Annotated in this window: 53 protein-coding genes; 32 read left to right on the forward strand and 21 right to left on the reverse strand. The window is 71.4% G+C overall.

The annotated features are described in order from the left end of the window. Window positions 1-120: 120 nt before the first annotated feature. From FE256_RS04390 to allB, 3 genes are all read right to left on the reverse strand, one after another. On the reverse strand, window positions 121-1737 hold the full coding sequence (locus FE256_RS04390; RefSeq protein WP_138173160.1) for an AtzH-like domain-containing protein: 1617 nt from the start codon (window positions 1735-1737) through the stop codon (window positions 121-123). Window positions 1738-1882: 145 nt separating this feature from the next. Further along, complete coding sequence (locus FE256_RS04395; protein WP_138173162.1) at window positions 1883-3067, reverse strand: acetamidase/formamidase family protein; 1185 nt, start codon at window positions 3065-3067, stop codon at window positions 1883-1885. Then, a complete protein-coding gene (gene allB, locus FE256_RS04400; protein ID WP_171024197.1) occupies window positions 3064-4392 on the reverse strand; it encodes an allantoinase AllB in 1329 nt (442 codons plus the stop codon). Before allB ends, FE256_RS04395 begins: the two co-directional genes overlap by 4 nt. Before the next feature lie 283 nt (window positions 4393-4675). Between allB and uraD the strand changes: the two genes are divergently transcribed. The 3 genes from uraD to hpxO are packed head-to-tail and all read left to right on the forward strand — an operon-like array spanning window position 4676 to window position 6711. Next, on the forward strand, window positions 4676-5203 hold the full coding sequence (uraD, locus tag FE256_RS04405; RefSeq protein WP_138173164.1) for a 2-oxo-4-hydroxy-4-carboxy-5-ureidoimidazoline decarboxylase: 528 nt from the start codon (window positions 4676-4678) through the stop codon (window positions 5201-5203). Next, entirely contained in the window at window positions 5200-5520 is a 321-nt protein-coding gene (uraH, locus tag FE256_RS04410; RefSeq protein WP_138173166.1) for a hydroxyisourate hydrolase, read from the forward strand. The genes uraD and uraH overlap by 4 nt, the downstream gene beginning before the upstream one ends. 6 nt (window positions 5521-5526) lie before the next feature. Then, window positions 5527-6711 (forward strand): FAD-dependent urate hydroxylase HpxO, encoded by a 1185-nt coding sequence (hpxO, locus tag FE256_RS04415; protein WP_138173168.1) that lies wholly within the window; start codon window positions 5527-5529, stop codon window positions 6709-6711. A 59-nt stretch (window positions 6712-6770) separates the two neighbouring features. On the opposite strand, the gene FE256_RS04420 is transcribed toward hpxO, so the two are convergent. After that, window positions 6771-7874 carry a sensor histidine kinase gene (locus FE256_RS04420; protein WP_138173170.1) on the reverse strand — a complete coding sequence of 368 codons (1104 nt, stop codon included), beginning with the start codon at window positions 7872-7874 and terminating at the stop codon, window positions 6771-6773. Beyond that, the gene (locus FE256_RS04425) at window positions 7871-8548 is read right to left on the reverse strand and encodes a response regulator (RefSeq protein WP_138173172.1); all 678 of its coding nucleotides are present in this window, start codon (window positions 8546-8548) and stop codon (window positions 7871-7873) included. The genes FE256_RS04420 and FE256_RS04425 overlap by 4 nt, the downstream gene beginning before the upstream one ends. A 149-nt stretch (window positions 8549-8697) precedes the next feature. Here FE256_RS04425 and FE256_RS04430 point away from each other — a divergent pair, with 149 nt between their 5' ends. The 4 genes from FE256_RS04430 (at window position 8698) to FE256_RS04445 (ending at window position 14405) form a co-directional block, all read left to right on the forward strand. Further along, a complete protein-coding gene (locus FE256_RS04430) occupies window positions 8698-9207 on the forward strand; it encodes a hypothetical protein (RefSeq protein WP_138173174.1) in 510 nt (169 codons plus the stop codon). A 43-nt stretch (window positions 9208-9250) separates the two neighbouring features. Next, window positions 9251-10459: a cation:proton antiporter domain-containing protein gene (locus FE256_RS04435; RefSeq protein WP_138173176.1), complete on the forward strand. Its 1209-nt coding sequence runs from the start codon at window positions 9251-9253 to the stop codon at window positions 10457-10459. Window positions 10460-10590: 131 nt separating this feature from the next. Then, window positions 10591-13122, forward strand: coding sequence for a bifunctional lysylphosphatidylglycerol flippase/synthetase MprF (locus FE256_RS04440; RefSeq protein ID WP_138173177.1), 2532 nt, complete (start codon window positions 10591-10593; stop codon window positions 13120-13122). A gap of 62 nt (window positions 13123-13184) precedes the next feature. Next, window positions 13185-14405, forward strand: a complete 1221-nt coding sequence (locus FE256_RS04445) for a DUF418 domain-containing protein (protein ID WP_138173179.1) — start codon at window positions 13185-13187, stop codon at window positions 14403-14405. A 78-nt stretch (window positions 14406-14483) separates the two neighbouring features. Here FE256_RS04445 and FE256_RS04450 read toward each other — a convergent pair whose 3' ends face one another. Continuing rightward, entirely contained in the window at window positions 14484-15008 is a 525-nt protein-coding gene (locus tag FE256_RS04450; protein ID WP_138173181.1) for an adenine phosphoribosyltransferase, read from the reverse strand. Between the two features lie 165 nt (window positions 15009-15173). Between FE256_RS04450 and FE256_RS04455 the strand changes: the two genes are divergently transcribed. Both FE256_RS04455 and FE256_RS04460 read left to right on the forward strand, forming a co-directional pair. Then, a complete protein-coding gene (locus tag FE256_RS04455; protein WP_138173183.1) occupies window positions 15174-16853 on the forward strand; it encodes a glycoside hydrolase family 13 protein in 1680 nt (559 codons plus the stop codon). A 27-nt stretch (window positions 16854-16880) separates the two neighbouring features. Next, the gene (locus tag FE256_RS04460) at window positions 16881-17879 is read left to right on the forward strand and encodes a LacI family DNA-binding transcriptional regulator (protein WP_138173251.1); all 999 of its coding nucleotides are present in this window, start codon (window positions 16881-16883) and stop codon (window positions 17877-17879) included. A 118-nt stretch (window positions 17880-17997) separates the two neighbouring features. On the opposite strand, the gene FE256_RS04465 is transcribed toward FE256_RS04460, so the two are convergent. Beyond that, window positions 17998-19191: an NAD(P)/FAD-dependent oxidoreductase gene (locus tag FE256_RS04465; RefSeq protein WP_138173185.1), complete on the reverse strand. Its 1194-nt coding sequence runs from the start codon at window positions 19189-19191 to the stop codon at window positions 17998-18000. A 214-nt stretch (window positions 19192-19405) separates the two neighbouring features. On the opposite strand from FE256_RS04465, the gene FE256_RS04470 reads away from it, so the two are divergent. The 3 genes from FE256_RS04470 to ypfJ are packed head-to-tail and all read left to right on the forward strand — an operon-like array spanning window position 19406 to window position 22104. After that, window positions 19406-20620 carry an amidohydrolase gene (locus FE256_RS04470; protein ID WP_138173187.1) on the forward strand — a complete coding sequence of 405 codons (1215 nt, stop codon included), beginning with the start codon at window positions 19406-19408 and terminating at the stop codon, window positions 20618-20620. A 46-nt stretch (window positions 20621-20666) separates the two neighbouring features. Next, a complete protein-coding gene (locus FE256_RS04475; RefSeq protein ID WP_138173189.1) occupies window positions 20667-21170 on the forward strand; it encodes a hypothetical protein in 504 nt (167 codons plus the stop codon). A gap of 55 nt (window positions 21171-21225) precedes the next feature. Continuing rightward, window positions 21226-22104, forward strand: coding sequence for a KPN_02809 family neutral zinc metallopeptidase (gene ypfJ, locus FE256_RS04480; RefSeq protein WP_138173191.1), 879 nt, complete (start codon window positions 21226-21228; stop codon window positions 22102-22104). A gap of 145 nt (window positions 22105-22249) precedes the next feature. On the opposite strand, the gene FE256_RS04485 is transcribed toward ypfJ, so the two are convergent. Next, on the reverse strand, window positions 22250-23503 hold the full coding sequence (locus tag FE256_RS04485; protein ID WP_212743475.1) for a wax ester/triacylglycerol synthase domain-containing protein: 1254 nt from the start codon (window positions 23501-23503) through the stop codon (window positions 22250-22252). A gap of 5 nt (window positions 23504-23508) precedes the next feature. Beyond that, complete coding sequence (locus FE256_RS04490; RefSeq protein WP_252370898.1) at window positions 23509-24597, reverse strand: VanZ family protein; 1089 nt, start codon at window positions 24595-24597, stop codon at window positions 23509-23511. A 74-nt stretch (window positions 24598-24671) separates the two neighbouring features. Here FE256_RS04490 and FE256_RS04495 point away from each other — a divergent pair, with 74 nt between their 5' ends. The 7 genes from FE256_RS04495 (at window position 24672) to FE256_RS04525 (ending at window position 30928) form a co-directional block, all read left to right on the forward strand. Then, on the forward strand, window positions 24672-25529 hold the full coding sequence (locus FE256_RS04495; RefSeq protein ID WP_138173193.1) for a serine hydrolase domain-containing protein: 858 nt from the start codon (window positions 24672-24674) through the stop codon (window positions 25527-25529). A 78-nt stretch (window positions 25530-25607) separates the two neighbouring features. Beyond that, a complete protein-coding gene (locus tag FE256_RS04500) occupies window positions 25608-27719 on the forward strand; it encodes an APC family permease (RefSeq protein ID WP_171024198.1) in 2112 nt (703 codons plus the stop codon). 103 nt (window positions 27720-27822) lie between these two features. Beyond that, window positions 27823-28644 (forward strand): MarR family winged helix-turn-helix transcriptional regulator, encoded by an 822-nt coding sequence (locus FE256_RS04505; protein WP_138173195.1) that lies wholly within the window; start codon window positions 27823-27825, stop codon window positions 28642-28644. 81 nt (window positions 28645-28725) lie between these two features. Next, window positions 28726-29208, forward strand: coding sequence for a hypothetical protein (locus FE256_RS04510; RefSeq protein ID WP_138173197.1), 483 nt, complete (start codon window positions 28726-28728; stop codon window positions 29206-29208). Then, on the forward strand, window positions 29208-29585 hold the full coding sequence (locus tag FE256_RS04515; protein ID WP_138173199.1) for a hypothetical protein: 378 nt from the start codon (window positions 29208-29210) through the stop codon (window positions 29583-29585). The genes FE256_RS04510 and FE256_RS04515 overlap by 1 nt, the downstream gene beginning before the upstream one ends. 11 nt (window positions 29586-29596) lie before the next feature. Next, entirely contained in the window at window positions 29597-30481 is an 885-nt protein-coding gene (locus FE256_RS04520; RefSeq protein ID WP_138173201.1) for a CPBP family intramembrane glutamic endopeptidase, read from the forward strand. 81 nt (window positions 30482-30562) lie between these two features. Further along, window positions 30563-30928, forward strand: coding sequence for a PLD nuclease N-terminal domain-containing protein (locus FE256_RS04525; protein ID WP_138173203.1), 366 nt, complete (start codon window positions 30563-30565; stop codon window positions 30926-30928). 7 nt (window positions 30929-30935) lie between these two features. On the opposite strand, the gene FE256_RS04530 is transcribed toward FE256_RS04525, so the two are convergent. From FE256_RS04530 to FE256_RS04550, 5 genes are all read right to left on the reverse strand, one after another. Beyond that, window positions 30936-31697 carry an ABC transporter permease gene (locus FE256_RS04530; RefSeq protein ID WP_138173205.1) on the reverse strand — a complete coding sequence of 254 codons (762 nt, stop codon included), beginning with the start codon at window positions 31695-31697 and terminating at the stop codon, window positions 30936-30938. Next, window positions 31694-32482: an ABC transporter ATP-binding protein gene (locus FE256_RS04535; RefSeq protein ID WP_138173207.1), complete on the reverse strand. Its 789-nt coding sequence runs from the start codon at window positions 32480-32482 to the stop codon at window positions 31694-31696. Before FE256_RS04535 ends, FE256_RS04530 begins: the two co-directional genes overlap by 4 nt. Before the next feature lie 90 nt (window positions 32483-32572). Continuing rightward, window positions 32573-32932, reverse strand: coding sequence for a DUF1048 domain-containing protein (locus tag FE256_RS04540; protein WP_138173209.1), 360 nt, complete (start codon window positions 32930-32932; stop codon window positions 32573-32575). A gap of 1 nt (window position 32933) precedes the next feature. Continuing rightward, complete coding sequence (locus FE256_RS04545) at window positions 32934-33263, reverse strand: PadR family transcriptional regulator (RefSeq protein WP_138173211.1); 330 nt, start codon at window positions 33261-33263, stop codon at window positions 32934-32936. 3 nt (window positions 33264-33266) lie between these two features. Beyond that, a complete protein-coding gene (locus FE256_RS04550; protein WP_171024199.1) occupies window positions 33267-33524 on the reverse strand; it encodes a GntR family transcriptional regulator in 258 nt (85 codons plus the stop codon). Window positions 33525-33763: 239 nt separating this feature from the next. On the opposite strand from FE256_RS04550, the gene FE256_RS04555 reads away from it, so the two are divergent. From FE256_RS04555 to araA, 8 genes are all read left to right on the forward strand, one after another. Beyond that, on the forward strand, window positions 33764-34840 hold the full coding sequence (locus FE256_RS04555) for a sugar ABC transporter substrate-binding protein (RefSeq protein WP_138173215.1): 1077 nt from the start codon (window positions 33764-33766) through the stop codon (window positions 34838-34840). Between the two features lie 37 nt (window positions 34841-34877). After that, on the forward strand, window positions 34878-36383 hold the full coding sequence (locus tag FE256_RS04560) for a sugar ABC transporter ATP-binding protein (RefSeq protein WP_138173217.1): 1506 nt from the start codon (window positions 34878-34880) through the stop codon (window positions 36381-36383). A gap of 5 nt (window positions 36384-36388) precedes the next feature. Then, window positions 36389-37402, forward strand: coding sequence for an ABC transporter permease (locus tag FE256_RS04565; protein WP_212743476.1), 1014 nt, complete (start codon window positions 36389-36391; stop codon window positions 37400-37402). A 26-nt stretch (window positions 37403-37428) separates the two neighbouring features. Further along, on the forward strand, window positions 37429-37995 hold the full coding sequence (locus FE256_RS04570; RefSeq protein ID WP_138173219.1) for an SIS domain-containing protein: 567 nt from the start codon (window positions 37429-37431) through the stop codon (window positions 37993-37995). Between the two features lie 158 nt (window positions 37996-38153). Then, on the forward strand, window positions 38154-39128 hold the full coding sequence (locus FE256_RS04575) for a LacI family DNA-binding transcriptional regulator (RefSeq protein WP_138173221.1): 975 nt from the start codon (window positions 38154-38156) through the stop codon (window positions 39126-39128). A 372-nt stretch (window positions 39129-39500) separates the two neighbouring features. Then, the gene (locus FE256_RS04580; protein ID WP_138173223.1) at window positions 39501-40220 is read left to right on the forward strand and encodes an L-ribulose-5-phosphate 4-epimerase; all 720 of its coding nucleotides are present in this window, start codon (window positions 39501-39503) and stop codon (window positions 40218-40220) included. Then, on the forward strand, window positions 40217-41788 hold the full coding sequence (locus FE256_RS04585) for a xylulokinase (RefSeq protein WP_138173225.1): 1572 nt from the start codon (window positions 40217-40219) through the stop codon (window positions 41786-41788). The genes FE256_RS04580 and FE256_RS04585 overlap by 4 nt, the downstream gene beginning before the upstream one ends. Window positions 41789-41808: 20 nt before the next feature. After that, a complete protein-coding gene (gene araA, locus FE256_RS04590) occupies window positions 41809-43320 on the forward strand; it encodes an L-arabinose isomerase (protein WP_138173227.1) in 1512 nt (503 codons plus the stop codon). Window positions 43321-43754: 434 nt separating this feature from the next. On the opposite strand, the gene FE256_RS04595 is transcribed toward araA, so the two are convergent. The 5 genes from FE256_RS04595 to FE256_RS04615 all read right to left on the reverse strand — a co-directional run bounded on the left by FE256_RS04595 (window position 43755) and on the right by FE256_RS04615 (window position 50863). Then, window positions 43755-45239, reverse strand: a complete 1485-nt coding sequence (locus FE256_RS04595) for a deoxyguanosinetriphosphate triphosphohydrolase family protein (RefSeq protein WP_138173229.1) — start codon at window positions 45237-45239, stop codon at window positions 43755-43757. 118 nt (window positions 45240-45357) lie between these two features. Further along, window positions 45358-47655, reverse strand: a complete 2298-nt coding sequence (locus FE256_RS04600; RefSeq protein ID WP_138173231.1) for a beta-xylosidase/alpha-l-arabinosidase — start codon at window positions 47653-47655, stop codon at window positions 45358-45360. A 6-nt stretch (window positions 47656-47661) separates the two neighbouring features. Beyond that, the gene (locus tag FE256_RS04605; protein ID WP_138173233.1) at window positions 47662-48546 is read right to left on the reverse strand and encodes a carbohydrate ABC transporter permease; all 885 of its coding nucleotides are present in this window, start codon (window positions 48544-48546) and stop codon (window positions 47662-47664) included. Next, window positions 48543-49565, reverse strand: coding sequence for a carbohydrate ABC transporter permease (locus FE256_RS04610; protein WP_138173235.1), 1023 nt, complete (start codon window positions 49563-49565; stop codon window positions 48543-48545). The genes FE256_RS04605 and FE256_RS04610 overlap by 4 nt, the downstream gene beginning before the upstream one ends. Before the next feature lie 11 nt (window positions 49566-49576). Next, a complete protein-coding gene (locus tag FE256_RS04615; protein WP_138173237.1) occupies window positions 49577-50863 on the reverse strand; it encodes an extracellular solute-binding protein in 1287 nt (428 codons plus the stop codon). 172 nt (window positions 50864-51035) lie between these two features. Between FE256_RS04615 and FE256_RS04620 the strand changes: the two genes are divergently transcribed. The 4 genes from FE256_RS04620 to FE256_RS18560 all read left to right on the forward strand — a co-directional run bounded on the left by FE256_RS04620 (window position 51036) and on the right by FE256_RS18560 (window position 54093). Continuing rightward, complete coding sequence (locus FE256_RS04620; protein WP_138173239.1) at window positions 51036-52037, forward strand: LacI family DNA-binding transcriptional regulator; 1002 nt, start codon at window positions 51036-51038, stop codon at window positions 52035-52037. A 206-nt stretch (window positions 52038-52243) separates the two neighbouring features. Beyond that, a complete protein-coding gene (locus FE256_RS04625; RefSeq protein WP_138173241.1) occupies window positions 52244-53383 on the forward strand; it encodes a glycerate kinase in 1140 nt (379 codons plus the stop codon). 79 nt (window positions 53384-53462) lie between these two features. Next, window positions 53463-53972, forward strand: a complete 510-nt coding sequence (locus FE256_RS04630) for a MarR family winged helix-turn-helix transcriptional regulator (protein ID WP_252370899.1) — start codon at window positions 53463-53465, stop codon at window positions 53970-53972. Beyond that, window positions 53911-54093, forward strand: coding sequence for a homocysteine S-methyltransferase family protein (locus FE256_RS18560; RefSeq protein WP_289508573.1), 183 nt, complete (start codon window positions 53911-53913; stop codon window positions 54091-54093). The genes FE256_RS04630 and FE256_RS18560 overlap by 62 nt, the downstream gene beginning before the upstream one ends. 22 nt (window positions 54094-54115) lie before the next feature. Here FE256_RS18560 and FE256_RS04640 read toward each other — a convergent pair whose 3' ends face one another. Next, window positions 54116-55039 carry a hypothetical protein gene (locus tag FE256_RS04640; RefSeq protein ID WP_138173243.1) on the reverse strand — a complete coding sequence of 308 codons (924 nt, stop codon included), beginning with the start codon at window positions 55037-55039 and terminating at the stop codon, window positions 54116-54118. 143 nt (window positions 55040-55182) lie between these two features. Further along, on the reverse strand, window positions 55183-55656 hold the full coding sequence (locus FE256_RS04645; RefSeq protein ID WP_138173245.1) for an Lrp/AsnC family transcriptional regulator: 474 nt from the start codon (window positions 55654-55656) through the stop codon (window positions 55183-55185). 152 nt (window positions 55657-55808) lie between these two features. On the opposite strand from FE256_RS04645, the gene ald reads away from it, so the two are divergent. After that, entirely contained in the window at window positions 55809-56894 is a 1086-nt protein-coding gene (gene ald / locus FE256_RS04650; RefSeq protein WP_138173247.1) for an alanine dehydrogenase, read from the forward strand. Window positions 56895-57021: the final 127 nt, after the last annotated feature.

Genomic DNA, 57021 nt, shown 5'->3' on the forward strand with positions numbered 1-57021 from the left:
GGGCGGGAGCGGGCGAAACTCCTGATAAACCGGCGGCGGATGGCACGCGGGGGCGGCCGATCGCCATCTCGGCGCAGAAAATCAGGAGTTTCGCTCGGCCGGGCGACGGGGCAACGCGGCTCATCGGCCGGCCTCCGCACCGACCAGCGCCGAAAGGCGCCGGGCCAGGCGGACCAGCGCGATGTCGGTGCCGGCGCGCGACACCAGGCACACGCCGACCGGTGCGCCGGCGACGGTCAAGAGCGGCACCGAGACCGCGGGGAGCCCCGCCACCGCCGCGGGGGCGGTCATGCGCAGGGTCGCCGCGCGGACGGCATCCACGTCGGCGGTGCGCAGGGGCGCGGGGCCGGGGACGGTCGGGAAGATCAGCACGGCACCGTCGACGAGTTCGGCCAGGGCCGCGGCGAGCGGCTCCAGCTCAGCGCGCGCCGAGGTCTCCTGCGCGGCGGTGATCTGCGACGCGATGCGGAACCGCTCCGCCACCGCCGGACCCACCGCCCCGGGGTGCGCGCGCATCCACTCGCCGTTGTTGCGCCAGGCTTCGGCGCCCTGCACGGTGCGGAACGCCGTGAAGGTGGCATCCAGGTCTCCCGTGTGCACGGCACGGAACGGGGGCGGATCCTCGGATGCCGCGAGCGCGGCGAGCATCCGCGAGAACTCGGTGCGGGTGGCGGGCTCGACGCAGTCGAGAATCTCCTCGGGCACGAGGAAGCGCCACGGCAGGTCATCGCCCGACGCGCCGTAGACGTTCTCGGTCGAGGCCGAGCCGTCGTAGCTCAGGCACCAGTCGGCGACGCGCTGGAGGGTCTCGCCGTCGCGGGTGAGCCAGCCGATCGTGTCGAACGACTGCGCGAGCGGCAGCATGCCCTGTCGCGGCACGAGGTCATACGTCGTGCGGAGGCCCCAGAGGCCCTGGTAGGACGCGGGCACGCGGATGGACCCCGCCGTGTCGGTCGCGAGACCGATGTCGGCGTGGCCCAGGGCGACGGCGGACGCCGGTCCGCTCGACGAGCCGCCGGGCAGCGCACCCACGACGGCGCCGTTCGGCGGAGTTCCGTAGTGCACGTTGTCGCCCGCGATCGAATACGCGAACTCGTCGGTGCGGGCGATCCCCCGCAGCGACGCTCCCGCGCGGAGCAGATCGGCGACGGCCGGGGCGGTGGCCTTCTCGGGGCGGGCCTCCTCGAGGAACGTGGGGTTGCCCGCGCCGATGCGGAACCCCGCGATCGCGAACAGATCCTTCACCGCGACGGTGAGCCCCTCGAGTGGCCCCTCCCACGCGCCCTGCTGGAACGGGTCGCCGACGCTGCGCCAGATCGTGCGGTCCAGCGCCGGGGTGCGCGGGGTCACGTGGGCCGCGGTGATGAGCCACTGCCCGCCGATCCGCTGCCACACCTGCGTCTGCAGCCCCCGCCCGCCGCCGCGGAACGCCGAGACCGAGACAAGGAGCGCGACGTCGTCGCCGAGCGGCCGGTAGTGCACCTCGGCGATCTCGCGCGGAGGGACGCCGCCGCGCAGCGCGCGGAACCCGCTGATCGCGTCGTGCCCGACGAGGAGCCCGCCCGTGTCGCCGCGCAGGGTCTGAGGCCCGGGCGCGAAGAACGCGTCGAGCACATCGAGGTCGTTCGCGACGATCGCGCGTTCGTACGCGTCGAAGGCCTCGCGCAGGTCGGCCGGGATCGATGCGCCGACGGCGGCATCGACCGGGACCGCGCCCGAACCCGTGGCATCCGTCATCGCTCGTCCCTCTCGGACGCGGTGTCGGTCGACGGACCGAGACGCGCGATCGTCGTGGCGACCCACCCCCGTCCGCGGGATACCGACGGGGCGGGAGCGGGCGACGGAGCCTCGGTGCGAGCCAAGGCGCGGGCGAGAGCGGGGGTCACGGGGCGTCTCCCTCGGTGTCAGGGGCGATGGATGCCAGGGGCGCGGGCTCCACGGCGGCAACCGCCGCGAAGTCCGCCTCGCGGATGCGGGCGTGCACCCCCGACACGATGTCGACCACCTGCGAGATGTCGAAGTCGGTCGCGGCGCTGAGGTACGCGTAGGCGAGGTGCTCGTCCATGCCCCAGCGGCCCCCGATCAGCGACAACGACGCGCGGACGCACGCGCGCATCGCGGCATCCAGGTCGGGGTCCATGCCGGTCGGCACGAGGTAGTCGGGGGTCCGCACGAGTGGTCCGGTGATGTCTCCGAACGCCGCGCGGGCGGCATCCGCGGGGATCACCTCGAAACGCAGCGTCGCGCGCAGCGAGGCCTCGAGCGCGGTGAGCGCGACCTCGCCGTCGCCCTGCGCGAAGTGCGGATCGCCGACGTACGCGAGCGCCCCCTCGACCTGCACCGGGAGGAACAGCGTCGTCCCCTCGACGAGCAGGTTGATGTCGATGTTGCCACCGTGGGTGCCGGGCGGAACCGAGTGCGGTCGCTCATGCCCGGCGACGGCGACGCCCATCGTGCCGAGGAACGGTGCGAGCGGGAACGCCACCACCGGCGCGGCGCCCTCCGCGAGGGGCAACGTGCCGTGCAGCACCCCGTCCCGTTCAGCGACGGCGGCGAAGACGCTGACGTTGTGCTCTCCGCGGGGCAGTTCGCCCACGAGCGCGCCCTTGCCGTGGCGGTTCGAGATCACGCCGTACGGCACGCGCGGGGCGAGCTGCTCGACCGTGATCTTCAGCAGATCGCCGGGGTGCGCGCCGCGCACGTGCACGGGGCCGACGACGACGTGCGGGCCGTCGGTCATCACGTCACGGGCGACGGATGCCGCGATCTCGATCGCGTCATCGAGCACATGCTCCGCGGGCACACCGTGCGACGCGAAGTACGCCGCCGGGTCTTTGCCCTGGTCGTCGAGGATGCCCTCATGGCTCACGGTGTCGAACGTCACGGTCTCACCCGACGCGATCTCGAGCACCGCGGCGTCGTCCGCGCACGGAAGCCGCCCCCACAGCACCGTCTCAGGCGTCGCGCGGACGTAGTGGTCGCCGGGGATCGGACCGACGCCGGGCTGCAGGATCGGAGCCTCCGCGCCCCCGGGAACCCGCGCGCCGGGCGCCACCACGGCGCTCATGCCTCGACCACCGTGTTCACGAGCTCGCGCCCCGCGCGGAGCGTCACCGGTTCACCGCGGCGGAACACCGACTCGCCGCGCAGCCACGTCTCGCGTACGACGCCGGTGAGCGTCTGCCCGTGCCACGGCGAGACCGGGTTGCGGTATTCGAGGGCCGTGGCATCCACGACGAATTCCTCGTCGGGAGCGAACGCAACGAGGTGCGCCGGGGCGCCGGGAGCGATGACGCCGAGGCCCACGAGACCCGCGAGGCGGGCGGGCCCTGTGGTCAGTAGGGGCAGCAGATCTTCGAGACGGATGCCGCGCCCCCGCCCCGCGGTATGCACCGACGACAGGCCGGTCTGGAGCCCCGCGATTCCGCCCCAGGCCAGGCCGAAGTCGGGGTTGGACTTGAGCTCCACCGTCGCGGGCGAGTGGTCGCTGACGATGGCGTCGATGGTGCCGTCGACCACCCCCGCCCACAGCAGGTCTCGGTTCGCGGCGCCGCGGATCGGTGGGCAGCACTTGAACGCCGCGGCCCCGTCGGGCACCTCGGCGGCGTCCAGGGTGAGGTAGTGCGGGCACGTCTCGACGGTCAGACGCACGCCCTCGGCCTTCGCGGCACGGACGTCGTCGAGCGCCTCACCGTCGGACACGTGCACGATGTGCGCGCGGGCGCCGGTGCGGCGGGCCGCCTCGACGACCCGGCGGATGGCCGCGCGCTCGCTCTGCGGTGGACGCGTCGCCTCGAAGTCGGCGTAGCGCGGTCCGAGCGGACCGTCGCCGTGCAGATGCGCCGGGTCTTCGGCGTGCACGATGAGCAACCCGTCGAACACGGCGAGCTCGGCGAGACACGCCTCGAGCTGGTTCGCGTCGAGGTGGCCGAACTCGTCGATGCCGCTCGGCGAGAGGAAGCACTTGACCCCGACGACCCCGGCATCCGCCAGCGCGCGGAGCGACCCGAGGTTGTCGGGGACGGCACCTCCCCAGTAGGCCACGTCGACCGCGAGCTTTCCCGCCGCGGCGGCGCGCTTGGCATCCAGGGCTTCGGGGGTCGTCGTGACCGGCGAGCTGTTGAGCGGCATGTCGACCACGGTCGTGACTCCCCCGGCCGCGGCGGCAGCGGTGCCGGTGGCGAAGCCCTCCCACTCGGTGCGGCCGGGCTCGTCGAGGTGCACGTGCGAGTCGACGAGGCCCGGCAGCAGCACAGCGTCGTCGGGCAGCACGCGGTCGGCCATCGGATCGAAGACGGTGACGGCGGTGATCTGGCCCTCGTCGATCACGACCGTGGCGGGAGTGAAACGTCCGTCGACGAACGTGCGGCGGGCCGCGATCCTCGTACTCATGCCGATCACGCTAAGTGCCCCGCGTTTCGCCGATGTAACCGTCATCAACATTCATGCGAACACCTGGGCCGTGGATAGGGTCGCGTCGGCGGGGTTTGGGGCGCGATCTTCCGTTTGGGGCGCAGAATAACGCGCCCCAAACGGAGAAACGCGCCCCAATCCCGACAGCCCGGCCCAGCCACGGCCCCGAACCCAGAGCCGGCACACCACAATGTTCCTCACAGCAACATCGCCGACACATCGCGCCACAGCCCCGTAACGCGCGCGGCATAGCGTGGCGGGCATGCACCTCACCGCCTTCAACACCGCGGATGCCGCCGAGGCCGACGCCGTCGTGCGGGTGTGGGCCGACATCCCGGGGTGGGTGGACGCCGTCGTCGCCGGCCGCCCCTACGCGGATGTCGACGCCCTCGCCGCCTACGCCGGAGACCTCGCCTCCGCCTGGTCGCCGGACGACCTCGCACAGGCCCTGCACGCCCACCCGCGCATCGGCGCCACGGTGTCGGGCGAGAACGCCGAGGCCGCGGCATCCCGACGCGAACAGGCCGCGATGACCACCGCCGCCGACGACGACGTCGCCGCGATCGCGGCCGGCAACGCCGCATACGAAGAGCGTTTCGGCCGCGTGTTCCTCATCCGCGCGGCCGGGCGCACGCCGGGCGAGATCCGCGCCGAACTCGAGCGGCGGCTCGGCAACGGCCCCGACGCCGAGACGGTCGAGGCGACGCGGCAGCTCGCCGAGATCGCGCTGCTGCGCCTGCGGACCACCCTCGCCGACGACGCCCCCGACGAACCGGAGCCCGCCGAATGACGCACCTCACCACCCACGTCCTGGATGCCGCGACCGGAACGCCCGCGGCCGGCATCACGCTGACGCTGGCTCACCTCGACGGCGCGACGATCGACTCGGCGTCCACCGACGCCGACGGGCGCCTCGCGCTCGGCCCCGATCGCCTCGACGACGGCGACTACGCGCTGACGTTCGACACCGGCGCCTACTTCCGCGCCCGCGGCGTCGCGTCGTTCCACCCCGTCGCGACGGTGGCGTTCACCGTCACGGGCGAGGGGCACCTGCACGTGCCGCTGCTGCTGAGCCCGTTCGCCTACACGACCTACCGCGGAAGCTGAGGAGCCATGAAGGTCATCGTCATCGGCGCCGGCGTCGGCGGCACCTCCGCCGCCCTCGCGCTGCAGAAGCTCGGCCACGAGGTCGTCGTCTACGACCGGATGCGCGAGAACCGCCCGGTCGGTGCCGCGCTGTCGCTGTGGTCCAACGGCGTGAAGGTCCTCAACTGGCTCGGCCTCGGCCCCCAGGTCGCCGCCCTCGGCGGTCGCATGGACGACATGGCCTACTACGACGGACACACCGGCGACGAGATGTGCCGGTTCAGCCTGGCATCCGTCACCTCCCAGACCGGGCAGCGGCCCTACCCCGTCGCGCGCGCCGACCTGCAGGCGCTCATGATGGATGCCGTGGGCGCAGGCCACATCCACCTCGGCCGACAGCTGGTCGGGGTCTCCGACGACGGCACCACCGTGACGGCGACGTTCGCCGACGGCACGACCGACACCGCCGACCTGCTCATCGGGGCCGACGGGGCGCGCTCGCTCGTACGGGACTACGTCACCGAGCCCAGCGGCATCCGCCCCGAACGGCGCTACTCGGGCTACGTGAACTACAACGGCCTGGTCGACGCCGACCCGCGCATCGGACCGCCCGAACAGTGGACGACGTATGTCGGCGACGGAAAACGCTGCGCCGTCATGCCGGTCGCGGGCGACCGCTTCTACTTCTTCGTCGACGTGCCGGGCCCATCGGGCGTGCTGGAGGACCGCATGGCCGCGCTCGAGACGGCGTTCGGTTCGTGGGGCGCCCCGGGCGTTCGGGCCCTTCTGGATGCCATCGACCCCGACGCCTCGCTCAACCGCGTCGAGATCTGGGACATCGACCCGTTCGACACGTGGGTGCGGGGGCGCGTGGCGATCCTCGGTGATGCCGCGCACAACACCGCCCCCGACATCGGGCAGGGCGCGTGCTCGGCGCTGGAGGACAGCTTCGCCCTCGGCATCGTGTTCGCCACGACCACCCTCGGCGTCGAGGACTCGCTGAAGCGGTACGAGCGGATCCGCACCGAGCGGGCCGGCGACCTGGTGCTGCGCGCCCGCAAGCGCGCGCACGAGACGCACGCGTTCGACGTCGAGGCCACGCAGGCCTGGTACGACGGCCTGCGCCGCGAGGACGGCACGGGAGTGATCCGCGGGATCGTCGGCAACATCGAGGGCAGCCCGGTCGAGCTCGGCGCCAGCGTGCTGCGCTGATCGGGGCCGCGGCGCGGGCCCGCGGGCGCAGGCGCGAGGCCGGACTCCAGAAGAACCCGTCAGTCCCGCGCGGTTCCGGCGCCCGAGAGCGGGAAGCGCAGCTCGATCTCGTACGCACCGTCGGCCGTCGGTCCCGCGCGGAAGGTGCCGCCGAGCATGTGCGCGCGCTCGGAAAGGCCCAGATGACCGAGCCGAGCGGTCTCGACCGGTGCGGCCACGGGCGCTTCCGGCATCGCATTGCGCACGCGCAGCTGCGCCGTGGTTCCGTCGACGACGCCGGCCGTCACCTCGACGCGGGCGCCGGGAGCATGTTTGCGCGCGTTCGTCAGACCCTCCTGGATCGTCCGATAGATCGCGCGCTGCGCCACCCGCGGCAGGCCCGACGGTAGGGCGATGTCCGCGGTGACGTCGAGATCGGTCGCGTCGAGCAACGCGTCGAGGTGGTCGAGGGTGGGCTGCGGGGTCAGCGGTGCCGCCTCGGGCCCGTCCGCGCGCAACACCATCAGCATCTGCCGCAGTTCCGTGAGAGTGGTCGCCGCCAGGATGCGAATGGTGTCGGCCGTCTCCACGACCTCGGGATCGGCGGCACGCACCATCAGCGCCCCGGCCTGCACAGTGATGAGACTCACCTGATGCGATACGACGTCGTGCATCTCACGGGCCAGGTGAGCGCGCTCCTCGGCGACCGCCTCGCGGGCGGCGAGCCGGTTCTCCTCTTCGCGCACGCGCCGAAGCTCGGACAGGCTCGCGGCCAGCCTGCTCTGGCTGCGGCGCAGACGGCCGATCGCCACAGCGCCGCCCGAGGTCATCGTCGCGTACACCACAGCGAGAAGTAGATCGTTCAGCGATTCGAAGAACTGCCACGATGCGACGAGGCCGAGGAACGTCGCCACCGACGCCACCACCACGACCGTCGTCGACGTCATCAGCGCAGCGACGGTGTACAGGGCGATCACCGAGGCGATCGGTCCGCCCGTCACGAAGAGGGAGGGGAGTGCCAGGGCGACGCTCACCAGCGGAAAACGTCGCCGGAAGAGGAGCCCCGCTGCGGCGACGAGCGTGAGGACGAGCTCGGGCGCGCCCGCGGTGTAGAGATTCAGGATGCCGTCCACCGCCGCCGCCGCGACCAGGGCGAGGTCGATGAGGAGGGCACGACGGTTCATCGGGCACCACCCGCGTCGCGCAGGAGGCCCGCCCGCTCGGCGACGAGGGCGGCCGAGACACGACCATCGACACCGAGCTTGCCGAGGATCGAGCTGATGTGCGCCTTCACCGTGGCGGGGCTCAGGAACATCGCGGAACCGATCTGGATGTTGGACAGCCCCCGCCCGAGGTGCACGAGGATCTCCTTCTCGCGCTCGGTGAGCTCGGCCACGAGCCGCTCATCGGCTCCGGGCTCCGGCCGCAGATACCCCGCGACCACCGCCCGACTCACCGTCGGCGAGAAGACAACGCCGCCCCCGTGCAGGGTGCGGACGAGTTGCGGGAGCTGACGGGGGTCGGTGTCCTTGACGAGGAAGCCCGCCGCTCCCGCTTCGAGGGCCGCGGCGATGTGATCGTCGGAGTCGAAGGTCGTCAGGATCGCGACCGTCATGGCCCACCCGCGCGCGCGGATCTCGCGGAGCACCTCCAGGCCGTCGCGTCCCGGCATCCGGATATCGAGCAGCACCACATCGGGACGTGCGTCCTCGAGCACGTCCATCGCCTCCACGCCGTCAGCGGTCGCGACCACCTCGATGTCGGGAGCGGCATCGAGGATGTAGGAGAAGCCCGAACGGACGAGTGCCTCGTCATCGACGACGACGACACGGATGGGGGCGGAGGCAGTGGAGGCCATGCGCCCAGGTTAGGGAGTCGGCGGCACCCGGGGAGCGTGACGCGACCTCGTCTACCCGAACGGACCGGAGCGTAGCCGGTCGGCCGGTGCCGAACTCCCGGCGACGAGCGACAGTGGAAAAGTCCCGCCCCCGGTTCAGAGGAGATCGCATGCACGTTGTCGCTCCCGAGCGCGTTCCCACGGCCCGACAGGCCCGGCGCAGACTCATCGTCGGCGGGATCGCCCTTGCGCTCGCGGTGACGCTCTCCATCGTCGCTCTGCCCCTCGGCATCCGGGGCCACGGTGTGGCGCGCCTCGACGAGGCGACGGCAGCCTCGGAGAGCTCCGCCGGGCCGACCGACGAGAGGCCCGGCGCCGTCGAACTCCGAACGGCCCCCGTCGCCTCCCTGACGCGCGATGCCTCGGCAACGGTCGAACTCGTCGACGGGGCGGCCTCGCGCGCGCGGCTGAGCCTGCTCCGTGACGGCGAGTGGGTGGACGGGGGCGACAGACTCGCGCTGAGTCGCGACGAAACCGCCGCCGGGGTCACCCTTCGCGTCCGAGCTCTGACTCCACGGGACGATCGCGAGTGGGATGGCATCGCGACCGTGCGCCTGACCGTTTCGCAGGGCTTCCTCCCCGATGTCGACGAGGTCGACATCGATCTCTTCGCGAGCTGAGCGCTCCGCCCTCGCCCGCCCACCGACACCGCAGGAGCACACGTTGTCCGTCCCCCTTCTCGTCATCGGCGCCGCCCTGCTCATCTGGGCACTGTGGAGCCGGCTGTTCCGCAAGGCCACGGTCAACGGCCCCATCGTCATGACGGCGCTCGGCCTTCTCGCCGGGGCGCTGCTACCGGGCCAGGGTGAGCTGTTCCTGGACTCGAAGGCGACCCTCTTCTTCGCGGAGATCGTGCTCGCCTACCTGCTCTTCGTGGACGCCCTCGAGGTGCGCGGGTCGCTGCGCTCCCACTTCACCGGCGTGCCCGCGCGCCTTCTCGGCATCGGCCTGCCGCTGTCGCTCATCCTGGTGCTCGCCGTCGGACTCGTGCTGCCGCTGGGGCTGTCGATCGCGGTCATCCTGGCCATCGCCTGCATCTCGGTCCCGGCCGACTTCTCACCAGAGACGTCGCTCGTACGCGATAGCCGTGTCCCGGCGCGCGTGCGCCGGTGGTTGAGCATCGAGAGCGGCTACAACGACGGTCTGGTCTCGCCCTTCCTCCTCGGCGCCGTCGCCTTCGCGGCGGCGGGGACGACCTCCGACGCCGGCCGCGCCTTCGCCGTTGCCGCACCGGCCGGTCTCATCGCCATCCTGGTGGGCGCCGTCGCCGGAGCCGTGATCGGTGGAGCGATCCGCTTCGCGGACCGTCGCGGCTGGACGGAGCCGCAGAGCATGCGCATCGCCTTCATCGCCGCGCCGCTGATCGTGTTCGGGTTGGCGCTCGCCCTCCAAGGCAACGGCTTCGTCGCCGTCTTCGTCGCGGGCGTGGCCGTGCGCCTCACCCGCGGCACGGATCCTCTCGCCGCCGCAGAGATCACCCTGCTCGAAGACCTGTCCTGGCTGCTGAACCTGCTGCTGTGGCTCGCCTTCGGCTTCGCCGCGATCGTCCTGCTGAGCGAGACGTACGAATGGTGGCCGGCCATCGTCCTCGCGCTCGTCGCCCTGACGCTCGGCCGGTTCCTCCCCGTCCTCCTCTCGCTGATCGGCAGTGACGCGACGCCGAAGGAGAGACTGTTCGTCGCCGCGATGGGGCCACGCGGCGCGGCATCCATCGTCTTCGGCCTGATCGCCGCCAATGCCCTCCCCGGCGAGGAGGGATTCCTCGTGCTCGCCGCCACGTGCATGGTCGTTCTGGGCAGCGTGGTGCTCCACGGCATCGCCGGGCCGCTGATGGTCCGGTGGCTGTGGCCGGCGCAGGTGGGCGCTCGTTGACCCGGTCGGCAGCGGCGGCACCACCCGATCGGATGCGACCCACGGCCGGATGGCCGATGGCCCCGGAAGCCGCGGCGGGAAGCATGGAGAGGGATGCCGGACCCACGGCATCCACGTCAGACGGAGGACCGATGTCTCAGGTCTCGACCCCGACGGTATCGACGCCCGCGGCGCGGCAGGACCCTCGCACGCCGCGCTCGCGCGCCGCCGTCACCCTCTTGCGCCGGCGCCTCGGCACCGTGTCGATTGCGACGGCCATGGTGGTGGCCAGCGTCGTGACGATGGCCACGGGCGGCGGCAAGCTGGATGCCGGGCCGTTCGACGTCCGCGAGATGCTCTTGGCCCTTCTGCGCGTGGATCAGCCGCTCACCCTGGCTGCGGTGCTCGCGGTCACCCTCGTCGTGTGCGGATTGGCCGAGGGCGTGCTCGGAACCCGTCGCCTTCTGGCGGCGTTCTTCGGCGGCGGCCTGGTCGTTGCCACGATCGGACAGGCGCTCGGCGTCTTCGAGGAGCACGTCATCCCGGCGATCCCCCTCAACGCTCCGCCGGTGGCGGGGGCACCGCCTCTCGCGGCGCTCGTGACGGTCGCCATGGCCGCCAGCTGCTTCGCGTCACCGCTGTGGCGCCGACGCATCCGCCTCGGCAGCATCGTCTTCGCCGTCACGCTCTTCCTCTACGCCGCATCCGCCAGCGACATGTACGCGCTCATCGCCCTCCCGGTGGGCGCGGGCGCGGGATTGCTGATGGGTGGGTCGAGCGCCCCCGGGGTGCTGCGCAGCTCGCTCCGCGAGAAGCGCATCCTCCTGGCCGCCCTGACCGTCATCATCGCCGTGGGCCCGGTGATCGCGACCCTCTGGGGGTCGGGCGCGGGCCTGTTGTCGATCTACGGCTGGCTGTCGTACGACCCCCTCGCGACGGTGAACGATGTCGTCTGCGCCATCGGCTCGAGCGCCGCGCCGTGTCCGGTCCCGCTGAGCGACTACACCGAGCTCCAGCCGTGGGCGGGGTGGATCGCGGCGCTGCCGCAGGTCGTCCTGCTGGTCGCGGCCTGGGGGATCCTGCGCGGGCGGCGCGGCGCACTGCACCTCGCCGTGGCGATCAACCTGATGACGTTCGTCGCGATGGTCGCCCTCGTCGCGCTGAGCGAGATCGACACGCTCGAGCAGCTCGCCGGCGCACGCGAAGCATTCGCCGTCACCGACGTGTGGCAGACCGTGCTCGGCATGGTCGTGGGGGCGCTTCTGCCCCTCGCCGCCGCCGTCCTCCTCCTCCGCTTCCGCTCGGCCGCCCAGATCCCCTCCGGCGCCATCGTCCGCCGCCGCTTCGCCTCGACGATCCTTCTGTCCGCGATCCTCTCCCTCACGATCGCCGTGGTCGGCACCCTCGCCTTCGCGGGCGGGTTCCGCCCGTGGCCGAGCGTGCCGGCCCTGATGGCGACGCTCCCGCTCCGGCTGCTCCCCCCGTCGCTCCTCCCCGCGGAGGCGCTGGCGTTCGTGCCGGCCAGCGGGGCGGCGCAGGTCGTGTGGTACCTGCCGCCGCTGCTCTTCTGGGTCGCGGTCGCCGTGGCATCCGTGCGGTTCATCGCGAACTCTCGGGCCGAGGCCGGGTCGCCTGATCGCGAGCGCGCGCAGACGCTGCTCGCGGCGGGATCCGGGGACACCCTCGGACACATGACGCTCTGGGAGGGCAACTCGTACTGGTTCTCCCCCGACGTCGAGGCCGCGGTCGCCTACCGCGTCCGCGGAGGGTTCGCGGTGACCCTCGGCGGCCCCTTCGGCCCCGACCGCACCTCCCCTACGGTCGGGCGCGCCTTCGCCGATTTCTGCGAGGAACACGGCTGGACGCCGGTCTTCTACAGCGTCGATGAAGCCGACCGCGCGCGTCTGGACTCGCTGGGGTGGCAGCGGCTTCAGGTCGCCGAGGAGGCGCTGATCGACCCGGTCACGTGGATGCCGACCGGAAAGAAGCGCCAGGACGTGCGGACCGCCACCCACCGCGCCGACCGCGAGGGAGTCACCTCGCAGTGGACCCGCTGGAGTGCCCTGACGTTCCTCGAGCGGGGCCAGATCCGCGACATCTCCGAGGCCTGGGTGGCCGACAAGAGCATCCCCGAGATGGGATTCACGCTCGGCTCGACCGAGCAGATCGACGACCCCGCGGTGCGGCTGCTGCTGGCCCGCGACGCGCATGAGCGCATCGTCGCCTTCACGAGTTGGATCCCCGTCCACCGTGACGGCCAGGTGGTGGGCTATGCCCTCGATGTCATGCGTCGCCGGGACGGGGCGATGAACGGCGTGATGGAGTTCCTCATCGGCCGGGCCGTCGAGCAGCTCCGCGCCGACGGCATGACGTTCCTGAGCCTGTCGGGCTCGCCGCTGGCCCGTCATACGTCGGGCGACGAGCACGACCGCAGCTCCCTGGACCGCGGGCTGGATGCCCTCGGCGCGCTGCTCGAGCCCGCGTACGGCTTTCGGTCGCTGGCGAACTTCAAGAAGAAGTTCCAGCCCGTCTTCTCTCCGCTCTGGATGGTCTACCCGGACCCCGCGCAGCTCCCCTCGATCGCGATCGCACTGGTCCGCTGCTACATCCCCGGGCTGACGCTGAGGAAGGCCGCCCAGCTGACCGGAGCGCTCCGCCGCTCCCGCGAGTCGGCGGCTCCCTGAGCCGTGACTCGTCCCGCCCACCGTCCGCTTTACCGCGCCCCACGACCGAACGGAACACGACGATGACGAGCCCCTCTCCCGCCGCGCTCACCCGGTCGACGCCCGAGGGGCCGCCGGCTCCGAAGCGGTTTCGCATCCGGGGTATCGACTTGGCCCGCGGGGTGGCGATGCTCGGCATGCTGGCCGCGCACGTGGGCCCCTCGGCCGACGACGGCACCGTCGTCGGCTCGGTCATGGCCCTGGCGCAGGGGCGGTCGTCGATCCTGTTCGCCACGCTCGCCGGGGTGTCCCTCGCCCTGATGTCCGGGGGCCGCGACATCGGCGCGAGCTCGCGCGTGGCGGCGCAGAAGATCGCCGTCCGCGCCGTCCTGATCCTCGCTCTCGGCACGGCCCTCGTGGCCCTGGGCACCCCGGTCAAGGTGATCCTGGCCTACTACGGGGTGTTCTTCCTGCTCTCTCTGCCCTTCCTCCGCCTTGCGCCTCGGACACTGTTCATCCTTGCCGGCGCCACCGCGGTGGCGGGCCCCATCGCGTCGATGCTCTTGCGGTCCTCGGCCGTCGTCACGGGGGCGCTGGCACAGATCGATCGCGTCGATCCGATCGCCCTCCTCTCGGGAGAAGGGGTGACACGACTTCTGCTGACGGGGGCGTACCCGGCCATCACCTGGATGCCGTTCCTCTTCGTCGGTCTGGGGCTCGGCCGCATCGGCGTCGAACGGCTGCGCAAGGTGCGCCTTCTCGTGTGGGGCGTCGGGCTGATGATCGTCGGGTACGGCGGCGCGTTCGCCGCGCGCCTCCTGGTTCCGGGCGCGGCCCCCACTTGGGAGGCATCGAAGAAGGACTTCGGCAGCATGCTCGACAAGGCCGAGGGCGCCGGGATGAAGCCGTTCGGCGAGGGGAAGCCGACCGGCGAGGTCGAGTGGGCGAGTCTGCTGAGCGCCGACCAGCACACGGGCGCACCGTTGGAGATCATCGGGGGCGTCGGTGCCGCGCTCGTCGTCATCGCCGCCTCGATCTGGCTGTCCTCGCGTCTGCCGCGACTGACGTGGCCCATCGCGGCGGTGGGAACCATGTCGTTGACCGTGTACACCGGGCACGTCCTCGCCATCAACGCGCTCGGGCTCAGCGCGATGCCCGGCGAACCGCTCTGGGTGCTCCTCGCCTTCGCCGCGGTCGCCGCGATCTTCGCCGTGCTGTGGCTGCGCTGGTTCCGCCGCGGTCCGATCGAGTCCGGCATGCACGCGGCCGTCGCCTGGATCAGCGAGCGACCTGGTCGCCGGTGAGCCCCCGGGTCGCCGACGACTCGACGCGGCACGGAAGCGATGCCCGCGCGGTGGGGCACCGGCGCGCAGCCGGCCGCGTCAGACGTGGAAGACCGAGTGCACGTCGCCGCCGAGCACCTCGCGGCCGCCCAGCGCGTCGATCTCGAGCAGCACCGCGGTGCCGGTGACCTCGCCGCCGAGGCGGGCGACGAGCGCGCGGCCGGCCTCGAGCGTCCCGCCGGTGGCGAGCACGTCGTCGAGCAGCAGCACGCGGGTGCCGTCGGCGATGTCGTCGTGCATCTCGATCTCGGCCGTGCCGTACTCGAGCGCGTACGAGACGGATGCCGCGGGCCGCGGGAGCTTGCCGGCCTTGCGGATGGGCACCAGGCCCACGCCCGCCGCGACGGCTGCGGCGCCGGCGAGCAGGAATCCGCGGGCCTCGATGCCGGCGACGACGTCGAAGCGGCCCGCGAAGGGCTCGAGCAGCGCGTCGATCGTGGCGCGCAGGGCCGCGGCATCCGCCAGCAGCGGCGTGATGTCGCGGAACGTCACTCCGACCTCGGGGTAGTCGGGGATGCTGCCGATCAGCGATTCGGCACGGGCGATGGCGGAGGCGTCGGGCACCGCCCCAGCCTAGACGCGGACCTTGTCCCACTTCTGGCGGAGCATGTCCCGATGGTGGCCGGATGCGGGGCGCCGAAGTGGCCATCACTGGGACATGGTTCTGTTGACCGCGGGAACGCCGCCCGGAGTTCGCCACACTGCAAGCGCTTGCACTAGCGTGGTCGCATGACTTTCACGCAGGAGGACCCGCGCCCCGAACTCGCGTCCGCCCCCGGCTCCGAGTGGTGGCGCACCGCCGTCATCTACCAGATCTACCCCCGCTCCTTCGCGGACGCCTCGGGCGACGGCCTGGGCGACCTGCCCGGCGTCACCGCGCACCTCGACGATCTGCAGCAGCTGGGGGTGGATGCCATCTGGCTCAGCCCCTTCCAGCGGTCGCCGCAGAAGGACGCGGGGTACGACGTCGCCGACTACCGCGACGTCGACCCGATCTTCGGCACCCTGGCCGACTTCGACGCGATGCTCGCGGGCGCGCACGAACGCGGCATCCGGGTCATCGTCGACCTCGTGCCGAACCACTCCAGCGATCAGCACGTCTGGTTCCAGGAGGCCCTCGCCGCGGCCCCGGGCAGCCCCGAGCGGGCGCGGTACATCTTCCGCGACGGCACGGGCGAGAAGGGCGAACTGCCCCCGAACAACTGGGAGAGCGTCTTCGGCGGCGGCATGTGGAAGCGCGTCGCCGAGGCCGACGGCGCCCCCGGCCAGTGGTACCTGCACATCTTCGACGAGTCGCAGCCCGACTTCGACTGGACCAACCCCGAGGTGCGCGCGGAGTTCCGCGACGTCCTGCGCTTCTGGCTCGACCGCGGGGTCGACGGCTTCCGCGTCGACGTCGCGCACGGCCTCATCAAGGCCGAGGGCCTCCCCGATTACACCCCGGACCCCGACGCCGGCTCCATGGGCGGCGACGCCGAAGAGGTGCCCTACTGGGGCCAACCCGGCGTGCACGAGGTGTGGCGCGAGTGGCACGACGTGCTCTCCGAGTACGACGGCGACCGCGCGCTGTGCGCCGAGGCGTGGCTCCCCACCGTCGCGCAGACGGCACTGTGGGTCCGCCCCGACGAGATGCACCAGGCGTTCAACTTCCACTACCTCGAAACCACGTGGGATGCCGAAGCCCTCCGCACCGTGATCGACGAGTCGCTCGACGAGTACGGTGCCGTCGGCGCACCGAGCACGTGGGTGCTGTCGAACCACGACGTCGTGCGTCATGCCTCGCGTCTCGCGCTGACGGCCGAGAACCCGCAGGGCGCGGGTATCGGACCGAAGTCCCCGGGCCAGCCCGACCCCGTGAAGGGTCTGCGCCGCGCCCGCGCCGCGACCTCGCTGATGCTGGCGCTCCCCGGTTCGTCGTACCTGTACCAAGGCGAGGAACTGGGCCTGCCCGAGGTCATCGACCTGCCCGACGACGCGCGTCAGGACCCGACGTGGTTCCGCACGAACGGCGAGCGCTACGGCCGCGACGGCTGCCGCGTGCCGATCCCGTGGACCGCCGACGCCCCCGCGTACGGCTTCAACGACACCGGCGCCGCCTGGCTGCCGCAGCCGGCCGAGTGGGCCGAGCTCGCCCGCGACGTGCAGGTGGACGACCCGGCCTCGACGCTGTCGCTCTACCGCTCGCTCCTGGCGGAGCGTCGCGCGCGCGGCCTCGGCGCGGGCGCGCTGGAGTGGCTCGACGGGTTCGGCAACGACGTGGTGGCGTTCCGCAACGGTCCCGTCACCGTGATCGCCAACCTCGGCGACACCGCTGTCGCGCTGCCGGAGGGCGAGATCCTGATCGCGAGCGGCCCGCTCGACGGCACGGGGCTCCCCACCGACACGACGGTCTGGATCGCCGCGGCCTGAGCCGTGGCATCCGGTTCCCGCGAGACCGTGGTCGGCATCGACGACGTCGCCCGACGGGCGGGCGTGTCGACGGCCACGGTCTCGCGGGCTCTGAGCGGGCGCGGGCAGGTGTCGTCGGGCACGCGCGCGCGGGTGCTCTCGGCCGCCGAGGAGTTGGGTTACGTCGTCTCGGCGGCCGCGTCGAGCCTCGCGAGCGGGCGGTCCCGTGCGATCGGCGTGGTCGTGCCGCTGCTGGACCGGTGGTTCTTCAGCACCGTGCTCGCCGGGATCTCCGACGGCCTCGTGCGCGAGGGCTACGACATCACGCTCTACAGCGTGAGCACCGACCCCGCCGAACGTCGCCGCGTCTTCGACGACCACCTGCGGCGCCGACGCATCGACGGCGTCATCACGATCGCCCTCGAACTGGACGCCGAGGAGTCGACGCTGCTGCGAGGACTCGGCATCCCGATCGTCGCGATCGCCGGACCGACACCGTTGCTGACGACCCTCACCGTCGACGACCTCGCCGTCGGCCGCGTCGCCACCCGGCATCTGCTCGACCTCGGGCACCGGCGCATCGCGCACATCGGGGCGGATGCCACCACCGACGCCGTCTCGTCCGTGCCGGCGCTGCGTCGTCGGGGCTTCGCCGACGAGATGGATGCCGCGGGCGCGGTGCCGCTGTTCGCCGCCGCGGATTTCACGATCGAGGGAGGATCGGGCGCGGCCCGGTGCCTGTTCGGCGGGGACGGGCGCCCGACCGCGATCTTTGCCGCCTCGGACGAGATGGCGATCGGTGCCGTGCTCGCCGCCCGCGAGGCGGGGCTGCGGGTACCGGAGGACGTCTCGATCATCGGCGTCGACGGCAACGACCTGGGCCGGTGGTTCGGCCTGACCACGATCGACCAGTTCGCCCGCGGCCAGGGCGAGCGGGCCGCCGAGGCCGTGCTCGCCGAGCTCGACGGCGCCGCGCCCGCCGCGCGCCGCGGCACCCTGCCGTTCGCACTGCTCGAGCGCGGGTCGACGGCGCCGCCCGCGGCCTGAGCGGGCGCCGCGCGCCCGGGAGCTGCAGCCTCCGGGGGTGCACAACTCCGGCGAATCAGCCCAGACACCGCGCGCAGCGCACCACACCGGCGAAACTGCCGGAGTTGTGCAGGCCCGGTCAGCGGATGCGGCCGACCAGGTCGTCGTGCATGAGAGTGTCGGCCTCGGCCAGCACGGCGCGAGCGGCGTCGCGGGCGTCCTCGACGTTCCACAGCAGCACGCCCACGACGCGATCGTCGTCGAGGTAGTAGACGACACCGCGGTCGGTGTCGATCCAGTCCTCCACCGTCTCGAGCGACGAGTCGAGCGTTCCGACCGCTTCGTACCGGATGCCGAACACCGCCGAGTAGTAGTACGGCGTGTGCGTGTACGGCTCCCCGGCGCCCGCGAGGTTGCGGCCTGCGGCCCGGCCCATCTCGTTGGCGTTGTCGACGTGCTCGACGCGGCGACGTCCGAGGATCCGATCGGGGTAGCTCGCGATGTCGCCGGTGGCCCAGACATCCTCCGCCGTGGAGCGCAGCTGCGCGTCGACCACGATGCCGTCCTCGACCGTGAGCCCGGCGGCCTCGGCGAGGTCGGTGGCGATCTCGATGCCCAGGCCGCTGACGACCGCGTCGGCGCGGATCTCGTCACCGTTCTCGAGTGCGAGACGGATGCCGGCGGCACCCGCTGCGCCGCCCGTGACCTTCGCGCCCGCGACGATCTCGACCCCGGCATCGCGGAACAGCCTTTCGAACCGCTCCGCGAGGGCGGGCGGGAACACCGCGTCGCCGAGGACGGCCCCGGTGTGGATCAGGACGGTGTTGACGTCGTTCTGCACGAGGGCCGCGGCGAGCTCGGAGCCGATGTATCCGCCACCGACCACGGCGATGCGGTCGACGTCGTGCGCGAGGGCGCGGAGGCGCCGGTAGTCGGCGGCCGTACGGAACGACAGCGCCCGCTCGCCGTTCGTGCCGTCCTCGATCGGGAGCGGCACCGGGTGCCCGCCGGTCGCGACGAGCAGCTTGCCGTACTCGAACGTCTCGCCGGCGGCATCCACCTCGTGAGCCTCGGGACGGATCGCGGTCGCCCGCGTCCGCAGCCGGAGGTCGGCGCCGGTGTCATCGACGGTGTTCAGCGGCACCTTGTCCCACGTGAACTCGTCGTCGGTCCACAGTTTCTTGCTCAGCGCGGGCCGCGTGTACGGCTCCTCGATGTCGTCGCTCAGGATGCCGATCGACCCGGCCGCATCGATCTCGCGGATGCCGCGGGCAGCCGTGTCGGCGACCATTCCGCCGCCGACGATGAGGTAGTCGAAGTGTGTCGTGGCCATGCATCCAGCCTCGCCGCCGCCGTCGTCCGCCCGGGACGGCTGGACAGGGGACGTGGCATCCGGTACCGGAGACCCGGCGCGACGGTTTCGGTGTCCCAGACATGCGGATGCCACGATCGAACGTCCGCGTGTCTTGGACACTGAACCGCGGGGGGGGTGCCGCGGCACGGAAGCGCACGGGACACCGCGACGACGCGGCGCATAGGCTCGGGGCATGAGCGTCGACCTCGAGAGCCTGTACACCGACCTGCACGCGCACCCCGAGCTGTCGTTCCAGGAGACGCGGACCGCGGGCGTCATCGCGCGGCACCTCGCCGACCTGGGACTCGAGGTCGAGGAGGGCGTCGGCACGACCGGGGTCGTCACGAAGATCGACAACGGCCCCGGTCCCGTGGTGTGGCTGCGGGCCGACATGGACGGCCTCCCCGTCGAAGAGAAGACGGGGCTGCCCTACGCCAGCACCGCGCGCGGCACCGACCCTGCCGGCACCACCGTCCCCGTCATGCACGCGTGCGGCCACGACATGCACGTCACGGCCTTGATCGGCGCGCTCGAGCGACTCGTCGCCACCACCGCGGAGTGGTCGGGCACGGTCGTCGCGGTGTTCCAGCCCGCCGAGGAGTACGGCGCAGGATCCCAGGCGATGATCGCCGACGGCGTGCTCGACCGATACCCGCGCCCCGACATCGTGCTGGGGCAGCACGTGACCCCGCTCCCGGCCGGCACGATCGGCGTGCGCCCCGGCACGCAGATGGCAGCCTCCGACGGACTCACCGTCGTGCTCCATGGCCGTGGCGGGCACGGCTCGCGCCCGCACTCCACGATCGACCCGGTCGTCATGGCCGCCGCCACCGTCATGCGCCTGCAGACCGTCGTCTCGCGCGAGGTCGACCCGCGCGACGTCGCCGTCGTGACCGTCGGCTCGATCCACGCGGGGCTGAAGAACAACATCATCCCCGCCGAGGCGAAGCTCGAGCTCAGCCTCCGCTACCCCGACGACGTCGCGCGTGAGCGCGTGATGAGCAAGGTCGAGCGGATCGTCCGCGCCGAAGCCGAGGCCTCCGGAGCCGAGCAGACGCCGACGATCACGACCGACCACTCCCTGCCGCCGACGATCAACGACCCGGATGCCACGGCCCGTCTGACCGCGACCTTCCGTCGGACGTTCGGCGAGGCGAGCGTCGTCGACCCCGGCATGTTCACCGGCAGCGAGGACGTGTCGTGGTTCGCCCGCGAGTCCGGCGCGCCGCTCGTGTTCTGGTTCTGGGGCGGAGTGGATCCGCAGGTCTTCGCCGACGCCCTGGCCGGCGGCACGATCGAGCGCGACATCCCCACCAACCACTCGCCGTTCTTCGCCCCCCTGATGCAGCCCACGATCGATCGCGGAGTCGAGAACCTCGTCGTCGCGGCGCGGGAGTTCCTGGACTGATCGGGGCCTCCGTGTGAGGGTGGAGGGGACCCCCGGGGAGGCCACCATGACCGTCACGCAGCAAGAGTCGCCGAGCGACGTGCTGCTTCCGGGCGCCGCGATCATCGTCAGCATCCGCACCCTCCTCATCTGGGCCATCGTGGCGGCGGCGATGCTCGCGACGTTCCTCCACGGCTCGATGAGCAGCTGCTCGGGTGGAGCGACCGGCAGCGGTGGGTTCCTCGACGCCGACGGGCAGCCGACCGACATCGCACCGATGTGCGGCTCGGTCACGATGAGCGCGAGCCCGCTCGTCTACGTCGCGATCGCCCTGATCGTGGTGCTGTCGTTGACGCGGATGCTGAGACGCGCCGACACGATCGACGACGCGCTGCGGGTCGTGAACAACGCCCGCATGGCGATCGTGGTGCTGACGCTCGTGACGTTCGCCGTCGGGTTCTGGGCGATCTCCACCGTCCGCGTCGACGACTGGAGCAGCTACTCGCTGCTGCACCCGTTCCCCTTCGCGACCTACGACATCTCGACGCGCCCGATGGGCGCGACCGGCTGATCCGCCCGGTTCAACCCCCCACCGGAGCCGCTCGCCGCGCGCTACCGTCTCGGACGTGACGTTCAACGACAACGCCCGCGTGGGCGGCAATTCGGCTCGACGCCGTGGCGGCACGGTGGCCGCGGTCGGCGGGGGCGCGGTGGGTCTCGGTGCGGTCGTCGTGCTGCTGATCTCGCTCTTCACCGGCACCGACCTGACCGGACTCTTGGGCGACGGCGGTGGAAACCCGGCCGCTCCCGCCGGCGGCGGCGAGCGCATCGCGAGCTGCGAGACGGGTCAGGATGCCAACCGCAACGACGATTGCCGCCTCGCGGCCGCATCGCTCAACATCGACCAGTTCTGGCAGAAGACCCTCGAGGGGTACCGCGAGCCGCAGCTCATCATCGTCGACGGGTCGACCTCGACCCGGTGCGGGACGGCGTCGAACGCGACCGGGCCGTTCTACTGCCCGCCGGAGGAGACGGTCTACGTCGACCCGACGTTCTTCGCCCTCCTGCGCGAACAGTTCGACACCACCGCGGGTCCGCTCGCGCAGCTGTACGTCCTCGCACACGAGTACGGCCATCACGTGCAGAAGCTCATCGGCGTCATGGAGCAGCACCCGAACAACGGCACGGGACCGGCGAGCAACGGTGTCCGCACCGAGCTGCAGGCCGACTGCTTCGCGGGCGCGTGGGTGGCGGACGCCGGCGACCAGGTCGACGAGAACGGCACGCCCTACCTCGAACCTCCCACGACGCAGGAGATCACGGACGCCCTGGCTGCCGCGGCATCCGTCGGCGACGACCACATCCAGGCCGAATCGGGCGGGGTCGTCAACCCCGAGAGCTGGACCCACGGCTCGAGCGAGCAGCGTCAGCGCTGGTTCGAGGCCGGGCGCGCGGGCGGCGTGAACGCGTGCGACACGTTCGCGGTGCCGGCGGGGAGCCTGTAAGGTCCGCCGGCGCTCTCGCCCCCTGAGCCTCGTCCCACTTCTGGCGGTGCATGTCCCACATAAGAAGACCGAAACGGCACTATGTGGGACGAGGTTCGCCCGTCACGGCAGCGGGCCAGCGCTGAGCAGAGGTGTGAGTGCGACGTCAGCCGGCAGCCCCGCGCAACGCCTCCCACGCGTCGTGCGCGGCATCGGCGAACGCCTCCACGTCGGGAACGGCGACAGGGTCGACGCAGAAGCCCACGCCGAGCCACCGGTCGTTCGAGATCGCCGCTACCCGCAGCGCGTGGTGAGGCGCGGGCTCCGACGACGTGTAGACGTGTGTCACGCGTCGCCCCGCGACACCGACCGCGACCCGCGGCCCCGGCACGTTCGACACCGACAGCGCGAAGGCCCGGGGGCCGTCGGCGAAGCCGCGCAGAGCGGACCCGACCGAGCCCGCGGCCGCGAGCGCGTGGAACAGGTCGTCGAGCGAGCGCGCGTCGTGGCCGTGCTTGCGCTCCCGGGTCTGGGCGCTGAGCAGATCGAGGCGGCGCACATCGTCGACCTCGTGCAGGCAGAGGTCGACGTCGATGAACGAGTCGCGGTTGCCGACGGTCGCGGCGTCCTCCCCCGCCTCGTGCAGACTCACCGGCACCTGAGCGTTGAGGTGCGGCACGTGCCCGCGCCGCTCGAGCACACGGCGCACCGCTCCGCCGACGACGGCCAGCAGCACGTCGTTCACGGTCGCGTGATCCGGCCGCGACGCCCCCACCTCGCGGGCCTCGCGCAGCGGCACGTCCGCGAATGCCAGCGCCCGCAGGGCCGTGAGCGGGCGGTCGAACGGCGACGGAGAACCCGGGTGACCCAGCTCGCGGGCGAGGGTGAGCGGCATCCGTTCCCACTCCCGCCAGCGGGTCGGACGGGCCTCGGGATCGCGGATGCCGACGTCGTGCGCCGGGGCGTCGTGCGGCTCGAACACCACCGTGTCCAGGAAGCGGACCGCCGTGATGCCGTCGGCCATCGCGTGGTGCACGCGGATCGCCAGGGCCTCGCGGCCGTCGGCCAGAGGGCCGATGAGGTCGATCGTCCACAGCGGTCGGGCGCGGTCGAGCGGTTCCGACATCAGCCGGCCGACGACGGAACGCAGTTCGACGGGATCCGCGGCCGGGAACTTCCGCACGTGGGCGCGCGGGTCGAGGTCGTCCACGTCCTGCCACGATGGCCCGTCGGGGCCGTCGACGACCCGTTGCTGCGCCCGCGGGAAAGCGGCGAGACGGGCGAGCACGCCCGCGCGCACGGCATCCAGGTCGAGCGCCGTGCCGGGCTCGAGGATCAGCAGCTTCAGCGCGTGCCCGCGGACCGCGTCGGATTCGAGCGCGAGGATGCGCGCATCGTCCGGAGAAAGAGGCTCCCCCATGCCGATCAGCGTAGGCGTCCCGACGGGGCATCCACCGTCGGGCTCACGACGCCCTCGCGGTCGTCGACCAGGCGCCGGCGGCCGATCCAGCCGGTGAGACCCCGACCGTCGCGCCACACGAAGAGCAGCACCACGGTCGCGAGCGCGAGCAGGAACGCCGACAGCGACCACGGCGCGGGAAGGCTCTGAAGCACGGTGTAAGCCGCGGCCCCGGTGAGGAATCGCAGCGGCCGCGCCAGCCAGCGCGGCAGCACGCCGTCGGTGTACCGCACGCGGGTCGCGAGGTCGCCGATCGAGCGACCCGTGCCGAGGATCACGACCAGCCACACGAGCGCGGCCACGGTGTTCCCGGCGACCGAGGCGATGTCGCCGGTACGGCCGGGGTCGCCCACGACCAGCAGCAGCACCGCCTGCACCGCCACCGCCACACCCGAGCCGACGAGCCCGACCCCGACGACATCGCACAGGATGCCGAGCAGGCGACGCCCGCGCGTGACGGGGCGGGGGATCTCGGCATCCGGGGTCTTCTGCGCGCCACGGTGCTTCTTGGGCACCGCGAAGGCGAGGAGCGATCCGAGGAGGGCGCCGAAAGTGTTGACGATGAGGTCATCGACGTCGAAGACACGGTACGCGCACGGGAAGATGCCCCATACGCCGGTGAGTTGCGTCGTCTCGATGATCCCCGAGATGCCCAGGCCCACCAGGCCCGCGATCAGGATGCCGCGGCCCCCGAGCACCCGCAGGAAGAACCCCAGGGGCACGAACAGCAGCACGTTCAGCGCGACCTGCAGCACGACAGGATCGGTGAGGTAGCGGCCCGAGACCGCGACGGCCGCGCGGATCTCGTCGACGAACTCGAACGGCCGCAAGTTCCGGCCGGCGCACCGGTAGTCGTCGGAGTCGGGCACCGGGACGAGCGTGTAGGTCCAGATGGCCCAGAAGTACACCGCCGCACCCGCCCACAGCAGGGTGCGGCCGGTGGTCAGTCCGCCGCGACGGCGGTAGCTGACCGCGACGAAGGGGATGAAAGCGAGAAACGCGACGATTCCGCCGAGGGCGACCGCGAGCATGCCCGGCCCGAGGATGTTGTTCACTCCGCGATCCTAGGCATGCGCGACAGCCGATGCCGGGCGAGCGCCCGGACGGGCGGGCTCGTTAGCCTGGGACGATGACCCGCGCCGACGACCTCCGCGATCGCCTCGTCGCTCGGATCGACGCCACCGGATTCACCGCGCACGGTCTCCACGTGCGGTCGGGCGACGAGGTCGCCGAGTACCGGTGGACTCCCGACGTGCGCGAGGAGATCCACTCGGTCAGCAAGTCCGTCTGCACGCTCGCGGCGCGGTTCGCCGTCGCCGAGGGCCTGGTCGGGCTCGACGAGCCGGCCGAGGCGATCGCCCCCGACCTGGCCGCGGGCGCGCAGACCACCCTCCGCCGCCTGCTGTCGATGACGAGCGGCATCGACTTCCCGTGGTCGGCGACGATGATGACCGACTGGCCGGATGTCGCCGGGGAGTTCCTCTCCCGCCCGTCGCGGGGCCGTGTCTTCCAATATTCCAACGCGAGCACATACACGGCGATGGCTCTTCTCGCGCATCGCGTGGGCGACGTCGCCGCCTTCCTCGAGCCGCGCCTGTTCGCCCCTCTCGGGCTCGAGGGCCTCGAGTGGCGACGCTGCACGCACGGGCGCATCCTCGCCGGCGAGGGACTGTCGCTGCGGACGGAGGAGATGTCGAGGCTCGGCGCGCTCCTGCGCGACCGCGGCGTCTGGAACGGGCGTCGCGTGATCCCCGCGGAGGGGGCGGATGCCGTGCACACGGCATGGGTCGACACGGGCGGCGACACCGACGGGTACCGCCGATACGCGCAGGGCGCGTGGGACGGACCGGGGCCGGCATGGCGCCTGCACGGGGCGTACGGACAGCTGGTGGTCGTCACCGGCGACACGGTCGTGACGATCTCGGCGGACGACCACCTCGGGGCGGACGCCGTGGCCGCCTACGCGGCCGAGATCGCGGCATCCTGACCCTGCTGTGGTCACGGTCTGGCGACGACGGAGTGAACCCCGTGCGCGTCGGATTGCGCCGGGCCTCCGCGGGGCGTAATGTCGCGCGCCGTGACTGACGAAAGTCGCGAGCCCGGCGAACAGACGCCGATGGCCAAGCGCATCCTGATCGGGGAGCCGCTCACGTCGGAGAAACTCGACGAGCAGCTCCTCCCCAAGAAGATGGCACTCCCCATCTTCGCCTCCGACGCACTCTCCTCCGTGGCCTACGCGCCACAGGAGCTGTTGATGATCCTGCTGATCGGCGGAACGGCTCTGCTGACGCTCAGCCCGTGGGTCGCGGTGGCTGTCGTGGTGCTGCTGGTCGTGGTCGTGCTGAGCTACCGGCAGCTGATCAAGGCGTACCCCTCCGGGGGCGGCGACTACGAGGTCGCCAGCAAGAACCTCGGCGAGGTGCCCGGTGTCGTGGTCGCGGCGGCCCTGCTGGTCGACTACGTCCTCACGGTCGCCGTGTCGGTGGCATCCGGTGTCGACAACATCATCTCCGCGCTGCCCGGGCTGAACCCGTTCCGCGTCGAGATCGCCGTCGGATTCGTCATCCTCATCGTGATCGTCAACCTCCGCGGTGTTCGCGAGGCGTCGTCGGTCTTCGCGATCCCCACGTACCTGTTCATCGGGTCGGTCGGCCTCATGATCGTCGTCGGCCTCGGCCGCGCGCTGCTCGGCGACGTGCCCGTCGCCTCGAGCGCCGAGTACGCCGTGCAGGCCGAATCCCTCACGCAGGCTGCGCTGATCCTGCTCGTGCTGCGGGCGTTCTCGAGCGGCTGCTCGGCCCTCACCGGCGTCGAGGCCGTCTCCAACGGCGTGCCCGCCTTCCGCAAACCGAAGATCCGCAACGCCCAGACGACCCTCACGCTCATGGGCGGCATCGCCATCGTGCTGTTCGTCGGGCTCACCGCCCTGGCGCTGCTCTCCGGCGTGCACTACGCCGAGAACCCCTGCCACCTCATCGGCTTCGACTGCACGTTGCCGCAGCCGAGCCTCATGGCACAGGTGGCCGCGGCCACCTTCGGCATGGGCAGCATCCCGTTCTTCATCATCCAGGCCGCCACCGCGTGCGTGCTGCTGCTCGCGGCCAACACCGCGTTCAACGGCTTCCCGCTGCTCGGCGCCGTGCTCGCCCGCGACGGCTACGCGCCCAAGGCCCTCAACACCCGCGGCGACCGCCTGGTGTACTCCAACGGCATGGTCATCCTCGGCATCGTCGCCATCGGCGTGCTGATCGTCTACCAGGCCAACCTCACGACGCTGATCCAGCTCTACATCATCGGCGTGTTCGTGTCGTTCTCGCTCGGACAGATCGGCATGGTCCGACACTGGCGTCGAACGCTGCGCGAACTGCGACTGCTGACACCCGAAGCGGCGAAACAGGAGTCCGCGCGCTACGAGCGTCGCTCGGCGGTGCTGGGACTGTGGATCAACTCCGTCGGCGCGACCCTCACCGTCGTGGTGCTGCTCATCGTGACCGTCACGAAGTTCACGCACGGTGCGTGGCTGGTGTTCATCGCCATCCCGATCCTCGCGGTCCTGATGCTCGGAGTGAACCGTTACTACCGCGACGTCGAGCACGAGATCCGCATGGACGACACGGTGCACTTCGGGTCGTCGGGAGACGTGGCGATCATCCTCGTCAACCGGCTGCAGAAGCCGGTCATGAAGGCGATCGACTACGCCCTGGCCGCCAAGCACGACAAAACCCTCGCGGTGCACGTCGCCATCAACGACGAGGATGCCACCCGGGTCCAGCGCGACTGGGCCGAGCACGACATGCCCATCCCGCTCGTCATCATCGAGTCGCCCTACCGCACGTACACCTCGCCCGTGATCAGCTTCATCAAGAGCTACCGCGAGAAGCACGGCTCGGCGGTGGTGACGGTGTACCTGCCGCAGTTCATCGTCGGCCACTGGTGGGAGTCGATGCTCCACAACCGTCGCTCCCGGCGCCTGGCGCAGCAACTCATGCTCGTCCACGGCGTCTCGATCACCCTCGTCCCGTGGTTGCTCGATTCGTCCGAGCTCATCTACGGCCGCCGCTCGCGGCCGCTCCCCGGCCAGCAGCGCGGCGGCCAGCCCGTCGCCCAGGTGTCGGCGCACGACTCCGCGCAGAATCCGGCCCGCCGGGGACGCAAAGTCGGCGACTCCGGCGCCTGACCGCGGGGCCCGCCCGCGGGGTCCGTCCCGTCGCGGGCGTCACGGTCGGGATGCTTCGACGAAGCCCTGGTTGGATAGGGGGCGAAAAGGAGCGACCACCCCGATGGATGCCACGGCCCGGGCCCGCGCAGTTGAGCTGCTGGGCCGATTCAACGACGACATGACGCGCGTCGTCGACGCCGTCTTCGGCACCCAGTGGGCGGAGATCGAGGAGATCCTCGCGCGGGTGGTCGTGGCATCCGAGCACGTCGTGACGACGCGCCGGATCGCCGACGTGAGCGGCCTCGGGCGGCGCGCCGTCTCACGGCTGGTCCTGCGGCTGCAGACGGAGGGTCTCGTCTCCACCAGACCCTCGGATGCCGACAAACGCGCGGTCGAGGTCGTCCTCACCGATCGCGGCGAGGAACAGACCGAGCGGCTGCGCGCCGAGGTGACGACATTCCTCCGCCGAAGCGACGGGATCGCCCGCGAGATCAGCCAGGGGCTGCAGGGCGCTTCCCCGTCGCCGACGTCGGGTCCGTCGGTCGACCCCCTCGAGCTCCTCCTCCGCATCTGCGCCTCGGGAGCCGCGCTCGTGGCCTACATGCCTCCGGCCGCGACCCGCGGCGGACTCGCGGCCCGCCAGCGTGCGGCTCTGGTGATGATCGCCGGGGCGGGTGGCATCCGGCCGAACGATCTCGCCGAGCCCCTCGAGGTCTCACCGCCCGGCGTGGTGTACATCGTCGACCAGCTGTGCGCGAAGGGGTTCGTCGAACGTCGGCGCGGGGCCGTGCCCGGCGATGGGCGCGCCGTGGTGCTCGCGGCCACCGCCGCGGGCCTGCGGGCGATCGGGGCGGTGATGGACGGCATCGAGCACGAGCGCGAGCGCCTGGTCGCCCTCTTCGCCGAGGTCGCAGAGTGGGCTCCGCCCACACTCCGACCGTGAGATGACCCCCCTTGCATTGTTCAGGCATGTCCTGGAAGGCTGTTGTTCAGTGATGTCCTAAAAGGACGGAAGGGGCCAGTCATGTCCAGAGAAGAGCACGCGCGCGAGGGCGCACAGGCCGTCATCCCCGACGACCAGATCACCGACGTCGCCGTCGTCATGCCGCGGGGGTCGACGAAGTCCGGCCTCGTGGGCTCGATCATCGGCGTCAGCGCCGGGGGCAACAACCAGATGGCGTGGGGTGTCGCGGGCGGAATGCTGGCCCAGCGCGCCCACAGCGCGTCGCACGGGAGCTACCCCTCGATCGTCCTGGCCCTGTCCGAGACGAAGCTCTACGTCCTCGGCCGGCAGTCCACCGGCGTCGTGGGCGGGTGGAAGAACCTCCGCCCCGTCGCCCATATCGACCGCGCCGACCTCGAGGTCGAGCGCCGCCACAGCGGAACCGTCCGCGTGATCGAGCTCACCGACACCACGACGGGGAACACCCTCGAGTTCGAGGCGCAGACCATCGGCGGTCTCGGCCTGAACGACCTCCTGGCAGAGCTCGGAAAGGACGCGGACTGATGGCCTACAACGACCGCCCCGGCGGCGTGACCCTCGTCGCCGTCCTCGCCTGGATCACCGCCGTCCTCCAGATCGGCCTCTCGATCCTCATCCTGACCGGGGCGATCTCCCCGGCCGGTGTGTCCATCCCCTCGACGTGGGTCGCGATCGTGGTGGGCGTGATCACCCTGCTGGTCAGCTTCGGTCTCTTCGGCGCCAACCGGATCGCCCGCGTGATCGTCACGGCATCCCTCGGACTCACCATCCTCAGCGCCATCCTGCAGGCCATCGCACACCGGGACGCCAACGTCCTGGTCGGCGCGATCATCACGATCCTGCTCGCCGTCGCCGGGATCTCGCTGCTCTACACCCAGCGCGCCAACCGGTTCTTCGCGTGAGCGGGACGTCGATGCGGGACGACTCCCGCCGTCACGACGTGACGGGCACGAACGGGTGGCAGCGGTTCTGGAACCGCGGCGGCTGGTGGCGCGCGGTCCTGATGGCCGTGATCTACATCGCGTCGTACAACCTCGCCGGACTGGCGCTGCGCCCCCTCGTGGGAGGGCTGGCGGATGCCGACGACATCTTCGCCACGCCGATCTCGGCCTTCATCGCCATCGGTCTGCAACCGCTGTTCGGGAGCGTCCTGCTCCTGATCATCGCCGCGACGCTCGGCTGGCTCCCCCGCCCCCTGTTCGGACGCCAGCCGGTGCCGCGCAAGTGGTGGTTCTGGCTCGGCCCGATCTTCGTGCTCGTGCCGATCGTGTTCCACTTCTTCGGTATCGAGTACGCCCGCTACGGGGTCGCCGTCGTCATCGCGGTGCTCGTCGCCGGACTGTTCGTGGGCTTCTCCGAGGAGTTCCTCACGCGCGGAATGGTCGTCGTGATGCTCCGTCGGCACGGGTACCGCGAGTGGGCGGTCATGGCACTGTCGTCGGCGATCTTCGCCTCGCTGCACTTCTCGAACCTGTTCACCGGGCAGGGCATCTCCACCGTCGGTCCGACCGTCGTCTACACGTTCGCGTTCGGCATCTGCATGTACGCGACGCTGCGCGTGGGCGGCTCGCTGGTGTGGCCGATCGTCCTGCACACCCTCACGGATCCGACGACGATCCTCGCGTCGGGCGGAATCGACGACGGCACCCACGCGTCGGTGAACTCGGCGAACGTCGTGGCGCTCGTCGGCACCGTCGCCTACGTCGTCTGGGCGGTCGTGCTGCTGATCGTGACGCGCGGCGACGCGCAGGGCCGCGCCGACGCCGACGAGGAGCCGCGCGTCCGCGTCGCCTCCTGAGCCCCGGGCCCCGGCATCCGCCCCTCCGCGCCGGACACGCGAGCCTTGAGATGCGTCCACGCGTGGGAGAGGGTGGATGCCATGCCGCTCCTCGCCCTGCTGACCCTCGCCGTCATGGTGGTCGCGCTCATCGACGCCATCACCCGGCGCGACGACCAGGTGAAGCACCTGCCGAAGTTCGCGTGGGTCTTCTTCATCGTGCTGCTGCCGCTGATCGGGTCGATCCTGTGGTTCACGATCGGCCGCGAGTGGGAGCGGCGGGGCGAGCCGATGAGCTTCGGCGACCCGCGGCGGTGGCAGAAGGATGCCGAGCCGGCTCCGGCCCCGCGCGCCTCCGACGCACGGACGACCGAGCAGCAGATCGCCGACCTCGAGCGCGAGATGCACCTCGCCGACCTCGAGGAGCAGGTGCGCCGCCGCCGCGCCGACGGCTACGCACCCGCGTAACCCGGCCTCAGCGTCCCGACCGCCGGAACCGGGCGACCGCGACGATCCACGCGACGGCGAGGATGCCCGCGCACCACGCCAGCGCGATCCACACGCTCGCGCCGACGGACTGCTGCGCGAGCAGCGCGCGAATGGCATCCACGAGCGAGGTCACGGGTTGGTTCTCAGCGAACCAGCGCACCGGCCCCGGCATGGTGTCGGTGGGTGCGAAGGCCGAGCTCACGAACGGCAGGAAGATCAGCGGGTAGCTGAAGGCGCTGGCGCCGTCGATGGTCTTCGCCGCGAGCCCCGCCACCACCGCGACCCAGGTGAGGGCGAGCGTGTACGCCATCAGGATGCCGACGACCGCCAGCCATGCCCCGACCGAGGCTCCCGACCGGAAGCCCACGAGCAACGCCACCCCGATGACGAGCGCGAGAGACACCCCGTTCGCCAGCAGCGACGTGAGGACATGTCCCCACAGGACGCTCGCCGGCGCAACCGGCATGGAGCGGAGCCGATCGACGATGCCTCCGCGTACGTCGAGGAACACGCGATACGCGGTGTACGCGATGCCGGATGCCACGGTGATCAGCAGGATGCCGGGGAGCAGGAAGTCCACGTACGCGGTGCCGCCAGTGTCGACGGCGCCGCCCAGGACGAAGACGAACAGCAGCATGATCGCGACCGGCATGATCGCCGTGGTCACGATCGTGTCGGGGCTGCGGAGGATGTGCCGCAGGGAGCGGCCGGTGAGCACCGCGGTGTCGGACAGAGCGTGCGTGGTCATGATTCCCCCTCGTCGAGCGAGCCGGCGGAGCCGACGATGGCGAGGAAGATCTCCTCGAGGGTGGGCTGCTTCTCGACGTACTCGACGGTCGTCGGGGGGAACAACGCCCGCAGGTCGGCCAGCGTCCCCTCCGCGATGATGCGTCCGCCGTGCAGGATCGCGATGCGGTCGGCGAGGTTCTCCGCTTCGTCGAGGTACTGCGTCGTGAGCAGCACGGTGGTGCCGGATGCGGCGAGGTTGCGCACGGCATCCCACACCTCCAGACGCGCCTGCGGGTCGAGTCCGGTCGTCGGCTCGTCGAGGAAGACCACCGCGGGCCGGCCGACGAGGCTCATGGCGATGTCGAGGCGACGGCGCATGCCGCCGGAATACGTGGATGCCGCTCGGCGTGCGGCATCCGTGAGCGAGAACCGCGCGAGCAGCTCGTCCGCCGCGCCGGTGGGGTCGGGCACATGCCGCAGACGCGCGATGAGCGTGAGGTTCTCGCGACCGGTCAGGACCTCGTCGACGGCGGCGAACCGTCCGGTGAGGCTGATCGAGGCGCGCACCCGCGCCGCCTGGGCCGCGACGTCTGCTCCGTCGACGACCGCCGTCCCGGCATCGGCGCGGAGCAGCGTCGACAGGATGCGGACGACCGTGGTCTTCCCCGCGCCGTTGGAGCCGAGGAGCGCGACGATGGTGCCGCGCTCGACGTCGAGATCGACGCCGTCGAGCACGGCGACGTCGCCGTAGGACTTCCGGAGGCCCCGCACGCGGATCGCGGGGCCGGTATCGATGATGGACATGCACTTTTCCTCTCGTGGGTACCGGCCGGAGGGCGCACGAGACCATCGCCCCCGGCCAGCCGGGTCCGGAGGCGTGTGCGGATGGGGGGGTCAGCCCTGGGAGCGGGTCGCCTCGTCGATCGCGCGAGCAAGGCGCGCGCGCTCGCGTCCGATCCAGCTGCCGTCGCCGTAGTTCGCCATGAACTCCTCGGCGAAGGCCGCCGGCTCGTCGCCGGTCAGATCCCGCAGCGGCGTGCCGGCCGCCGCGGCCTGCTCGAGGAGGTCGGCGAGGTCGGTCACCATGCGGATGAGGGCGTCAGGCTCGCTCGTCGGCCCGAGGTTGAGCACGTACCGCTCGAGGGCTCGACCCGCCTGCCGATACGGCGCGGGGAGGGCGTCGAGGCGGCGCCGATACTCGCGCCACTGCTTCTTGGCGCTCAGGTCGCCGATGATCTTCTCGTACCAGGCCATGTCAGTTCCCTTCTTCGCGGAGCTGCTCGAGCCGGTCGGCGAGCAGACTCCAGGTCGTCCAGAATTCGGCGAGCTGCGCCCGCCCGGTGTCGTTGAGCGTGAAGACCTTGCGCGGCGGCCCCTTCTCGGATGCCACCTTCTCGACATCGACGAGACCGCGCTGCTCGATGCGGACGAGGATCGCGTAGACCGTGCCCTCGGCGAGGTCGGCGAAGCCCCGGTCGCGGAGGTCGACGGTGATCTCGTACCCGTACGCCGGTCGCCGCGCCAGCACGGCGAGGACGACACCCTCGAGCACCCCCTTGAGCATCTCGGTGTCTTGTCTGCCCATCCGCTACTCCTCATCGTTGACTACCGCTAGAAAGTAACACTGAGTACCGGTACTCAGCAAGAGCGGATACCGGCCGCGTGAGCACGGCGTATGCGTCCGGCGGACGGTCGCGCGCGAAAGGCCGAACTCGCGGCACAGCTCGAGTTCGCTGGGCAGGCGTTCCTCCTCGGCAATGTCGCCCTGGGCGATGCGGTCGCGCAGGATCTCGAAGAGCTGCTCGTAGTACGGAACGGGGGAGACCCGCTCGATGGTGTGCGCCACGTGATACTCCTCGTCGTCGTGCGCATCATCGCGCGTTCGTCGTACGTTTGGTTCCGACTGTACAGACGGTGCGGATACCCGACCCGCATCGTCGCGGCCCGAGGCCTCGATGGATCACTTTTGCGATTTACGGTGTACATTCTGTACGTACAACACGTACGATACGTGCAGGGCTTTGGTCCTGCATCCCGAATCGTCACCGGCCCCAGAGGCTTCTGCACTTCAGAGAGGAAGTACGCATGCGAACTTCACCCATCACCGGACTCGCGCTCCTGGGCGCGAGCGCCCTGCTCCTCGCAGGCTGCTCCGGCGCGGCATCCACCGGCTCGGGAGCCGGCGGCGGCGACCTGAGCCCGGCCGACACTCCGCTGAGCTACTCGCAGCCGCACACGGACCCGTTCCAGAACGCCGAGAACGTCGGCTCCATGGAGCGCTTCGCCGAGCTCGGCTACGCCACGATCCCGGCGACGAACGCCGACCGCGACGCCGCGCAGCAGATCACCGACATCCAGACGCTCATCAACAAGGGCGCCAAGGGCCTCGTGATCTCCGTCGGCGACGCCGACGCCATCGTCCCGGCCATCGAGTACGCCAACGACTCGAGCGTCCCGATCGTCGCGATCGACGAGGCGCCCGCCTCGGGCAAGATCGCCATGATCGTCCGCGCCGACAACGTCAAGATGGGCGAGCTCGCGTGCGAGGAGATGGGCAAGCGCGTCGCCGCGGACGCCGTCGTCATCACCCTCGACGGCGACCCGGTCACCTCCAACGGCCGTGACCGCACCAACGGATTCAACGACTGCATGAAGCAGAAGTACCCGAACGTCAAGCTCGTCAACGTCGCCACTGAGTGGGACCCCGCGAAGGCGGCAGCCGGAATCGAGACCGCGCTCAACCAGTACGGCAACGTCGCGGGCATCTACAACCAGAGCGACGCGACGTTCTTCCCGACGATCCTCGACACCCTCAAGTCCGCGGGCAAGCTCGTCGCCGCCGGTCAGCCGGGCCACATCGTCCAGGTCTCCGTCGACGCCAGCCCCATGGCCATGACCGCTATCCGGGACGGATGGCTGGATGCCGCTGTCGCGCAGCCGATGACCGACTACATCGACTACGGCGTGGACTACCTCACGCGCGCGATCAAGGGCGAGACGTTCAAGGCCGGCAACACCGACCACGGCAGCGTCATCGAGGAGCGCAATGGCAACCTCGTCGACCTGCTGCCCACCCCGGTCGTGACCAAGGACAACGTGGAGGACCCGAACCTCTGGGGCAACAAGCAGTTCGCCCTCGACGCGTTCGGCGCCACCAAGTAATCCGGCCGCACCACGACACCCCCGAGACGGAGACGTCATGACCACCCCATCGACCACCGTGCCCGCCATCCAGATCGACGGCGTCAGCAAGACCTACGGTGCGACGAAGGCGCTTCAGGACGTCTCCGTCTCGATCCTCCCCGGGCAGGTGCACGGGCTGATCGGGCGCAACGGCGCCGGCAAGTCCACGCTCCTGCGCATGATCACGGGTCTGGAGACGCCGGACACCGGAACAGTGAGCTTCTTCGGCGAGGCCGCGCCCCCGGCATCCGATCCCAAGGCCTGGCAGCAGCGCGTGGCGTGCGTCTACCAGCGCCCCTCGGTGTTCGCCAACCTCACCATCGCTGAGAACCTCTTCGCGGGACGCCTGCCCACCTCGGGGGCGCGGGTGTCGTGGAAGAAGATGCAGTCCGAGTCTGAGCGCATCCTCTCGGACTGGAACATCCGCCTCGACCCGAAGATGCTGCTCTCGGACGCCCCGATCGAGGAGCGCCAGATGCTCACGATCGCCAAGGCGCTGGAGTCCGGCACGCGCATCGTTCTGCTCGACGAGCCGACCGTGCAGCTGGAGGGCGCGGCGATCCGCCGTCTGTTCGACAAGGTGCAGGAGTTGCAGCAGTCGGGCGTGACGTTCGTGTTCGTCTCGCACTTCCTGCGCGAGGTCACGGCGATCTGCGATTCGGCGACGGTCCTGCGGGACGGAAAGCTGCTGTGGTCGCGCCTCGGCGACGACATCCGCTCCGACGACCTCGTCGAGGCACTGCTCGCCGGGCAGGAGCAGCGTCGGCACCGTGCCGAGAGCCTCGCTTCGGATCCGGATGCGGCGCCCGCCGTGGAGCTGCGGGGGGCGACGGCGAAGGATGGGGCGTTCACCGACGTCTCGCTCTCGGTGGCCCCGGGCGAACTCGTCGCCATCGGCGGTGTCGGAGGCTCGGGCAAGTACTCCGTCGGCGAAGCCATCGCGGGTCTGCGTGACGTGTCCTCGGGCGAGGTCGTCGTCGCCGGGGCCGCGATCCGTAGCGGTGACGTCAAGGCCAGCCAGCGCGCCGGGGTCGGGTTCGTCCCCGCCGACCGCCACCGCGACGGCTACGTCCCGCAGCTGAGCGTCGCCGAGAACATGACCATGGGCATCATGGACCAGCTCGCGCCGGCGGGCGTGTTCTCACCGCGCCGGCAGACCGCGCTCTCGCGCGAGCTCATCTCCGACGTCGCGCTCGTGCCGGCGGATCCGTCGCTGGCGGTGTCCGGCCTCAGCGGCGGCAACCAGCAGAAGGTGGTTCTCGCTCGGGCCCTCGCTCGCAAGCCCCGCGTCCTGGTGCTGATCTCGCCCACCGCCGGCGTCGACATCGCCGCGAAGGACGCGATCTACGGCCTCATGCTGCGCGCGCTCGCCGACGGCGTGGCCGTGATCCTCATCTCCGACGACGTGGAGGAGCTGCTCGTCAGCTCCCGCGTCCTCATCATGCGCGAGGGCCGGATGTCGGCCGAGCTCGCCGACCCTACCGAAGAAGACATCGTTCGAGCCATCGAAGGCCTGGAGTGAACATCGTGCGTACCACCGTCGTCCGAACCCCCGACCCCACGACCAACCCCGTGGTGCGCACCGTCGTGAAGAACGTGCGTGAGCTGAGCGTCCTGCCGGGCCTCATCATCGTCGCCATCGTCGGGGCCGTCGTCAGCCCCGCGTTCCTGTCGGCGGCGAACCTGACCCTGATCCTGCGGCAGTCCGCCGAGCTGGGGATCGTCGTCATCGGCCTGACCTTCATCCTCATCACCGGCAAGCTCGACATCTCGCTCGAGTCCACCGTGGGCTTGGCGCCGATGGTCGCCGCGTGGCTCATGGTCCCCGCCGCGATGGGTGGTCTCGGGTCCGAGATCGGTCCCGGCGTCGCGATCATGGTCACCCTCGCGACCGGCGTCGTCATCGGGTTGATCAACGGCTTCCTCGTCGTGAAGGTCAAGCTCGATCCGTTCATCGTCACGCTCGCGATGCTCATCCTGCTGCGCGGCATCACGCTCGGCGTCAGCCAGGGCAAGACGCTCGCGGGCCTCCCCGAGGCGTTCCGCTACGTCGGCTCGGCCCGCTGGGTGGGCATCCCCGCCGCGATCTGGATCACCGGCATCCTGTTCCTCATCGCCGGTCTCGTTCTGCGTTACACCGCGTGGGGTCGTGCGCTTTACGCCATCGGCGGCAACGCCGACGCGGCCCGCGCCGCCGGTATCCGCGTGGATGCCGTGCTCATCACGGCCTTCGTCGTGGCCAGCGCCCTCGCCGCCTTCGCCGGCATGATGCTCGCCGGTCGTCTCGCCTCCGTCACCAGTGGCATGGGCGACAACCTGATCTTCAGCGCCCTGGCGGCGGCCGTCATCGGCGGCGTGCAGCTCAACGGCGGACAGGGCCGGATCGTCGGAGCGCTCATGGGGGTCCTGTTGCTGGGTACCCTGACCAACGTGCTGACGCTCGCCGGCGTCCCCACCTTCTGGATCAACGCCGTCTACGGCGCGGTCATCCTCCTCGCGCTGCTGGTCGGCCGCTGGGGCGGCCGCACCACCGGCCGCTGACCTCACCGACACAGAAAGGACCGCCCATGTCGGAGTTCCGCGAGATCAGCTCGACCGTCGTCGAGGAGCTGGGGGAGGTGTTCCGTCGGGTTCCGCTCGACAATATCGACGCCGCCCTCGACGCGCTCGAGAAGCATCAGCGCATCTTCGTCCTCGGCATCGGCCGCGAGGGCCTGGGTTCGAAGGCGTTCGCCATGCGGTTGACGCACTTCGGCAAGACCGTGCACTGGGGCTGGGACGACACCACCCCCGCGGTCACCGCCGACGACCTGTTCATCATGCCCTCGGGCCCGGCGAACATCCCGCACCTGCACTACATCGCAGAACAGGTGAAGAAGACCGGCGCGACGCTGCTCGTGGCCACGGCCGTCCCGGACGGACCGACCGCGCAGCTCGCCGACATCGTGCTGACGGTCCCGGCGCACACGTACGGCGCCGACGACCCGACCGGCCTCGTGCCGACCATTCAGGCGATGGGGAGCCTCTTCGAGCAGTCGCTCTGGATCTTCTGGGATGTGCTCTACCTCATGCTGGTGCGCCGCACCGGCGCGAAGTTCGAAGACCTCGTGGCGCGCCACCGCAATTTCGAGTGACCCGACCCGGTCGCTGACCGCCGAGACCGCACTCCGCCGACAACCCCACTGCACGCTGCCGTGGGTTCGTCGGCCGGGTGCGGTCTCGGCGTGTCGGGCGGGGGTGGGGCGCGGGCGGCGGACGCCGGGGGCCGCGCGCGCCGCTACTGTGAGGGACCATGAGCGACGCCGGAGGACCCAAGCGCGTGGGCGTCCGCGAGGTCGCCGCCCGCGCCGGGGTCTCCACCCAGACCGTGTCGCGCGTCCTCAACGACTACCCCGGTATCCGGGATGCCACGCGCGAGCGCGTCCTCGCCGCGGTCGCCGCGCTCGACTACCGCGTGAACAACGCCGCCCGCGCGCTCGGCACCAGCCGCACACGGACCGTGGGGGTCGTGGCATCCGATGCGTCGCTGCACGGGCCGTCCGCCGGCATCGCCGCGCTCGAGCGCGCGGCGCGCGCCCGCGGCCGCTGGATCACGACGGCCTACAGCGCGTCCGACGACCCGTCCGATGTCGACGCAGCCGTGCGTCACCTGCTCGCGCAGGGCGTCGACGGCATCGTGCTCGTCGCGTCCCACGCGCAGACGCCCCTGAGCGGGTACGACGTGCCGATCGTGCCGCTGTACGGCGAGTCGGGCGATCAGCAGCGCGCCGCGGTCGCCCTCGTCGTCGGGCACCTCGCCGATCTCGGGCACCGGCGCATCGCCGAGGTGGCCGGCCCCGCGGACTGGCGGGAGGCCCGCGCCCGCTCGGCGGGGGTGGCATCCGCCGCCCGGGCGCGCGGAGTCGAAGTCGCGTGGCGCGGGGCGGGGGACTGGAGCGCGGGTTCGGGCGAGGCGCGCGCCGACGCGGTCGCCCGGGCCGTGCGCGAGGGCGTCAGTGCCGTCGCCGTCGCGAACGACCAGATGGCCCTCGGCCTCGTCTCGGGGCTGCTCGCCCGGGGATTGTCGGTGCCGGGCGACGTCTCGGTCACGGGTTTCGACGACAACCCGGATGCCGCCTTCTACACGCCCGCGCTCACGACGGTGCGCCTCGACGTCGAGGGCGAGGCCGAAGAGGCCGTCGCCTCGGTCCTGGGGGAGGCGCCGGTGCGCCCCGCGGACCCCGTGCTGGTCGTGCGCGCGTCGACCGCGCCTCCCCGCCGCGGCTGAGGGCCGGGGTGCACCGCGTCGACGCGATACGGCAGCGTCGGGGCCGCGGCATCCGTCCCCCGACCGTACGGATGCCGATGCCACGGCCGACGGGCCGGTCCCGGATGTCGGGGCGGCGGGTGCCAGGGCGGTCCCGGATACCGGGTGGCGGCGGTCCGCCGAGCACAAGTCCTGCACTTCGGGGATCCGGCCCGGTGAGCCTCGCGGAATGACGCCATGCGGCCGGCCCGCGCCGCCGAAACTGCAGGAGTTGGGCGGCCGTCCGGCCGTAAGCCGGTGTCGGCAGGGGGTCGCGGTCCCGCGATGTTACCGGTAACATCGCGTCCAAGGGGCTGACCGCACCCCCACCCGACTGAGTCGAAGGAGACCCGAGTGTCCGACGCCGCACCGACGTTCACCCCCGAGGTGCAGGAGGCCATCGACGCCGTCCGCGCCGACGTCGCGAAACTGCACGCCGAGCTCGTGCGCTACAACCTCATCGTCTGGACCGGCGGCAACGTCTCGGGCCGTGTCCCCGGGGCCGAGCTGTTCGTCATCAAGCCGTCCGGCGTCTCCTACGACGACCTCGCGCCGGAGAACATGATCCTCTGCGACCTCGACGGCAACGCGATCCCCGGCACGCCGGGCAGCGAGCGCAGCCCCTCGAGCGACACCGCCGCGCACGCGTACGTGTATCGCAACATGCCCGAGGTCGGCGGTGTCGTGCACACCCACTCCACCTACGGCGTCGCGTGGGCGGCCCGCGGCGAGGAGATCCCCTGCGTCATCACCGCGATGGCCGACGAGTTCGGCGGCCCCATCCCGGTCGGCCCCTTCGCGATCATCGGCGACGACTCGATCGGCCGCGGCATCGTCGAGACCCTCCGCGGACACCGTTCGCGCGGCGTCATCATGCAGAACCACGGTCCCTTCACGATCGGAACGAACGCGAAGGATGCCGTGAAGGCCGCCGTCATGCTCGAAGACGTCGCCCGCACCGTGCACATCGCGCGCGAGGCGGGCCCTCTCATCCCGATCCCGCAGGACAAGATCGACGCCCTCTACAACCGCTACCAGAACGTCTACGGACAGAGCACGGACGACCGCCGATGAACGCGCACATCACCGAAGGCCGGGCCTCGCTCGGCATCGAGCTCGGCTCGACCCGCATCAAGGCCTGCCTCATCGGCCCCGACGCCGAGGTGCTCGCCGTCGGCTCCCACGAGTGGGAGAACGTCTACGCCGACAAGCTGTGGACCTACTCCCTGGATGCCGTGTGGTCGGGCCTCCAGGCGGCGTACGCCGACCTCGTCGCCGACGTGGGGCAGAAGTACGGTGTCACCCCCGAGCGGTACGCCGCGATGGGCGTGTCCGCGATGATGCACGGCTACCTCGCGTTCGACGCCGACGGGGAGCTGCTCGCCCCCTTCCGCACGTGGCGCAACACCAACACCGGTGTGGCGGCGGCCGAGCTCACCGAGCTCCTGGGCGTGAACATCCCGCTGCGCTGGTCGATCGCGCACCTGCACCAGGCCGTCGTCGACGCCGAGCCGCACGTTCCCGAGATCCGCTTCCTCACGACCCTCGCCGGATACGTGCACTGGGCGCTCACGGGCGAGAAGGTGCTCGGCGTGGGCGATGCCTCGGGCATGTTCCCGATCGACTCGGCGACCCGTGACTACGACGCCGACCTCGTCGCGCGCTACGACGCCCTCGCCGCCGGTCGTGTGCCCGCGCTCGCCGACCTGCTGCCCCGCGTGCTCGTCGCCGGCGCCGACGCCGGGGAGCTGACCCCCTCGGGCGCGGTGTTGCTCGACCCGAGTGGGGCGCTGCGTCCCGGCATCCCGTTCGCTCCGCCCGAGGGCGACGCCGGAACCGGAATGGTCGCCACCGGTGCGGTCGCTCCGCGCACGGGCAACGTCAGCGCCGGCACGAGCATCTTCGCGATGGTCGTGCTCGAGCGGCCGCTGACCGAGGTGCACCACGAGCTCGACCTCGTGACGACGCCCTCGGGCGACGCCGTGGCGATGGTGCACTGCAACAACGGCGCGAGCGAGCTCGCGGCGTGGGCGAACATGTTCACGGCGTTCGCCGCCGCGGCCGGCACCCCCGCGACTCCGGATGCCACGTACGCGGCGCTCTTCACCGCGGCTCTGTCGGGCGAAGCCGACGCCGGCGGGCTGCTGGTCTACAACCACCTCGCCGGTGAGCCCATCGCGGGTCTCGACGAGGGTCGCCCGCTCGTCGTGCGCACGCCGGACAGCCGCCTGACCCTGCCGAACTTCATGCGCGCGCAACTGTACGGCGTGTTCGGCACTCTGGCGCTCGGCATGAGCGTGCTGCACGGCGAAGGCGTCGCCCTCGACAAGATGTACGCCCACGGCGGCATGTTCCGGACCGCCGGGGTCGCCCAGCGGTTCCTCGCGGCCGCGCTCGACGCCCCGGTCGCCGTCGCCGAGACCGCGTCGGAGGGCGGGGCGTGGGGCATGGCCGTGCTGGCGGCCTACGCCGCCGACGGCGCGGGCCGCGACCTCGACACCTACCTCGCCGAGGTGGTCTTCGCCGACGCGCCGATCGTCACCGTCGACCCCGACCCGGCGGACGTCGCCGGCTTCTCGTCCTACCTCGACCGCTACCGCGCCGGACTCGCCGTCGAGGCGGCCGCCGTGGCATCCCTCTGATCACCCGAAAAGGAACAGTCATGACCCGCACGAAGCTCAAGAACGACCTCGACGGCTACGAGGTCTGGTTCGTCACCGGCAGCCAGAACCTTTACGGCGAGGAGACCCTGCAGCAGGTCGCCGAGCAGTCGCAGGGCGTCGTCGCCGGCCTCGACGGCCTGCCCGTCAAGGTCGTCTGGAAGCCCGTGCTGAAGGACTCCGACAGCATCCGTCGCATGGCCCTCGAGGTCAACGGCCGCGACGACGTCATCGGCGTCATCGCGTGGATGCACACCTTCAGCCCCGCCAAGATGTGGATCGCCGGGCTCGACGCCCTGCAGAAGCCGCTGCTGCACCTGCACACGCAGGCCAACGTCGAACTGCCGTGGAACGACATCGACTTCGACTTCATGAACCTCAACCAGGCCGCGCACGGCGACCGCGAGTTCGGGTACATCCAGACGCGCCTCGGCGTCGCCCGCAAGACCGTCGTCGGTCACGTCTCCAACCCCGCCGTGCGCCAGCAGATCGAGGACTGGGAGCGCGCCGCCGCCGGCTGGACCGCGGCCCGCACCCTCAAGCTCGCGCGTTTCGGCGACAACATGCGCTTCGTCGCCGTCACCGAGGGCGACAAGACCGAGGCCGAGCTGCGCTTCGGCGTGCAGGTCAACACGTGGGGCGTCAACGAACTCGTCGAAGCCGTCGAGAAGGCCACGGATGCCGAGATCGACGCGCTCGTGCAGGAGTACGTCGACAGCTACGACGTCGTGGAGGAGCTCCTCCCCGGGGGCGCGCGCCACCAGTCGCTCCGCGACGGCGCCGCGATCGAGCTCGGTCTCCGCTCGTTCCTCGAGGAGGGCGGCTTCGGCGCCTTCACGACGTCGTTCGAAGACCTCGGTGCGTTGAAGCAGCTCCCGGGTCTCGCGGTGCAGCGCCTCATGGCGGAGGGCTACGGCTTCGGCGCGGAGGGCGACTGGAAGACGGCGATCCTCGTCCGCGTCGCGAACGTCATGGGCGCGGGCCTGGCCGGCGGCGCGTCGCTCATGGAGGACTACACCTACGACCTCGTGCCCGGCAACGAGCGCATCCTCGGCGCCCACATGCTCGAGGTCTCGCCCTCGCTCACGTCGGCCAAGCCGCGCCTGGAGATCCACGAGCTCGGCATCGGCGGCAAGGAGGACCCGGTGCGCCTGGTCTTTACCGCCGACCCCGGCGCCGCGCTCGTCGTCGCGATGAGCGACATGCGCGACCGCTTCCGGCTCGTGGCCAACGTCGTCGAGAACGTCGACGCCCCCGACCTGCCGAAGCTCCCCGTCGGCCGCGCCGTGTGGAAGCCGGCGCCGGACTTCGCGACCTCGGCCGCGTGCTGGCTCGCCGCCGGCGCCGCCCACCACACCGTCATGACGACGGCCGTGGGCATCGAGGTGTTCCGCGACTTCGCCGAGATCGCCAAGACCGAGCTCGTCGTCATCGACGAGGACACCACGGTCCGCGGCTTCCAGAGCGAGCTGCGCTGGAACCAGGCGTACTACCGCCTGGCCCAGGGCATCTGATCCCCGCCGCCCCGGGTTGCCTCACGGCCCCGGGGCGGTGCGGCAAGTACGCGTCCCGTTCGGGTCGCGTCCCGTGGCCCCGGGGCGACAGATGTGGCCCCGGGGCCACGAACCGTGCTCCGGTTCTCCGGCACGAACCGTGCCCCGGATCCGCGTCGGTGGTGGGACGCCCGCGGATCCGGGGCATTCTCGCGTTCGGGGCGGGCGTCGAGCGCTACGACACGAGGGGGGTCACGGGCGCTGCACGAGCAAGGTGTCGCCGACGAGTTCGGCCGATGCGGCGTCCAGGTGCACAGGTGCCGAGGCGAACTCCATCACGACGCCCTCGGCGTCGGGGCTCGTGGCATCCCGGTTCGGGGCGCGGTTTTGCGTTCGGGGCGCGGAATTTCACGCCCCAACCGGAAGAACGCGCCCCAAACCGTGCTGAGGCGCCGCTACAGCCGCTGTCCCAGCGACCACAGGCGGTCGGCGCGTCCGGAGATCGCCTCCGACAGCGTGAACGCCTGGGCGTCGGTGAGGGATGCCACGTAATCGACGATTCCGCGGGAGCGCGCGAGCGTCTCGGCCTCGGCATCCGACGGACGACGTTCCGCTGGAAGGAGCGCGTACTGCTCGCGAGCGAGCGCGATGAGTTCGCGCAGGCGGCGCGGGGTCCGCGCGCGGTCGAGATCGTCCTCGAGCCACTCGCCGAGGGCGCGCACCGACCGCGCGAGGATGCGGCTCATGCCGCGCTGCTGGATCGCCAGGTCGGGGCGGCTGAGCACGAAGCGCTTGTGCACGAACTTCAGCACCTCGACGTGGTGCCAGGCCGACGGTGACAGCGCCACGGGTCCCGAGCGGGGCGTGTCGAGGGTCCGCAGCCGCACGGACTCCTGAAAGCGCCGGATCCACCGGTCGGTGAACGCGGCCAGACGTCGTTCGGCCGACAGCGACCCGTCGAACGGGCGGGCGAGCAGGTCGGTGACCAGTTCGGCATCCACGTCGCTCACCGCGTCCAGGAACGCCTCGTCGTCGGCGATCCACGGGTCGTCGCGGCGCATCTTCCGGCGCAGGCGCTCGAGGGCGGCGCCCGGGACGAGCTCGGCGCGCACCTCGGCGTCGTCGCGGGAGCGCCACTCGATCACGTCGTCGAGCCAGCCGCGGAACTCGGCCGCGATGGGGGCGTGGTCGAGGATCCCGGCGCGGTAGAAGTCGTCGACGTCGTGCACCGAGTACGCGATGTCGTCGGCGAGGTCCATCACGGCGCCCTCGATGCTCTGCCGCAGCGGCTCCACGTCGAGCCCCGCGCGGGCCTGCTCGAGGTCGGCGAGGTCGATGTCGTACACCGAGTACTTGTGCACGCGGTACGCGCCGTCGGGGGACCGACGGATGCCGCGGGGCGGCCCGATGCGCTCGATCTCGGCGGCCGACACCGACGGCGACCACGGGTACTTCGCCGAGGCGGCGCGGACCGCGGCGGTGAGGTTGAGTCCGCGCGGGGCGTTCTCGACGACGTCGAGCGCGGTGAGGATGCGGTAGGTCTGGGCGTTGCCCTCGAACCCGTCGGTCAGGCCGAGCTCGGTGCGGGCCAGACGGTCGAGGGTCGTCTCGCCGAGGTGACCGAAGGGCGGGTGGCCGAGGTCGTGGGCGTACGCCGCCGCCTCGACGACGGTCGGGTCGCACACGTCGGCTCCGGCGCGCGTGTTCAACTGCAACGCGACGACGCGTGCGATCGCACTCACCTTCAGCGAGTGCGTGAGGCGGTTGTGGACGGGGGCGCCGGAGATCGACGGCGACACCACTTGCGTCACCGCCGACAGACGCGAGAAGTACGGCGAGAACTGGATGCGCTCCAGGTCGATCGACCACGGATCGGCGCCGACGGTCTCGCGTTCGTCGTACGCGCGCGAGGCGGCCGTGGGCGCGGCGGAGAGCGTCATCCGTCCACGCTACCGGCCGCGAGACTGCAGCCGACTGACAAACCCACAGCAGCGTGCAGTGGAGACGTCAGCCGGATGCAGTCTCGCGGGAAAGGAGGCGTGAGAGTGATGCGGCGCCTCAGCCCCGGACGACCTCGATGCCGACGACGCGCGCGTCCTCGGGCCGCAGCTCGTACGTCGGGCCCGTGATGTGCAGCGGCGCCGAAGCGTCGGTCTCGGCGCACGACGGCCCGACGCGCAGCTCGACCTCACCCGGCTCCACGACCCGGCGCAGCGCCCGGTCGCTGTAGGCCAGGCGGGAGGCCGGAACTGTGAACCGCACGTCCGCGCTCTCGCCGGGCTCGAGCTCGACGCGGGCATAGGCCACGAGCTGCGCGACCGGACGGGTCACGCTCGCCACCGCGCGGTGCGCGTACAGCTGCACCACGTCGGCACCGCGGCGTTCGCCGGTGTTGGTCACCCGCACGCGCGCCGAGAAGGCGTCGCCGGCGCGCACCTCGCCGTCCACGGCGAGACCCTCGCGACGGAACGTCGTGTACGACAGCCCGAAGCCGAAGGGACGCACGGGGGTCGGGTCGGTGCTCGTCACCCCCGAGGGGCCGCCGAGGAGCGGGTGCAGGTAGGAGTACGGCTGCGCGCCGGCGGCGCGGGGGAGCGAGACCGGCAGGCGACCCGAGGGGGCGGCATCCCCCGCCAGCAGCGCGGCGAGGGCAGGTCCGCCCTCCTCGCCCGGGAAGAAGGCCTGCACGACGGCGGCGGGGCCCGCGGCCTCGTCCAGGGCCCACCCGATCGCGTACGGGCGTCCGGTGAGCAGCACCATGATCACGGGGGTCCCCGTGGCCACGACCTCCTCGACCAGGCGACGCTGCAGTCCGGGGAGCTCGAGCGAATCGGCGTCGTTCCCCTCGCCCACGGTTCCGCGGCCGAACAGGCCCGCGCGGTCGCCGACGACGACGATCGCGACATCGGCCGCCTGAGCGACCTCGACGGCGGCGGCGATACCGGAGTCGTCGTCGCCCTCGACCGCGCACCCTTCGGAGAAGGTGACGTCGCCGAAGCGCGCGGAGAGCGCCTCGCGCACCGTCGGGATCTCGAATCCCATCGGCGTGCCGGGGTGGTGGGCGAGCACGTGGTTGGCGAACGAGTAGCAGCCCATGAGGCCCTCGGCGCTGTCGGCGTTGGGGCCGAGCACCGCGATCCGGCCGGGCGCGGCCAGCGGGAGCACGCCGTCGTTGCGCAGCAGCACCGCGCTCTCGATCGCGAGGCGGTACGCCAGCGCACGGTGCTCGGCATCGTCGAGGTCGACCGCGGTCGGGGCGTCGTCGAAGTCGGCATCCAGGAGTCCCAGGTCCTCCTTCTCGGCGAGCACGCGGGCGACCGCGCGGTCGACGACGGCCTCGAGCAGATCCCCGGATGCCACCCGCTCGGCGAGGTGCGGGTACGCGTCGGGCCCGGGGAGCTCGACGTCGATCCCGGCTTCGAGTGCGAGCTGGGCGGCTTCGCCGAGCGAGCCGGCGACCCCGTGCATGGAACGGAGGAACTCCACGGCGAAGTAGTCCGAGACCACCGTGCCGTCGAAGCCCCACCGTCGGCGGAGGAGATCGGTGAGCAGCTCGGGGGTGGAGGCCACGGGCACCCCGTCGATCTCGGCGTAGGAGTTCATGACCGAACGGACGCCACCGTCGCGCACCGCCATCTCGAACGGCGGCAGGAACACGTCCTGCATCTCGCGCGGTCCGGCGTGCACGGGAGCGTGGTTGCGGCCCGCTTGCGAGGCCGAGTAGCCCACGAAGTGCTTCAGGGTGGCGTGCACCCCGGCGGACTGCAGACCGCGCACGTACGCGGTCCCGATCGTGCCCACGACGTACGGGTCCTCGGCGATGCACTCGTCGACGCGTCCCCAGCGCGGATCGCGGATGACGTCGAGCACCGGCGCGAGGCCCTGGTGCACGCCGACGTCGCGCATCGATCGACCGATCGCGGATGCCATGAGCTCGACGGCCTCGGGATCGAACGAGGCGCCCCACGCGAGCGGGGTGGGGAAGGTCGCGGCCTTCCACGCGGCGAAGCCCGTCAGGCACTCCTCGTGCACGAGGGCGGGGATGCCCAGACGCGTCTCGGTCTTGAGCCGGCGCTGCTCGCCCCACAGCCACGCGGCGCGCTCGACGGGGTCGACCGGCCGGGTGCCGTAGACGCGCGTGAGGTGGCCGAGGCCGTGCGCCGTGGCATCCACGTAGTCGGTGGAGGTGACCTTCTCGCCCGAGAGAGGCGCCACGACCTCGTCGCCCTGGTCAACCCAGTAGCCCACGAGCTGCGCGAGCTTCTCGTCGAGGGTCATCTCGGCCACGAGCGCCTGGACGCGGTCCGAGATCCCCGGGGTGAGCGCCGAGCCGACATCGGTGTTCTGGATGGTCATGTGGGATCAGCCCTTCACAGCGCCGGTGAGGCCACCGACGATCCGACGCTCGAACACGCTGAAGAACAGCAGAGCGGGGATCATCGACAGCGAGGTGAATGCGAGCACGCGGGCGGTGTCGACGGAGTACTGCGAGGCGAACGCCTGCGTGCCCAGGGGCAGCGTGTACGCGGCCTCGTTGTTGAGGATGAACAGCGGGAGCATGTAGGAGTTCCAGCTGTTCACGAAGGCCAGGATGCCGACGGTGACGACCGCGGGAACGGCCAGCGGCAGCACCATGCGCCAGAAGAACCCGAGGCGTCCGAGTCCGTCGATCGACGCGGCTTCCTGCAGCTCCTTGGGGATCGCCGCGAGGAAGGGCGACAGGATGATGACCGTCAGGGGCAGCGCGAACGCGATCTGCGGGATGATGACCCCCGCGAGGGAGTTCGTCAGTCCGATGTTGCGCACGAGGATGTACAGCGGCGTGATCGCGACGGTCATGGGGAACATGAGCCCGGCGGTGAACAGCGCGTACAGGGCCCCACGTCCGCGGAAGCGGTAGCGCGAGAGGGCGTACGCCGCCATCAGCCCCAGGGCCACGACGAAGACGGTCGTGGCGATCGCGGCGATCGCGGAGTTCCCGACCTGTCCCCAGAACACGCCGCTGACGAGCACGTCGGCGTAGTTCTGCCAGTTCCACTGGGTGGGGAAGCCCGACGGGTCGACCGTGATCTCGGCGTTCGAGCGGAAGCCGCCGAGGATGATGTACACCACGGGGGCGAGCATCAGGCCGATCAGGAGCAGCGCGACGAAGCCCACGATCACAGAGCTCGAGCGGTTGCGGCCCGCGGGGGCGCGGCGGACGGAACGCGGCGCCTTCGGCGCGACGAGGGTGGCGGTGGCAGTCACTTGGTGTCTCCCGTGAGGGCGCCGGCCGTGTCACGACGGAGCACGAAGCGCTGGTAGATGAGGGCGACGGCGAGCGAGATGAGGAACATCACCACGGCCACGGCGCTGCCGTAGCCGAAGCTGCCGGCGTTGCGGCCGTTGGCGACCATGTAGGTGGCCATGGTCGAGGTCCCTGCCGTCGAGGCGACGTACTGGCCCCAGATGATCCAGACGAGGTCGAACAGCTGCAGCGAGCCGATGATCGACAAGAACGCCCAGATGCGGATCGTGGGTCCCATCAGCGGCAGGACGATGTGGCGCTGGATCTGCCAGAACGAGGCGCCGTCGATGGCGGCGGCCTCCGAGAGTTCTTCGGGGATTCCCTGGAGCCCGGCGAGGAAGAGGATGACGGCGAAGCCGATGTACTTCCACGTGATGATGATCAGCAGGGTCCAGATCGCCAGCGCGGGGTCGGAGATCCAGTCGGCCTGGAGGGAAGACAGGCCGATCTTCTCCAGCGCCCCGTTGAGCGCTCCGCCGGACTGCAGCATCAGGCCCCAGCCGAGGCCGACGACGACCTCGGAGATGACGTAGGGCACGAAGATCAGCACGCGGATGAGCGACTGCGCCCGCATCTTGCGGTTCAGCAGCAGCGCGAGCCCGAGGGCGAGCGGTCCCTGCAGCACGAGCGAGCCGACCACGATGAAGACGTTGTGCCCGAGCGCCTCGTGGAAGGCGGGGTCGGTGAGGATCGTGAGGTAGTTGCGGAAGCCGACGAAGTCGGTGGGGGCCCCAAATCCCGACCAGCTGTAGAAGCCGTAGAAGGCGGCGAGGGCCACCGGCAGGATGACGAACGAGACGAAAACCACCAGGGCAGGCCCCAGGAGGATCGCGAGCTCGCCGCGGATGCGCCAGTTCTCGCGGCGCCGCCGAACGGAGGCCGGCCCGGCCGAGGGGGTGCGGGTGGCACCCTCCTCGGCCAGGCGGCGACCGGCGGCGTCGTCCGACGCGGTGGCGACGGGGTGACGCACGGTGGTCATCGGGAGCTTCCTCAGGAGCGCGATGCAGCCGCGTTGACGGCGTCGACGATGCCCTGCGGGCTGCCCTTGCCGGCGAACATGTCGACGACGGCGACGTTCAGCGCGTTGCCGACGTTCTGGCCGTAGAGGGTGTCGAGCCACACCGACACGTAGGGGGCGTCGGTGTAGGCGGCCAGGGCCGACTGCAGAGCCGGCGTGGTGACCGCGCTCGTGGCCTCGCTGGAGGCGGGGATCGTCTGGAAGGCGTCGGCGTACCGCTCCTGGTTCTCCTGGGTCACCATGAAGTTCAGGAAGTCGGTGCACTGTGCGGGAGCGTTGACCCAGCACGCGTAGCCGTCGACACCGCCCATGATGGCGCCGGGCTCTCCGTCACCGCCGGGGACCTCGGGGAAGGGGAACCAGCCCAGGTCGGCGAGCGGCTGCTCGTCGGGGGTCAGCGAGGCGATGACGCCCGGGTTCCAGGCGCCCATGAGCTCCATGGCGGCCTGGTGGTTGGCGAGCAGACCCGCCGACGACCCCGCGCCCTGCTGGGCGGCGGTGGTGAGGAAGCCCTCGTTGAACGGCTTCGTGGCGAGGAAGGACTGCAGGTTCTCGCCCGCTTCCAGCCAGCACGGGTCGTCGAAGCTGCGGCTCTCGGCGGCATCGGTGAGCACGTTCTCGGCGCAGGCGCGGAGGGCGAAGTTGTAGTACCAGTGCGCGGCGGGCCACGCATCCTTGGCGCCCACGGCGATCGGGGCGACGCCGGTGGCCTTGATCTTCTCGTCGGCGGCCTCGAGGTCGGCGATCGTCGCGGGGGCTTCGGTGACGCCGGCGGCGGCGAGGAGGTCCTGCGAGGTGAAGATGCCCGAGGGGAGGACGGCGACGGGCATGCCGTAGTTCTTGCCGTCGACCTCGAACGCACCGAGCGAGCCGCCGAGCGCGGTCTTGACGTCGGCCGAGATCTTGTCGGTGAGGTCCATCGCCTGGCCGGCCTTGACGATGTCGGCGAGCTTGCCGCCTCCGCGCGCCATGAAGATGTCGGGCGCGTCTCCGGAGTTCAGTGCGGTCTGGAGCTTGCCGTCCATCTCCTCGTTCTGCAGGGACTGGATCTCGATGGTGACACCGGGGTTGGCCGCTTCGAAGGCGGCGGCGGTGTCTTCCCAGTACTTCTTGCCGTCGCCCGTGGTGGAGTTGTGCCAGAACGTCAGGGTGACGCTGCCGTCGGCGTTCTGTCCTCCGCCTCCGCCCGCGCAACCGCCGAGGGCGAGGGTGCCGGCGACGGCGATGGCCGCTGCGGCGATGATCTTCCGCGTTTTCATGTGATTCCCGTTTCTCTTCGTCGAGGTGCGTCCCTCGCGGGATGCTCCGGTTTTCGGCTGCGATGCCGGTCGTTCACGCCCGGATGTGCGGTCCGGGGTGTCAGAAGTGTCACCCGCGGGATGACCATCGTCAAACGTTTTCGAAAATGATTTCCACGACTAGTCTCGAGCCGTGAACAGACGCGCCACCATCCACGACGTCGCCACGGCCGCGGGCGTCTCGGTGGCGACCGTGTCCAAAGCCGTCAACGGTCGGTACGGTGTCTCGCCCGAGACCGTGGCGCGCGTCCTCGACGCCGTCGAGGCGCTCGGGTACGAGTCCAGCTTGGTCGCCAGCAGCATGCGCTCTCGCCGCACCGGGGTGATCGGCGTCCTGGTGGCCGACATCGAACCGTTCTCGGCCGAGATCCTCAAGGGCGTGGGCGGAGCGTTGTCCGGCACCGGCTACGACCTGTTGGCGTACAGCGGTTCGCGTCGTGACGGCGAGGGCTGGGAGCGGCGATCGCTCAGCCGGCTCAGTGGCACCCTCATCGATGCGGCGATCATCGTGACCCCCACGGTGGTCAACGTCGTCAGCGAGGTGCCGATCGTCGCGGTCGACCCGCACACCGGCCGGGCCGACCTCCCCACGGTCGAATCCGACAGCTACACCGGTGCACAGCAGGCCGTCCACTATCTCGCTCAGCTCGGACACCGCCGCATCGGCTTCATCGCCGGCCGCCCCGATCTGCGGTCGGCGGTGGCGCGCGCCTCCGGTTACCGTGCGGGGCTCGCGGCGGCCGGCATCCCGTTCGATCCGGTCCTCGTGGGGGTCGGGCGTTACGAGCAGGACGTCGCCCGGGAAGCCGCGCACACCATGCTCGCCCTGCCCGACCGGCCGACGGCCGTGTTCGCCGCGAACGACCTGTCGGCCCTGTCGATCATCGAGGTCGCCGGGGAACGCGGGCTCCGGGTGCCCGACGATCTCTCGGTGGTCGGGTTCGACGACGTGCCCGAGGCCGCGCGCGCTCAGCCGGGGCTGACCACCGTGCGGCAGCCGATGAAGCGCCTCGGCGCCGAGGCGGTGCGGATCGTGCTGGCCCTCATGGCGGGGGAAGAGCTGCCCGAGACCCACGTTCAGCTGCCCACTCGACTCGTCGTCCGCGCCACGACCGCCGCCCCGCCGTCCCGCTGACACGGCCGCGGCGGGGCGGCGGCCGGACGTCCCGCTGACACGGCCGCGGCGGGGCGGCGCGCCGCGCGGCCGGACCGAACTCCGGAGTTCTCGGCCGTGGCGGCGGGAAGCCCGGTGGCGGAACGGTCCGACGTGCGGTTCCTCAGGAGTTCGGTCGCCGCGCCACCGGCGTCGTGCTCCGGATGCCGAGCGGCTAGGGTCGCGGCGTGACCGTTGTGCTTCTCGCCCCCGACGGGTTCAAGGGCTCGATCTCCGCGGCCGATGCCGCCGCGTCGCTCGCCGCGGGGTGGCGGAGCGTCCGGGGCGACGACCGTATCGTCGAGCTCCCGATGGCCGACGGCGGCGAGGGAACCCTCGATGCCTTCCTCGTCGCCGTGCCGGGGGCGCGCCGGATGCCGGTGCACGTCACGGGTCCGCACGGCCGCGAGGTCGCGGCATCCTGGGTCCTCCTCCCCGCGACGGGGGACGCCCCGCGCGGCACGGGGGTCGTGGAGTTGGCCTCGACCTCGGGCATCGAGCTGCTCGGCGACACCCTGCGCCCGCTCGATGCCGGTACGCACGGGTTCGGACAGGCGATCACCGCGGCCCTGGATCACGGCGTCTCGCGGCTCGTGCTGGCGATCGGGTCGAGCGCCTCGACCGACGCCGGCTTCGGTGCGCTTTCCGCGCTCGGGGCGAGGATCACGGATGCCGCGGGCGTCGAGGTCGCCGCCGGGCTGCGGGGGATGCGCGACGCCGCCCGCCTCGACCGCTCCGGGCTGCGCCCGCTCCCACCCTCCGGGGCGCTCGTCCTGACGGACGTGCGGAGTCCCCTCACCGGCCCGCGCGGCGCGGCGGCGGTGTTCGGGCCGCAGAAAGGCCTCGGGCCCGACGAGATCGCCGACGCCGACGCGGCGCTCGCCCGGGCGGCGGCGCTCCTGGGCGTCGATGCGACCGAGCCCGGTGGCGGCGCGGCCGGCGGCACCGGCGCGGCGTTGCTCGCGTGGGGCGCCGAGCTGGTGCCGGGGGCCGAGCGGATCGCCGACCTCGTCGGCCTCGCGGACGCCATCACCGCCTCCGACGTCGTCATCACGGGCGAGGGATCCTTCGACGCGAGCTCCGGTGCGGGCAAGGTGCCCGAGCGGGTGGCGGCCCTGGCTCGCGCGTCGGCGTGCCCCGCGCTGCTCGTGGCCGGGCGCATCGCTCCGGATGCCGACACCTCGGCGTTCCGCGACGCGGTCGCCCTCGCCGACCTTGCCGGTTCGCCCGAGGCGGCCCTGTCGGCCCCGGGCGCGTGGCTCACCGCTGCCGGCGCGACCCTGGCGCGCGGGTTCGGGGCGCGCAGCGGTGCTCCGACGCGGGACTGACGCGGCACGATCGCCGAATCGCCCCCCGACTCGCGGGCGGTGGAGCCGTCGCCCCCCGCGGCTCCGGTACCGTCGAGGTGTGTCCACCGTGTCCAGCAGCAAAGACGACGAGGTCGATCTCCTCATCGACGCGTGGTCGCAGTTGCTGCCCGACGTCGATCTGACCCCCCTCGACGTCATGTCGCGGCTGCGCCGTGCCGCTTTCCACCTGTCGAAGCTGCGCGCGCGCGCCTTCGCGAGCGCCGACATCGCCGTGTGGGAGTTCGACGTGCTCGCCGTCCTCCGCCGCGCAGACACCGAGCTCAGCGCCACGCGGCTGATCTCGGCGACGATGATCGGCAGCGCGGCGATGACCAATCGCCTCGACAAGCTCGCGGACCGCGGGCTCGTGCACCGTCGCCCCAACCCCTCGGATGGGCGGGCGATCCTCGTGGCCATCACTCCCGAGGGCATCGAACGCGTCGACGCGGCGATGACCGAACTCGTGCGGCTCGAAGCCGACGCCCTCCGCGACGTGAATCGCGCCGATCAGGCGATGCTGGCGCGCGTGCTGCGGGTGCTCGCCGCCGGCGAGACCCACGAGGCGTAATCGACCTCGACGCACGGCCGCTCGTCCTCGACGGCGGGTGGCCGCCGGCGCGCGGCTGGTGGGCGGCTGCTGCCGCTCGACTCCGGCGGACATCGCCGCGTTCGCCGCTGCTCTGAGCTGAGCCGCGACCCGACGCGGCACCCTCAGCGCTGATCGATCCGGCCGCGCCGACCGCCGCGTTCGCTCAGGAGCGCGATCTCCTCAGGGTTCCATCCGAACGCGTTCTGCATCTGGTCGCCGAGGGTCGAGAGTGCCGACGGCAGGGCCGTCGCCACGCCATGCCGGACGTCGACGGCGCGGTCATCGAGAGCGTGGGCCGCGACCCGCAGCTCGTCCACGAGCGACCTCAGGCGGTCGGGACCGTACGCGGCCGCCACGAGGCGCGCGTCGCTGATCGCGATGACCGTGAGCTCCTGCGGATCGCTGTCGGACAGTCGTGTCGCCGACCCGAGGGACAGGATGACGGTCAGCCCGCAGACCAGAACAGTGGCGATGGCGATCGCCGCGCCGATCTCCAAGGAGCGGAACACCGCCCCCACCGGACCCGCCCACCCGGTCGTCACCCCTACGACGGCGCGCGCCGCCGAGTACACGGCATAGAGACCCATCGCGGTGGCGAGCAGGCGTGCGGGCGTGTGCGGAACCACCGGGGAACGAGCGGCGGCGAGCGCGCAGGCGCCGCTCACCACCGTGAGGACCGCGGCCTTGATCACGAGAGACGTGTCCTCGCTGGTGCTCGCCGTGACGATCGCCGTGGTGATCGCGATCGCCGTGACGACGCCGAGGGCGGCACGTCGGCGTCGCGTCGACAGCGCCGCGACGGCGACGGTCATCGTTCCGGCGGCGAGCACCATGCCGGCGTCCCCGACGGACAGGGCCAGCCGCGCGCCGTCGTACCTGTGCACGACGTACATCACGGTCGAACCGATGGAGAGGATGCCGGCCATGGTCGCGTACTGCAGGAAAGTCGTGAACGGGACGGGCGCGGACGCGCGGGGCAGGGCGATACCCACCACGCTGACGGCGACGCCGATGCACATGGCGGCGAGGCCGATCGTCAGCAGCATCGCTCTCCCCCTCCCCGAGCGGCGGTGCACGGTTCCGCCACCTTATCGGCCGGGAGTCGCGGTCCGCGGTCGCCCGCCGCGGGCGTTGCCGTGCTCATCGTTGCGGCTCCGCGTGCAGAACCGCAGCCCGACGGGACGCGAGGTCAGGTGAAATCGGCGGCCAGGCCGTTGCGGTGGTACTCGAAGATGATGCTCGTGCGGGTGGATGCCACGCTGTGCCGGGCTGAGAGTTGATCGACGACGAAGCGGCGCACGGCGGAGGAGTCGTCCACCGCGATGTGCACGAGGAAATCGTCGGCCCCGCCGAGGAAGAAGAGTTGGATGACGTCGGGGTGCTGCCGCACGTCCTGGGCGAACGCGCGGATGCTCTCGTGCCGCTGGCCGGGTCGCAGGGTGACCCCGACGATCGCCTGGAGACCGCGCCCGAGCCGGCTCTGGTCGACCGCGGCGTGGAAGCCGGTGATGAGGCCCCGATCGACGAGGCCCCGCACGCGGGTGTGCGCGGTGGATGCCGCGACCCCGAGCGCGTCGGCGAGGGCGGCATTGGTCATGCGCGCATCGGCGGAGAGCAGCTCGATGATCCGCGCGTCGAGCGGATGGAGATCGTCGTCGGCCATCGCAGATCCTTCGGGTCTCTCGGCTGCAGAATCGTTCGAATGCCGACGATACCGAGGTGAATGGCATCCGTAACGAAGATTCTGCGGATTTACGCCACGGAAACACAACTTTCTGCGATTCTTCCTGCCACCCCCACTCCGAGGAGAGACTCATGCGCGTCGCCGTGCCCACCGAGATCAAGAACAACGAGAACCGCGTCGCCATGACGCCCGCCGGTGTCGATGCTCTGGCGCGGCGCGGGCACGAAGTGCTCGTCCAGGCCGGCGCCGGCGAGGGCAGCGGGTTCTCGGACGAGCAGTACCGCGCCGCCGGCGCCGAGATCGTCGCCACCGCCGACGAGACATGGGCGCGCGCCGAGCTGCTGGTCAAGGTCAAGGAGCCGATCGCCCCCGAGTACGGCTTCCTCCGCGCCGACCTCACGCTCTTCACCTACCTGCACCTGGCCGCCGACCGACCGCTCACCGACGCCCTCATGGCGGCCGGGACGACGGCGGTCGCGTACGAGACGGTGCAGACGGCCGATCGGGCGCTTCCCCTTCTCGCGCCGATGAGCGAAGTCGCCGGTCGCCTGTCGATCATCGAGGGCGCCCATCATCTGCTCCGCGCCTCGGGCGGCCGGGGACTCCTCCCCGGTGGCGTCCCCGGCACTCCCAAGGCGAAGGTCGTGGTCATCGGCGGTGGTGTCGCCGGCGAGCACGCCGCCGCCAACGCGCTCGGACTCGGGGCGGACGTCACCGTCATCGACATCTCGCTGCCCAAGCTCCGTCAGCTCGAAGAGCGTTTCGGCGGCGCGATCCAGACGCGCGCGTCGACCCGACTCGAGATCGCCGAACAGCTCGCCGACGCCGATCTCGTCATCGGGTCGGTGCTGATCCCGGGGGCGGCGGCACCCCAGCTCGTCACCGACGACATGGTCGCGGCGATGAAGCCGGGCTCGGTGCTCGTGGACATCGCGATCGACCAGGGTGGCTGCTTCGAGGGCTCGCGCGCCACGACGCACGACGCCCCGACGTTCCGCGTCCACGACTCCCTCTACTACTGCGTCGCGAACATGCCCGGGGCGGTGCCCCACACCTCCACGCGCGCCCTCTCCAACGCGACGCTGCCGTACATCACCCGCATCGCGGACGCGGGCTGGGAGGCCGCGGCATCCGCCGATCCGGCGCTCGCCCGCGGCCTGAATGTGCGTGCGGGCGTCGTCGTGAACGAGGGCGTGCGCGCCGCGTTCGACCTCTGACGCGGGGTCGCGCGGGGGCGGGGCGCCGCCAGTTCACGTGATCTGGACGAAGTGACGCGGCGTTGCACGCCATCGCATGTACGGTCGGCCAGTTCACGTGATCTGGACGCGGGGCGGGGGCGGGGGC

The organism is Microbacterium sp. 5K110 (assembly GCF_005774735.1).
GTDB lineage: Bacteria > Actinomycetota > Actinomycetes > Actinomycetales > Microbacteriaceae > Microbacterium.

Coding starts and splice junctions, on each gene's coding strand:
- FE256_RS04390 (WP_138173160.1), bottom strand. CDS start 1,737: ATGACGGATGCCACGGGTTCGGGCGCGGTCCCGGTCGATGCCGCCGTC.
- FE256_RS04395 (WP_138173162.1), bottom strand. CDS start 3,067: ATGAGCGCCGTGGTGGCGCCCGGCGCGCGGGTTCCCGGGGGCGCGGAG.
- allB (WP_171024197.1), bottom strand. CDS start 4,392: ATGAGTACGAGGATCGCGGCCCGCCGCACGTTCGTCGACGGACGTTTC.
- uraD (WP_138173164.1), top strand. CDS start 4,676: ATGCACCTCACCGCCTTCAACACCGCGGATGCCGCCGAGGCCGACGCC.
- uraH (WP_138173166.1), top strand. CDS start 5,200: ATGACGCACCTCACCACCCACGTCCTGGATGCCGCGACCGGAACGCCC.
- hpxO (WP_138173168.1), top strand. CDS start 5,527: ATGAAGGTCATCGTCATCGGCGCCGGCGTCGGCGGCACCTCCGCCGCC.
- FE256_RS04420 (WP_138173170.1), bottom strand. CDS start 7,874: ATGAACCGTCGTGCCCTCCTCATCGACCTCGCCCTGGTCGCGGCGGCG.
- FE256_RS04425 (WP_138173172.1), bottom strand. CDS start 8,548: ATGGCCTCCACTGCCTCCGCCCCCATCCGTGTCGTCGTCGTCGATGAC.
- FE256_RS04430 (WP_138173174.1), top strand. CDS start 8,698: ATGCACGTTGTCGCTCCCGAGCGCGTTCCCACGGCCCGACAGGCCCGG.
- FE256_RS04440 (WP_138173177.1), top strand. CDS start 10,591: ATGTCTCAGGTCTCGACCCCGACGGTATCGACGCCCGCGGCGCGGCAG.
- FE256_RS04445 (WP_138173179.1), top strand. CDS start 13,185: ATGACGAGCCCCTCTCCCGCCGCGCTCACCCGGTCGACGCCCGAGGGG.
- FE256_RS04455 (WP_138173183.1), top strand. CDS start 15,174: ATGACTTTCACGCAGGAGGACCCGCGCCCCGAACTCGCGTCCGCCCCC.
- FE256_RS04465 (WP_138173185.1), bottom strand. CDS start 19,191: ATGGCCACGACACACTTCGACTACCTCATCGTCGGCGGCGGAATGGTC.
- FE256_RS04470 (WP_138173187.1), top strand. CDS start 19,406: ATGAGCGTCGACCTCGAGAGCCTGTACACCGACCTGCACGCGCACCCC.
- FE256_RS04475 (WP_138173189.1), top strand. CDS start 20,667: ATGACCGTCACGCAGCAAGAGTCGCCGAGCGACGTGCTGCTTCCGGGC.
- FE256_RS04485 (WP_212743475.1), bottom strand. CDS start 23,503: ATGGGGGAGCCTCTTTCTCCGGACGATGCGCGCATCCTCGCGCTCGAA.
- FE256_RS04495 (WP_138173193.1), top strand. CDS start 24,672: ATGACCCGCGCCGACGACCTCCGCGATCGCCTCGTCGCTCGGATCGAC.
- FE256_RS04500 (WP_171024198.1), top strand. CDS start 25,608: ATGTCGCGCGCCGTGACTGACGAAAGTCGCGAGCCCGGCGAACAGACG.
- FE256_RS04505 (WP_138173195.1), top strand. CDS start 27,823: ATGGATGCCACGGCCCGGGCCCGCGCAGTTGAGCTGCTGGGCCGATTC.
- FE256_RS04510 (WP_138173197.1), top strand. CDS start 28,726: ATGTCCAGAGAAGAGCACGCGCGCGAGGGCGCACAGGCCGTCATCCCC.
- FE256_RS04515 (WP_138173199.1), top strand. CDS start 29,208: ATGGCCTACAACGACCGCCCCGGCGGCGTGACCCTCGTCGCCGTCCTC.
- FE256_RS04520 (WP_138173201.1), top strand. CDS start 29,597: ATGCGGGACGACTCCCGCCGTCACGACGTGACGGGCACGAACGGGTGG.
- FE256_RS04525 (WP_138173203.1), top strand. CDS start 30,563: ATGCCGCTCCTCGCCCTGCTGACCCTCGCCGTCATGGTGGTCGCGCTC.
- FE256_RS04530 (WP_138173205.1), bottom strand. CDS start 31,697: ATGACCACGCACGCTCTGTCCGACACCGCGGTGCTCACCGGCCGCTCC.
- FE256_RS04535 (WP_138173207.1), bottom strand. CDS start 32,482: ATGTCCATCATCGATACCGGCCCCGCGATCCGCGTGCGGGGCCTCCGG.
- FE256_RS04540 (WP_138173209.1), bottom strand. CDS start 32,932: ATGGCCTGGTACGAGAAGATCATCGGCGACCTGAGCGCCAAGAAGCAG.
- FE256_RS04545 (WP_138173211.1), bottom strand. CDS start 33,263: ATGGGCAGACAAGACACCGAGATGCTCAAGGGGGTGCTCGAGGGTGTC.
- FE256_RS04555 (WP_138173215.1), top strand. CDS start 33,764: ATGCGAACTTCACCCATCACCGGACTCGCGCTCCTGGGCGCGAGCGCC.
- FE256_RS04560 (WP_138173217.1), top strand. CDS start 34,878: ATGACCACCCCATCGACCACCGTGCCCGCCATCCAGATCGACGGCGTC.
- FE256_RS04570 (WP_138173219.1), top strand. CDS start 37,429: ATGTCGGAGTTCCGCGAGATCAGCTCGACCGTCGTCGAGGAGCTGGGG.
- FE256_RS04575 (WP_138173221.1), top strand. CDS start 38,154: ATGAGCGACGCCGGAGGACCCAAGCGCGTGGGCGTCCGCGAGGTCGCC.
- FE256_RS04585 (WP_138173225.1), top strand. CDS start 40,217: ATGAACGCGCACATCACCGAAGGCCGGGCCTCGCTCGGCATCGAGCTC.
- araA (WP_138173227.1), top strand. CDS start 41,809: ATGACCCGCACGAAGCTCAAGAACGACCTCGACGGCTACGAGGTCTGG.
- FE256_RS04595 (WP_138173229.1), bottom strand. CDS start 45,239: ATGACGCTCTCCGCCGCGCCCACGGCCGCCTCGCGCGCGTACGACGAA.
- FE256_RS04600 (WP_138173231.1), bottom strand. CDS start 47,655: ATGACCATCCAGAACACCGATGTCGGCTCGGCGCTCACCCCGGGGATC.
- FE256_RS04610 (WP_138173235.1), bottom strand. CDS start 49,565: ATGACCACCGTGCGTCACCCCGTCGCCACCGCGTCGGACGACGCCGCC.
- FE256_RS04615 (WP_138173237.1), bottom strand. CDS start 50,863: ATGAAAACGCGGAAGATCATCGCCGCAGCGGCCATCGCCGTCGCCGGC.
- FE256_RS04640 (WP_138173243.1), bottom strand. CDS start 55,039: ATGCTGCTGACGATCGGCCTCGCCGCCATGTGCATCGGCGTCGCCGTC.
- FE256_RS04645 (WP_138173245.1), bottom strand. CDS start 55,656: ATGGCCGACGACGATCTCCATCCGCTCGACGCGCGGATCATCGAGCTG.
- ald (WP_138173247.1), top strand. CDS start 55,809: ATGCGCGTCGCCGTGCCCACCGAGATCAAGAACAACGAGAACCGCGTC.